Origin of the sequence: Streptomyces albidochromogenes (assembly GCF_005981925.1) — a bacterium.
GTDB lineage: Bacteria > Actinomycetota > Actinomycetes > Streptomycetales > Streptomycetaceae > Streptomyces > Streptomyces albidochromogenes.
This window is the reverse complement of the sequence record NZ_VBVX01000010.1, coordinates 1-49,769: the sequence shown is the minus strand read 5'-3', so window position 1 is coordinate 49,769 and position 49,769 is coordinate 1. Positions and strand designations below refer to the sequence as shown.

The following is a 49,769-nucleotide window of genomic DNA, read 5'->3' as shown; positions in this document are numbered from 1 at the left end:
GCGGCGGCCACCGCGCGCACCAGGTCGTCCTGGCGGCCCGGCAGGCGCAGGTGCGCACGGTCGAAGCCCTCCGACTCGACCCGCTCGGTCGTGGCGACCACGACGACCGCCGCGTCGGCGCCGCGCGGAAGTCGAACCGCGACCCCGCCACCGCGCGCCGCTCGCCGGTGGGTATCCCGTCGCCGCCCACCGCCGTCACCGCCCCGGCCGCGAGGCGCAGCTCGTACGGGCCGCCGCTCCCGAGGCTCCAGTACGTGTGATTCGTCAGGTTCACCACCGTCGGCGCGTCCGTCACCGCCCGGTAGGCGATCCGCAGCGCCCCGCCCTCCTGAAGCGTGTACGCCGCCGAGACCTCGACGCGCCCGGGGAATCCCTCCTCGCCGTCGGGACTGACCCGCGAGAGCCGCACCCCGTGCGACACCGGCCGCGCGTCCCACACGCGCTTGTCGAAGCCCCGCTCGCCGCCGTGCAGGCTGTGCGGCCCCGCGTTGCGCGTCGGCGCGTACGTCCGGCCGTCCAGGCTGAAGGTCCCGCCCGCGATCCGGTTCGCGTACCGCCCGACGAGCGCCCCCAGGTACGGCCCCGGGCACTCCAGGTACCCCGCGAGGCGGCCGAAGCCGACCGCCACGCCGGCCGTACGCCCGGCGCGGTCCGGCGTCTCCACCGACTGGACGATCCCGCCGTACGTCAGCACGCGCACCACCACGCCGTCCCGCTCCAGCACCCAGCGGTGGACGGGCGTGCCGTCGGGGAGCGTCCCGAAGGGCTCCGGGCGCGCCGGGGAAGGAGGGGGAGGTTCCGCGTTCATGCTCGGGGCGCCTGTGCGAGAGGCCGTGCCGCCGTGATGTTGCGGTACGCGATCTCGGCCAGCCGCTGCTGCCCGTTCCTGCTCGGGTGGAACCAGTCCCACTCGCTCAACTGCTTCCCGGTGAACCGGAAGTCGAAGACCGCCCCTCCGTCGTACCGGCAGCGCGCGTCCTTCGCGCACACGTCCCTCAGCACCGCGTTGTACGCGACGACCCGCTCCCGCACCGCCTCCCGCCGCGCCACCGCCGCCGCGTCCATCGCGTCCGGGAAGCCCAGCATGGACGGGCAGATCCCCAGCTTCCAGATCTGCTTGCCCAGCGGGTTGCCGCGTCCTTCGGACCACAGCCGCTTCAGGTCCGGCACACTGGACACGTACAGCTGCGACGTGGGCAGTTCGGTGCGCAGCTTCTTCACCGACGTCTCGAAGTACGTCCGGAAGTCAGCCACCGATGTCATGTGCGACACGTCGTCACGACAGGCGTCGTTCGCCCCCACCATGACCGTCACCAGCTCCGGCTTGTCCTTGACCGCCCGCGTCATCTGCTCCGGCAGCTCCGCCATCCGCGCCCCCGACCTGGCGTGGTTCCAGGTGCGTCCGGCCGCCCCCGCCCCGCCGAGCAGCCGCCACGCCACGCTGCGCACCGTGGGGTCCGTGCCCGTCGCCCAGGACACCTCGGGGCAGTCCGCGAGGACGGTGCACGCGTCGAAACCGCGCGTGATGGAGTCCCCGACCGCCGCGACGGAATCCGGGCTGCGGTCCCAGACCGGAGTCGGCCTCGGGGCCGGCAGCCGCGCTGACGGAGAACCGCCCGGGGCCGCGCCGTTCTCCGTGTCGCACCCCGCGAGCGCGCCCAGCAGCACGAGCAGGCCCGCCGTCGCGGTGGCGACGACGGCGCGCGGCCGGCGCTCCCGGCCGCGTCCCCGGCGGCGTACCCCCATGCCCTGATCCCCTCCGTGGCGTCGTAACCGGCGTCCTGGCGAGTGAAAGCTTCGTGTCCTCGTCCCCCCGGACCGACAGTACGTCACCCGCCACAGGCCGCCGCACGGTAGTTTTTCCCCGTCGAACCAGCAGCCCTTCGCCCATCCGGGGCTCCGGTAAATTACATCACGTCACATACTGTCCCTTTTCAGGAGATTAACTCCCGATGCTGTTTACTGTTGACAACCTCGGGAGCCGACCGGGAAGAGGCGGTACGGGCGCGAGGCCGCTGGGGAAGGCGAACCTCGTCCCACACTGGAGGTCCCGGTGACGACACGTGGAGTTCTGTACGTTCACTCCGCACCGCGCGCGCTGTGCCCGCACGTCGAATGGGCAGTAGCGGGCGTACTCGGCGTGCGGGTCAATCTCGACTGGATCAGACAGCCGGCCTCGCCCGGCACCTGGAGAGCCGAGTTCTCCTGGCAGGCCCAGCCGGGCACCGCCTCCAAGCTGGCCTCCGCCCTGCGCGGCTGGCACCTGCTGCGTTTCGAAGTGACCGCCGAACCGTGCCCCATGGCCGAGGGCGAGCGCTACAGCTCCACCCCCGGCCTCGGCATCTTTCACGCCGTCACCGGGATGCACGGCGACATCCTCATCCCCGAGGACCGGCTGCGCGCCGCTCTCGCCCGCTCGGTGGGCGGCGAGACCGACCTGGAGGCCGAGGTCGCCAAGCTCCTCGGCAAGCCCTGGGACGACGAACTCGAACCCTTCAGATACGCCGGCGAGGGCGCCCCCGTGCGCTGGCTGCACCAGGTGGTCTGACCCCCTCCACCCACCGCGCGGGGGGCCCGATACATTCCGCCCCACAGTGCACACGCAGTGCACCGCCTGTGTGGGGGTTGGTTGTGCGTATACGACCGGCGGTCGAAGTGACCGCCGTCCTGTTGTCGTCGCTCGTGGTCTGCTGGGCCGTGGTCTTCCACGTCCTGGGCTGGACCGCCCTGTACCGGGAGAGCGGCGGGGCGTGCGGCGGCTCCGACTGCCCGCAGGGCCTGCCCACCGTGCTGCTCCTGGCCTTCGCGTTCTCCTTCGCCGGCACGCTCGCCCTGAGCAAGGCGCTGGCCGTCGCGGAGCTGCGCCGGGGGATCGCCGTCGCCGTCGTCGTCGGCGGGGTGCTGGCCGGCCTGCTGCCCGGCCTGTACGGCTACCAGTGGATCCGCGGCGAGCAGGTGCGGATCGCCTCACCCCTCAAGGGCCCGGAGCGGTTGGGGATCGCCTGGCGGGCGCAGCCGGACCGCCCGGCCACCGTCAAGGGACTGCGCGGCTGGTCCGCGGGCGACACCGTCGTCAGGGTCCGCACCGACGGCCTGACCGCCTACGCCGTGAAGGACGGCGCCGAGCGGTGGACCGTCACGGCGCCGGTCCGCGCGTCCGTCTGCGCCCAGAGCCCCCGGCCCGCCGAGGGTGTGGGGCTGGTCGCCTACGGGCGCCACAACAAGCCCTGCACCACCCTCGCCGCCGTCCGGCTCGACGACGGCGCCACGCTGTGGAAGCGGACGCTCAAGGGCGAAGGCATCGGCAAGGGCGTCGCGCTGGGCGGCGGCACCGCCGTGTCCGCGGAGGACGGAGCGGTACGCGGGCGCTCGGCCGCCACCGGAGCGGAGCGGTGGAAGCGGCCGGTGCCGGAGCGCTGCCGCATTCTGTCGGTCGGCGCGAACCCCGCCCGTACCCTGGCCGTCGAGGAGTGCGCGCCGGCGAAGACCGACGGCCTCGTCACCGCCCGGCTCCTGGCCCTCGACACCCGCACCGGCGAGGAGCAGTGGGCGACGAAGCTGCCGGTGGAGAGCGCCGGCACCGCCCATGTGTACTCCGTCGCGCCGGCCGTGATCGGTTATCAGGAGACCGACGAGCGGGGCGTGCGGGCCGTGCTCGCCTTCGACGAGCGGGGCCAGTCGCGCGCCGCCGTGCCGCTGTCGGGCCGCTCGGGCGATCTCGACATCCGGCTGTCCCCGGAGGACCTGAAGGCCGAGGGGCCGTTCGTGTCGGGCGACACGCTGGTCGCCGCCGTGCAGAAACCGGGTGACATCGTGCCGCAGTACGTCGCCGGGTTCTCGGTCCGGGACGGCCGGGAGCTGTGGCGTACCGGGAAGCTCGGACACATCGGCGCGCTCGCCCTGCGGGGCGACGGCCGGGTGGCCGCGGTGACCGTCGGATGGCCCCGCTCGGACGTCCACGTGGTCGACCCCGGGGCGAAGGGCGCCGTGAGCAGGACGACGCTGGGGAAGGAGGCGCCGGTGTCGATCGACGCCGAGATGCTGGCGGTGCGCGACGGGTACGTCGTCGTCAACCGCTACACCGACGGAGAACCCCCGGCGTTCGCCCTGCGCTGAGCTCGCGCCGGGACCGTACGGCGAAGGCCCTGCCGGGAGCGCGGAGCTCCAGGCAGGGCCTTCTCGTCGTGGTGCGGTCGCGGATCAGACCGTACGGAACGCCAGGACCACGTTGTGGCCGCCGAAACCGAACGAGTTGTTGATCGCGGCGATCGTGCCCTCGGGCAGCGCCCGCGGCGTGTCGCGCACGATGTCCGCGTCGACGTCGGCGTCGAGGTCGTCGACGTTGATGGTCGGCGGGGCCGTCCGGTGGTGCAGCGCCAGGACCGTCGCGACGGTCTCGATGCCGCCCGCGCCGCCGAGCAGGTGACCGGTCATCGACTTCGTGGCGGAGACCGCCACATGGTCGAGGTCGTCGCCGAGGACCTTGCGCAGCGCCTTGATCTCGGCGATGTCGCCCTGCGGGGTCGAGGTGGCGTGCGCGTTGAGGTGCACGACCTCGGCCGGCTTGAGGCCGGTGTCGTCGAGCAGGTTCTGCATGGCGACGGCGATGCCCCGGCCGGACGGCTCGGGCTGCGCGATGTGGTGGGCGTCGGCGGACAGGCCCTGGCCGACGGCCTCGCAGTACACCCGGGCGCCGCGCGCGGCGGCGTGCTCGGCCGACTCCAGGACCACGACGCCCGCGCCCTCACCGAGGACGAAGCCGTCCCGGCCCGTGTCGTACGGGCGCGACGCCTTCTCGGGCTCTTCGTTGCTCTTCGACATCGCCATCATGTTGGCGAAGGCCGCGATCGGCAGCGGGTGGATCGCCGCCTCGGTGCCGCCCGCGACGACCACGTCGGCGCGGCCGGTGCGGATCATCTCGACGGCGTAACCGATGGCTTCGGCGCCCGACGCGCACGCGGAGACCGGAGTGTGCACGCCCGCCTGGGCGTTGACCTCCAGGCCGACGTTGGCGGAGGGGCCGTTCGGCATGAGCATGGGGACGGTGTGCGGGGAGACGCGGCGTACGCCCTTCTCCTTCAGCACGTCGTACTGGTCGAGCAGCGTCGTGACGCCACCGATGCCGGAGGCGATGACCGCGCCGAGGCGGTTCGGCTGGATCTTCTCGTCCTCGCCGGCCTTGGCGGTGTAACCCGCGTCGGCCCACGCCTCACGGGCCGCGATCAGCGCGAACTGCGCCGAGCGGTCCAGCTTGCGGGCCAGCGGGCGGGGCAGTACGTCGCCCGGGTCGACGGCCGCGACGGCCGCGATACGGACGGGAAGTTCGGCGAAGCGCTCGCCCTCCAGGGGCTTGACGCCGGAACGTCCGGCCAGCAGACCTTCCCAGGTCGATGCGGCGTCGCCACCCAGCGGTGTTGTTGCGCCGATACCGGTGACGACCACGGTGCGATTGGTCGGGCTCACAGGAATTCTTTCTCCACGTGTAGAGGGTGCTGAATTTTCACGGCGCCACCGCCGGGCGGCGACACAGGACCGGCCGGATCAGGCCTGGTGCTTGAGGATGTAGTCCGCGGCGTCGCCGACCGTCTTGAGGTTCTTGACGTCCTCGTCGGGGATCTTGACGTCGAAGCGCTCTTCGGCGGCGACGACGACCTCGACCATGGACAGCGAGTCGACGTCCAGGTCGTCGGTGAAGGACTTGTCCAGCTGGACGTCCTCGGTGGGGATGCCGGCGATCTCGTTGACGATCTCGGCGAGACCGGTGACGATCTCTTCCTGAGTGGCGGCCATTGTGGCGCTCCTTCGGTGTTGAGCAGAGGGAATTGGGTAAAGCGGCAGGCCCGGAACGATCCGGACGTGCCTAGGGGAGGGTAACGACCGTCGCGGCGTAGACGAGACCCGCCCCGAAGCCGATGACCAGCGCGGTGTCGCCGCTCTTCGCCTGCCCGGTCGCCAGGAGCCGCTCCATCGCGAGCGGAATCGAGGCGGCCGAGGTGTTACCGGTGGTTTCGACGTCACGGGCGACCGTGACGTGCTCCGGCAGCTTGAGAGTCTTCACCATCGAGTCGATGATCCGCATGTTCGCCTGGTGCGGAATGAAGACGTCCAGGTCGCCCGCGGTGATCCCGGCCGCGTCGAGCGCCTGCTGGGCGACCTTCGCCATCTCGAAGACGGCCCAGCGGAACACCGCCTGGCCCTCCTGCGTGATGGCCGGGAACTTGGCGACCTCACCGGCGTTGCGGTAGTCGGACCACGGGACGGTCTGCTTGATGGTCTCCGACTTGTCGCCCTCGGAGCCCCACACGGTCGGGCCGATGGCCGGTTCCTGCGCGGGGCCGACGACGACCGCGCCCGCACCGTCGCCGAACAGGAAGGCCGTCGCGCGGTCCTCCAGGTCGGTCAGGTCCGAGAGCCGCTCGACGCCGATGACCAGGACGTACTTCGCGCTGCCTTCGACGACCATGCCCTTGGCGAGGGTCAGGCCGTAGCCGAACCCGGCGCAGCCGGCCGAGATGTCGAAGGCGGCGGGCCGGCCGGCGCCGATCTTGTCCGCGATCTCGGTCGCGACCGCCGGGGTCTGCTTGAAGTGCGACACGGTGGAGACGATGACGCCGTCCACCTGCTCGGCGGTGATCCCGGCGTCGGCCAGCGCCTTGCCCGCGGCCTCGACCGACATGGCGGCGACGGTCTCCTCCTCGGAGGCCCAGTGCCGGGTCACGATGCCGGAGCGGGAGCGGATCCACTCGTCGGACGAGTCGATCGTCTCGAGGATCACCTCGTTCGGCACGACACGGGTCGGACGGTAACCGCCGACACCCATGATGCGCGCGTACGGGGCGCCCTGACTGGGCTTGATCTTCGACATGCTCTCTCGGGCTCCTATCGCGCCGCGTGCTCAGCGATGAGCGCGCGGGCCGCGTCGAGGTCGTCGGGGGTCTTGAGCGCGAGGGTCTTCACACCGGGCATGGCGCGCTTGGCGAGGCCGGTCAGGGTGCCGCCGGGGCAGACCTCGATGAGCGCGGTGGTGCCCAGCTCCGCGAGGGTCTCCATGCACAGGTCCCAGCGGACCGGGCTGGAGACCTGGCTGACCAGGCGGGCGACGACGTCGGGGCCGGTGGAGACGGTGCGTCCGTCGGCGTTCGACACGTACGTGACGGCCGGGTCGGAGACGACCAGGTCCTGCGCGGCCTTGCCGAGCTCGGTGACCGCCGGGGCCATGTGGTGGGTGTGGAACGCGCCGGCGACCTTGAGCTCCACGACCCGGCGGACGCCCTCGGGCTTGTCCTGGGCGAGCGCGGCGAGCTGCTCCATGGTCCCCGCGGCCACGATCTGGCCCGCGCCGTTCACGTTCGCCGGGGTCAGGCCCAGCTTCTCCAGGTGCGGCACGACGACCTCGGCGTCGCCGCCGAGCAGCGCCGACATGCCGGTCTCGGTGACGGCGGCGGCCTCGGCCATGCCCAGTCCACGGGTCCGTACGAAACCGAGCGCGGCCTCTTCGGTGAGCACACCGGCGTACGCGGCGGCGGTGATCTCACCGACGCTGTGACCGGCGACCGCGGAGACCTCCGCGCGGGCGTCCAGCGCGGCGGCGGACAGCAGACCGGCCGCCACCAGCAGCGGCTGGGCCACGGCCGTGTCGCGGATCGCGTCGGCGTCGGCCTGCGTGCCGTAGTGGACGAGGTCGAGCCCGATGGCGTCGGACCAGGCGGCGAGCCGGTCGGCGGCGCCGGGGAGGTCGAGCCAGGGAGTCAGGAAGCCGGGCGTCTGGGCGCCTTGGCCGGGAGCGACGAGTACGAGCACCCTCACACTCTCTCTTGTGGACGGACCTGCGGGCCCGTGGGGACAGGGACCAAGAACCGTCGGGGGATTTGTTGGTGTTCGACAAAAGTCTAGGGCTGGGGGTCTCCGTCGGCCAGACGCCCCAGGATGAGAGCGATGCGCAGAGTGAAGGCGGATCGAACATCGGAGGGTGACCATCCGGTGACGTCCGTCACACGTCGGAGGCGGTATCGCACGGTGTTGGGGTGCACGAAGAGCATCCGCGCCGCGCCTTCGAGACTGCTCGCCTGCTCCAGATACACACTCAGTGTCTCCAGCAGGGCCGAGCCCGCCTCCTCCAGCGGTCTGTAGATCTCCTCCACCAACTGCTCCCGCGCTGCGGGATCCGACGCGATCGCCCGCTCCGGCAGGAGATCGTCCGCCAGAACCGGGCGCGGGGCGTCCTGCCAGGCCTGGCACGCCTTGAGCCCGGCGGCGGCGGCCTGCGCGGACCGCGTGGCGGCGAGCAGGTCCGGGACGATGGGCCCGGCCACCACGGGCCCGGCGGCGTACGGGCCGATCAGCGCCTTCGCGACCTGGAGCGGATTGTCGCTGCCGCCCGCGATGACGACCAGGCGGCTGCCGAGCACACCGGTCAGCACCTGGAGCTTGGCGTGCCGTGCGGCGCGGCGGATCGCCTCGACCGTCAGCTCGGAGTCGCCGTCGGGCGCCGTGCCGAGGACGACGCAGACGTGTTCGGGGGAGTTCCAGCCGAGCGCGGCGGCGCGCGACACGGCTCCCTCGTCCGCCTCGCCCGAGAGCACCGCGTTGACGACGAGCGATTCGAGACGGGCGTCCCAGGCGCCGCGGGCCTCGGCGGCCTGCGCGTACACCTGCGCGGTCGCGAAGGCGATCTCCCGGGCGTAGACGAGCAGGGCCTCGCGCAGGATCGACTCGTCGCCGGGCGCCGCGACCTCCTCGATCGCGGTCTCCATGACCTCGATCGTCGTACGGACCATCTCGACGGTCTGGCGCAGGGTGATCGCCCGGGTCAGCTCGCGGGGCGCGGTGCCGAAGACGTCGGTGGAGATGGCCTGCGGGGTCTCGGGATGCCGGAACCACTCGGTGAAGGCGGCGATGCCGGCCTGGGCGACCAGGCCGATCCACGACCGGTTCTCCGGTGGCATGGCCCGGTACCACGGCAGCGTCTCGTCCATGCGGGCGATCGCGTTCGCGGCGAGACGGCCGGAGGACTTCTCCAGCCGGCGCAGGGTCGCGGAGTGCGGGTGGGCGGCTTGCGCGGCGGGCTGCTCAGGATCGGGTTGGGGCACGGGACAAGACTGCCTTATCGGAACCCCGGGCTGTCCGGCCGGGGCTACGGTGGGCTGCGTGATTTCTGTTCGGCGTGCCGCGGACCGCTTCCGCGGCGGTGACGCCTCCGCCGGTGTCGAGTCCCTGCACGCCTTCTCCTTCGGGCACTTCTACGACCCGGACCTGCTGCGCTTCGGCGCGGTGCTGGCCTGCAACGAGGAGCGCCTGGCACCCGGCGCCGGCTTCGACGAGCACCCGCACAGCCACACCGAGATCGTCACCTGGGTCGTCGAGGGCGAACTCACCCACCGCGACTCGGCGGGGCACGCCACCGTCGTGCGCCCCGGCGACGTGCAGCGGCTCAGCGCGGGAGCCGGGGTGCGGCACGTGGAGCGCAACGACGGCGAGCGGCCGCTGGTCTTCGTGCAGATGTGGCTGGCGCCGCGCGACCCTGGCGGCGAGCCGTCGTACGAGGTGGTGCGCGGCATCGCGGACGCCACGCCGTACGCCCTCCCCGAGGCCGGCGCGCTGCTGCACGTGCGGCGGCCCGGCGCGGGGGAGCGCACGGCGGTCCCGGACGCTCCCCTGGTGTACGCCCACGTCGTGCGCGGCCGCTTCGGTCTCGGGGAGTACGGTCTGGGCCCCGGCGACGCCGCCCTGATCACCGGGGCGGACGGCCTGGAGCTGGTGGCGGCCGCCGACCCCGCCGAGGTGCTGCTGTGGGAGATGGGCGACTGATACGCCCTGTCAGCCCTTCAGCGCGCTCTTGGCCTGCCACCGCTCCCAGGACACGTTCCACGCGCCGTAGCCGTTGCCCTCGGCCACCGTGCCCTTCGTGTCCTCGCCCTTGATCTCGAACGGGTCGCCCACCCGCACCTGGCCGTAGAAGTACGCCGCGTCCGCGTCGCTCATCCCGATGCAGCCCGAACTCATGTTGGCCCGGCCGAAGTAGCGGGCGTTCCAGGGGGCGGCGTGCGCGTACATGCCCGACCAGGTGAGCCGCATCGAGTAGTCGACCATCTTGTCGTAGGCGTCCGCCAGGCCCACGGTCTCCGAGTTCATGTTGATGGTGCCCTCCTTCGACATGAGTACGGCCGTGCCCCGCCAGGACCGCTTGACACCGCCGGGGGTGCCGCCGGAGACGGGGATCTCCCGCACCTTCTTCCCGTCCCGCTCCAGAGTGAGGCGCTTGCGGTCGAGGTCGACGCGTACGACCTGACGGGAGCCGACGGTGAAGCCGGTCCGGTAGTCGCGGACGAACCAGCCGCCGCCCGGGCCCGAGTCGGTGCCGTTGAGCTCGGCGTCGAGCGTGACCTTCGTACCGGCCTTCCAGTACTCCTTCGGGCGCCAGTCGGCGCGGTCCTTGCCGGAGTGGTCCCGGACCCAGCCCCAGGAGCCCTCGGTGCCGTTCGACGTGGTGACCTTGAGCTGCCTCTCCACGTCTGCCTTGTGCGCGACCGGGCCGTCGAAGACGACCGACAGCGGCTGGCCGACGCCGACGGTGGTGTTCTTGCCGGGCGCCAGCGACAGCTTGTTGACCCGGCCGGCCGCCGCCGTGCTGAACGAGGTCCGGCTGGTGGCCTCACGGCCGCCCTCGGTACGGGTCTTCGCCCGCACCTCGTACGTCGTGCCGGGCACCGCCTTGCGGTCCGACGTCCAGGACGCCTTACCGGGCGCCGGGCGGCCGGCGAGCCGGTTGCCGTCGGCGTCGACGACGGTGACCGAGGACAGCGTGCCGCCCTTCGCCGTGACCACGACCGGCTTCCCGGCTGCCGCGCCCTTGCCGGCCGGGGTCACCCTGACGGTCACCGGACGGTCGGGACCGTCGGCCCGCTTGCCGTCGGCGGGCGGCGCGACGCTCGCGCCGCCGGACGAACAGGCGCAGAGCACGGCGCTCAGTACGCCGGCCACGGCAGCGGAACGCGACGCACGTATCTGACTCACTCAAGCCTCCAGGAAGGGGTGGGATGACCGGACTGTAGGCCGCGCGAAGCACCGGGAACCCGGCTCGGCGGCCATGTGACAGCGGCTGCAGACAAACCGTCGCCGTCCGGTCACATTCGTCGCGCGACGCGGTCATGGGCGGCTGTGAATCTCCTTGCCGCCCCACCGACGAGGGGGCGGAAAACGGAGGCTCACGCTGTGTCAGCTCTGCTCGTTACGGCGGCCGCCCGCAGCCGGGAGACGTGGCTCGGGCCCGTCACCACCGAGACGTACCGCGCGTTCCTGGCGTCCCGGGCGGTCGGGCCGTCGGGTCCCAGCTTTCTCCAGTGCCCCTCCTGGGCCGCTGTGAAGGAGGGGTGGCAGTCCCGGCTGATCGGCTGGGGACCCGTGCCGGAGGGCTCGGGCCCGCCCGGCGCGCACGGGCTGACCGGGGTGGCCCTGGTGCTGCTGCGCCAGTTCCCCGGCACCCGGAAGTACTTCGCGTACCTGCCCGAGGGGCCGTACGCCGACTGGGCCGATCCCGACATCGACGGCTGGCTGACCCCTCTGCTCAAGCATCTGCGGGAGGCCGGTGTCTTCGCCGTACGCATCGGGCCCGCGCCCGCCTACCGCCGCTGGAACGCCCCCCGGCTCAAGCGGCTCACCGGCCGCGACCGGCGGGTCGACGACGTCCTCGCCTGCGAGGTCGACCCGCTGGGCGCCGCCGTGTCCGACCGGCTGCGCTCACGCGGCTGGCGGCGCTGCGGCGGCGACGGCCCGGCCGGCGACGGCGACGCGCAGCCCCGCCTCGTCTTCCAGGTCCCGCTCGCCGGACGCACCGCCGACGACCTGTGGAACGGGCTCAACCAGGAGTGGCGCCGCAATGTGCGCCGGGCCGAGAAGTCCGGCGTCGAGGTGTCGGTCGGTGGCGCGGCCGACCTCCCCGAGTTCTACCGGCTGCTGCGGATCACCGAGCAGCGCGACGGATTCAGGCTCGGCCGCTCCCTGGCGTACTACGAGCGGCAGTACGAGGTCCTCAACGCCGAGGAACCGGGCCGGATGAAGCTCTACCTCGCCCGCCACGACGGCGAGACGCTCGCCGCCCACACCATGATCACGGTGGGCCGCCGGGTCTGGTACCAGACCGGCGCCTCCGCCGACCACCGGCGCGAGGTCCGCCCCTCCAACGCCCTGCAGTGGCGCATGCTGCGGGACGCCCACGCGGGGGGCTCCGACGTCTACGACATGCGCGGGGTACCCTCCACCCTCGATCCCGACGACCGCGGACACGGTCTGCTGCGCTGGAAACTGGGCACGGGCGGACAGGTCGTCGAAACACTGGGGGAGTGGGAGACGCCGATGGCGGGCACGACCAACCACACGCTGTACCGCGCGTTCCAGGCGTATCTGGCCCGCCGATGAGCACCACGACGCTCGCCGCGCCGAAACCGCCGTCCGTGCTGCGCAGCGGCGCGCTCATGGCGGCCGGGTCCGTCGTCTCGCGCGCCACCGGTTTCGTACGGTCCGCCGTCGTCGCGGCCGCGCTCGGCGTCGGCGTGACCGCCGACGGCTACGCGGTCGGCAACACCGTGCCGACCATCGTCTACATGCTGCTGCTCGGCGGCGCCCTCAACGCCGTCTTCGTGCCCGAGCTGGTCAAGGCCGCCAAGGAGCACGAGGACGGCGGAGCCGCGTACACCGACCGGCTGCTCACCGTCTGCGTCGTGGCGCTGCTGGCGATCACCGCGGGCGCGGTCCTAGCCGCGCCCGCCCTCGTCGACGCGTACACCTCCTACACCGGTCCGCGGGCCGACATGACGGTCGCCTTCGCCCGCTACTGCCTGCCGCAGATCCTCTTCCTCGGCCTGTTCACCCTGCTCGGCCAAGTCCTCAACGCACGCGGCCGGTTCGGCGCGATGATGTGGACACCGGTCCTCAACAACGTCGTGGTCATCGCCGTGTTCGGGCTCTTCCTCGGGCTCGCCGTCCACGGCGACGGCACGCTGACGCCGGGACAGACGGCCCTGCTCGGCTGGGGCACGACCGCCGGCATCGCCGTCCAGGCGCTCGCCCTCCTGCCCGCCCTGCGCGCGGCCCGGTTCCGCTGGCGGCCCCGGTTCGACTGGCGGGGCAGCGGGCTGACCCGGCCGCTGCGGGCGGCCGGCTGGCTGGTGCTGCTGGTCCTCACCAACCAGGCCGCGTACTGGGTGGTGACCCGGCTGGCCACGTCGGCCGGGGAGCGGGCGCTGGCCCAGGGCATCGACGGCGGCGCCGGCTTCAGCGCGTACAACAACGCCTACCTCCTGTGGGCCGTGCCGCACGGCATCGTGACCGTCTCCCTGGTCACCGCTCTGCTGCCCCGGATGAGCGGGGCGGCGGCCGAAGGGGACGGGCCGGCCGTACGCCGCGACGTCTCGTACGCGCTGCGCACCAGCGCCGCCGCCGTCGTCCCGGCGGCGTGCGCGCTGCTCGCCCTGGCCCAGCCGCTGATGGCGCTCGTCTTCCAGTACGGCAGGACCGGCGCGGACGACATCGCGGCGATGTCCGGCATCCTCATGGCGTTCGCGCCGGGCCTGATCGCCTTCTCGGGCCAGTACGTCCTCTCCCGCGCCTTCTACGCGCTGCGCGACACCCGCACCCCCTTCCTCCTCAACCTGGCGATCGCCGGACTCAACGCGGGCCTGTCCACGGCCGCGTACCTCCTGCTGCCGGCGCGCTGGGCGGTGACGGGCATGGCCGGCGCGTACTCGCTCGCCCTGTGCGCGGGCTGGGCGCTCACGGCGTACACCCTGCACCGGCGCCTGCCCCCGGACCGGACGGCGGGACGCTCCCCCTCCCTGGCCGCCCACGCCCGGCTGCTGGCCGCCGCCGTGCCCGCCGCCGCCCTCGGCCACCTCGCCGCCGGGTGGGCGGCCGGGGCCGGCGCCCCGGCGGCGACGGCGGCGGGAGCGGCCGCGATCCTGGCGGTGTTCGCCGTCCTCGCCAAGCCGCTGGGCCTGACCGAGGTCGACACCCTGCTGACGGGAGCGGTACGGAGGCTGCGGCGATGAGGACGGCGGCCACGAGGACAGCGACGAACACCCGGCTCTCACCCCTTGGGATACTCCACAGATGCCACGCGTGCTCCTGATCGAAGACGACCCCTCCGTACGCGAAGGGGTCGAGCTGGGGCTGCGCCGCCGCGGCCACGACGTGCGGACCGCCGCCACCGGGGAGGCCGGGCTCGCCGCCCTCGCCGAGTTCCGCCCCGACCTGCTGCTCCTGGACCTGATGCTGCCGGGCATGAACGGCGTCCAGGTCTGCCGGCGGGTGCGCGAGAGCAGCCAGCTGCCGATCATCATGCTGACCGCCCGCGGCGACGACTTCGACGTCGTCATCGGCCTGGAGGCGGGCGCCGACGACTACATCGTCAAACCGGCCCGCACGGAGGTCATCGAAGCCCGCATCCGGGCCGTGCTGCGCCGCATCGAGGAGCCCGGCGGCGGGCGGCCCGCCGTCGAGTTCCACGGCGAACTCGCCGTCGACCGGGCCGGGCTCACCGTCGCCAAGTACGGCGAGCGCGTCTCCCTCGCCCCCTCGGAGCTGAAGCTGCTGCTGCATCTGTGCGCCGCCCCGGAACAGGTCTTCAGCCGGCAGCAGTTGCTGGAGCACGTCTGGGAGCACAGCTACCACGGCGACGCCCGGCTCGTCGACGCCTGCGTCCGGCGGCTGCGCAACAAGATCGAGGACGTTCCGGGCAGCCCCCGCTACATCCAGACCCTGCGCGGCTTCGGCTACCGCTTCGGGCCCCTGTGATGATCTCCGGGCTGCGCACCCGGCTCGTCCTCGCCTTCCTGCTCGTCGCGGCGGTGGGCTGCGGCACCACCGCCGCCCTCACCTACCGCGAGGCGCGCAACGCCATCCTGGAACAGGCGCAGGACACGGCCGTCTCGTCCTTCCGCGACCAGATCCAGGAACTCCACCTCAACCTGCCGCCCAACACCGAGCAGATGCAGGGAATGGTCCGCGGGCTCGCCCGGCAGGGGAAGCCCCGCGACTGGTGGGTGTACGTCGAGTACGGGTCGGTCCGGCTCTCGTCCGGCACCAACCCCACCTCCACGGTCATCACGCCCGAGCTGCGCCGCCAGGCCCGGGGCACTCCGCACGGCAGCTTCCAGCGGGTCGTCAGGAACGGCGAGCCCTACCTGACCATGGTCATGCCGGTCGTCTTCAAGACCGCGCAGACGGGCACCGGAGGACAGACGCAGCGGCCCACCGGTCTCACCTTCTACGCCGTCATGCGGCTGACCGACGAACAGGCCAACGTCGACGCCATGGTCGTCGCCGCACGGGACGGCGCGCTGCCGGCGCTCGCGATCGCCCTGGTGCCCGCTCTCCTCGCCGCCCGCAGCGTGCTGCGCCCGGTCCGCGACCTGCGGCAGGCGGCCCGCAGTCTCGGGCGGGGCCGCCTGGACACCCGTATCCCGGTCAAGGGCGGCGGGGAACTGTCCGAACTCGCCCGCACGTTCAACGAGTCCACCGCGGCGCTCGAACGCTCCGTGGACGAACTCCAGCGCGCCGAGGCCCGCGCCCGGCGCTTCGCCTCCGACGTCTCGCACGAACTGCGTACCCCGCTCGCCGGGATGCTCGCCGTCACCGAACTGCTCGACGAGGACGCGGCCGGCCTGGACCCGGACACGGCCGCGGCCGTGCGGCTGATCAGCAGCGAGACGGACAAACTCGCCGTACTGGTCGAGGACCTGATGGAGATCTCCCGCTTCGACGCCCGCGCGGCCGAGCTGAACACCGACGAGATCGACGCTGCCGAGACCATCCGCAGGACCCTCCAGAGCCGGCACTGGACCGACCCCGCGCGGATCGTCCTCGATCTGCCCGACGGCATCCGCGCCCGGCTCGACCCCCGGCGCTTCGACGTCGTGATCGCCAACCTCGTCGGCAACGCCCTGCGGCACGGCCGGCCGCCCGTCACGGTCGCGCTGCGCACCGAGACCCGCCCGCCGGCCCCGCGGACCGCCGAGGGGGCGGCGGACGGCACGCCGGACGCACCGGGCGGCGGGAGCACGCGCTGGCTCGTCACCGAGGTGGCCGACCGGGGCCCCGGCATCCCGGCGGACGTGCTGCCGCACGTCTTCGACCGCTTCTACAAGGCGGACCAGGCCCGTACCCGCTCGGAGGGCAGCGGCCTGGGACTCGCCATCACCCTGGAGAACGTACGGCTGCACGGCGGTACGGTCCGGGCCGCGAACGGCCCGGGCGGCGGTGCCGTCTTCGTCGTCGAGATACCCCTCACCACGAGCGAGGTGACCGCGTGAGGCGGATACGCGCCGCCGCCGCGGCAGGGGTGTCGCTGCTGCTCGCCGGGTGCGGGGTCCAGGCCAGCGAAGTGGTCGAGGCGGGCGGCCCGGCCGTCGTCCCCGTCGTCCCCGACCAGCTGGAGAGGACGCTGCTCTTCTTCGTCGGAGCGGACGGCAGGCCGATCCCCGTGGCCAGGCCCCTCGTCCTGACGGAGAAACCCGTGCCGACGGCCGGGACGCTCGCCGCGCTGCTCGGCGGCCCCACCGAGGAGGAACGGGCCGCCGGGATCACCACCCGGCTGCCCGCCACGACCGAGAAGGTCGAGGTGGTGCCGGCGGCCCGGGAGGACTCCGGGCCCGGCCGGGAGGCGGGCCGCCCGGCGGGCGCGCTCCGCGTCACGGCCGGGTTCGCCGTGCGGTCCCTCGACGCGGCCGCCGTCCGGCAGCTGGTCTGCACCGCGGCGCACGCCGAGGACCCCGAGGGCCTGGTGAAGGTGGTCCTCACGGGAAGCGACGGCTCGCTGCCGGCCACCGCCTGCTCCTAGGACCGCCGGCCGTCTCCCGGGACGCCCGGCCTAGCGCCCCGGGACCGGGCGGTCGTAGACGTTGTCCGGCGTGACGATCTCGGTGATCGCCCGGGCGAGGAGCGACGACGGCTCCTGGCCCTCGTGCAGGGCGTCGGTGTTCAACATCAGCACCAGGGTGGCCTTCTGCGACGGGAGGTAGACGGTCACGCTCTCGTAACCCGGCAGGGAGCCGTTGTGCCCGATCCATCCGCCGGTCTTCAGGATGCCGAGGCCGTACGTCGTACCGGGGAAGCCGGTCGGCAGCGTCTTGAGCCGCTCCCGCTGGGTCTGGGGGCTCAGCAGCGTCCCGGTGGCAACGATCCTGGCCCAGCGGCGCAGGTCGTGCAGGTTCGAGATCATCGCCCCGGCGGACCAGGCCCAGCTGGGGTTCCAGTCCGTCGAGTCGACGTACGCGCCGCTCAGCGTCTGGTTGGTGTAGCCGCGCGCGTGCGGGTCGGGGAACTCGGCGCCCTCGGGGAGCAGCGTGTGGTGCAGGCGGGCGGGGCGGAGCACCCGCTGGTCCAGGAAGTCGCCGAACCGCCGGCCGCTGACCTTCTCGATCACCAGCCCGAGCAGGACGAGGTTGCTGTTGGAGTACTGGAACTTCGTGCCCGGCGCGAAGGTGTTCCGGTGCTTGTAGCCGTACGCGAGCAGCTCCCGCGGGTGCCACGAGCGGCTCGGGTCGCCCTCCAGCGCCCGCGTGAACTCCGGGTCGGCGGTGTACGGGAACAGGCCGCTGCGCATCTCCGCGAGGTGACGCAAGGTGATCCGGCGGCCGTTGGGTACGCCGTCGATGTAGCGGGCGATCGGGTCGTCCAGCCGGATGCGGCCGTCGTCGACGAGCTTGAGCAGCGCGGTGACGGTGAACGTCTTCGTCTCGCTGCCGATCCGCGAGTAGACGTCGGTGGTCATCGGCCGGCCGGTGGCGGTGTCGGCGACGCCGGTGGCGCGGACGTAGCTTCCCTTGCCCGGCATCCACAGTCCGACGACGACGCCGGGAATGCGGGCCTGCCGGCGGACGTGCTCGATGGTCTGGTCCAGCCGGGCGTTCAGCTCGGGGCCGAGACCGCCCGGCGGATACGCGTCCTCGTCGTGCCGGCCGACGCCGGCGGTGTGGACGGCCGTGGCGGGCGTCGCCGCCAGGGGCGCCAGCACGGACGCCACGAGCAGCCCTGCGGCGAACAGACGGCGGTGGGGGGTACGTCGCATGAAGGGCGCCTCTTCCAGGTCAGCGGCTCGGACGGCAAACATCACCACCCGGGCCCCCGGCGGAACTCCTCGTCGGGCACGCGGTCCGGCGAGTCCACTCGTTCGGAGCCACCCCGCGACGCCCTCCATGAGCTCGCGGCCCGCTCGAACGCGGCCGCGCGGGGCGGCGGAACCTAGCGGGCGGCGAACGTGGCCAGTACCGCGTCCGTGAACGGCGGCCACACCTCGACGGCCCACGGGCCGAACGCCCGGTCCGTCAGCGCGACGCAGGCGAGGCCCGCGTCCGGGTCGGCCCACAGGAACGTACCGGACTGGCCGAAGTGCCCGAACGTGCGCGGCGACGACGAACCACCCGTCCAGTGCGGGGACTTGGAGTCGCGGATCTCGAAGCCCAGGCCCCAGTCGTTGGGGTTCTGATGGCCGTAGCCGGGCAGGACGCCCTTCAGCCCGGGATGGACCACGGCCGTCGCCTCGGCCACCGTGCGCGGGTCCAGCAGGCGCGGGGCCTGCAGCTCGGCGGCGAAACGCACCAGGTCGTCGACGGTCGAGACGCCGTCCTTGGCGGGCGAGCCGTCCAGCGAGGTGGCCGCCATGCCCAGCGGCTCCAGCACCGCCTGGCGCAGGTAGTCGGCGAAGGGGATGTCCGTCGCCTTCGCGATGTGGTCACCGAGCACCTCGAAGCCCGCGTTCGAGTAGAGCCTGCGTTCACCGGGCGGCGCCATCACACGGTGCTCGTCGAAGGCCAGGCCGCTGGTGTGGGCGAGGAGGTGGCGGACCGTGGACCCCTCGGGGCCGGCCGGCTCGTCGAGCTCGACGGCCCCCTCCTCGTACGCGACGAGCGCGGCGTACGCGGTGAGCGGCTTGGTGACCGACGCCAGCGGGAAGCGGTGGCCGGTCGGGCCGTACGACCCGAGGACGGCGCCGTCCGCCCGCACGACGGCGGCCGCCGCGGTGGGTACCGGCCAGTTCTCGATCAGCGACGCCAGGCTCTGCATGCGTACGAGCGTAAGGGCTTCACAGGGTGAGCCGCATGGAGGGGTCGGGCTTGCGCACGAAGCCCAGCGAGGCGTAGAGCGGCTCCGCCTCGGCCGACGCGTTGAGGTCGACGCTGCCCGCGCCGCGCTCGCGCAGCCAGTCGAGCAGCGCCTGGACGCACGCGCGGGCGTGGCCCCGGCGGCGCTGGCCGGGGTCGGTGGCGACGCTGAAGAGCTGTCCGACCGAGCCGTGGGGATTGCCGGAGCGCCCGATGCGGTACTCGACCGTTCCGGCCGCGAGAGCGGCCAGCGCACCGGGCCGGCCGGGGTGGTCGACGACGAAGGCGGCGAAGTTCCCGTCCGGCTCGGCGAGCTTCTTCCGTACGGTCGGAAGGGACTCGGCGTGCCAGTCGGTGGACGGGTCGCCGGCGTGGACGGAGTCGATCATGACTTGGCGCAGACGGAGCACTTCGGCGGCGTCCGCGGCGGTGGCGCGGCGTGCGGGACTCATGCTCCCGCAGGCTAGCCAGGGCGTCCGCGGATTTCTTCCGGTTTACGGTTGCTTGGAGCGCACTCCAAGGTCCTAGCGTGGAGGTCATGACCGTGACGGAAACCGTCCCCGCACGCACCGACACCTGCGCCACCGCGCCCCGGGCGCACCCCCGCCCCGAGGGCCGGGACCACTACACGATCAGCGAGGTCGCCGCGCACACCGGCCTCACCGCCTACACCCTGCGCTGGTACGAGCGGATCGGGCTGATGCCGCACGTCGACCGCTCGCACACCGGCCAGCGGCGCTTCAGCAACCGGGACCTGGACTGGCTGGCCTTCGTCGGCAAGCTGCGGCTGACCGGCATGCCGGTGGCGGACATGGTCAGGTACGCCGAACTGCTGCGGGAGGGCGAGCACACCTTCGAGGAGCGGCAGGAGCTGCTGGAGTCCACGCGCCGGGACGTACGGGCGCGCATCGACGAACTGCGGGACACACTCGCCGTACTGGACTACAAGATCGACTTTTACGCGGACGCCCGGAGGGCGTCGGAGAGGGCCTGAAACCCATATGAGCGACGACAACAAGATCGACAAGGTTCGGCTGGGAACCGGTGGGCCGGAAGTCGGCGTACAGGGCCTCGGCTGCATGGGCATGAGCTTCGCGTACGGGCCCACGGACGCCGACGAGGCCCGGGCCACGCTGGAACGGGCGCTCGAACTGGGCATCACCCTCTACGACACGGCGGACGCGTACGCGGCCGGTGAGAACGAGAGGTTCCTCGCGCCGTTCTTCCGGGCCCACCGCGACGAGGTCGTCATCGCGACGAAGTTCGCGCTGTCCGTCGACCCCCGCGACCCGTCGAAGCGGACCATCAACAACGACCCCGCCTACATCCGCCAGTGCGTCGAGGGCAGCCTCCAGCGCCTCGGCGTCGACGAGATCGACCTCTACTACATGCACCGGCGCGACGTGAACGTCCCCGTCGAGGAGTCGGTCGGCGCGATGGCCGAGCTGGTGCGCGAGGGCAAGGTCAAGCACCTCGGGCTGAGCGAGGTGACCGGCGGCGAGCTGCGGGCCGCGCAGGCCGTGCACCCGATCGCGGCCGTGCAGTCGGAATGGTCGCTGTTCAGCCGCGACATCGAGGAGGGCGTGGTGCCGGCGGCCCGTGAACTCGGCGTCGCCCTGGTGCCGTACTCACCGCTCGGCCGCGGCTTCCTCACCGGTTCCTTCACCAGCGCCGAGAAGGACCTGACCGAGGACGACTTCCGCCGGAGCCAGCCCCGCTACAACGGCGACAACGCGGCGGCGAACGCCGTGCTGCTCGAACCGGTGCGCAAGCTCGCCGAGGGCCGCACCGCCACGCTCGGCCAGGTCGCCCTCGCGTGGGTGCAGCAGCAGGCACGGGTGCACGGCCTCGCCGTCGTGCCGATCCCGGGAACCCGCAAGCGCACCCGCGTCGAGGAGAACGCGGCGGCGACGCGGCTCCTGCTCACCGAGAGCGAGATGGAACTGCTGGAACCGATCGCCGGCCGGGTCGCGGGCGGCCGCTACGCGGACATGACGTTCACGTCGGCGGGGCGCGAGTAGGACCACCCGGGGCCCGGGGCGCCGCCCCGGGCCCCGCTCCGCGAACCGGCCGGTCCGGCGTTCGGCGTGGCGTTCGGCGTTCGGGCGTCCGAGGCCGTGCCCGGACCGCCGTCGCGCCCCCCGGCTCACGCCAGCCCCAGCGCGAACACCGCGAACCCCGCCGCCAGTACCCCCGCCACCGCGCGCCGGAGCGCCGTCACCTTTCCCCACGGCGCCTCGAACGCCCGCGTGTACCGCCCGATCAGGATCAGAAGCCCCGCGAACACCGGCAGCCACGCGAGCCTCGCCAGAATCCAGCCGAGCGAGTCCGGCGCCCCGGTCAGGCCCGCGACCGTACCGAGGAACGAGGCGGGGACGGCCGCGGCGAGCATCGCCGTCTGGTGCCAGCACAGGATCGTCATCGCCGACAGGTTGACCACGACGACCGGCGCCCACAGCGCCGGCCTGCGCAGCAGCCGCCCGATCCGGTCGCGCAGCAGGATCGCCGCACCGCTCTGCGCCGCCGCGAGTGCCAGCACCAGCAGGGACGGCGGGTGGGAGTTGGTGCGGGCCTCTCCCGGTACGCCGACCATCGACGCCGGGTAGTGGAACACCAGCAGCAGCACGGCGAACAGCACCGTCCCACCGGCGAGCAGCACCGCCCCGCCGCGCCGGCCGATGCGCTTCTCGCCCCAGCAGACGCCGAGTTGGTACGCGAAGAGCCAGCCCGGCAGCAGGTTCAGCAGGCTCACCCACGACGGCACGGCCTCGGCGTACGGCCCGTACCGCAGGAAGTCGACGACCGCGACGCAGGCGATGAGCGGTGCGGCGGCCCAGGCGCCCGTCCTCCGCGAGGCGCGGACGCAGTACGGCGTCAGGGCGGTCACCGCGACGTACACCCCCACGAACCACAGGGGCTGGATCACCAGCGTCGACCCGGTCCGCAGCGTCGTGCCCGGCACCCCCACCGCGTACAGCACCGGCAGCAGCAGCGCCCACACGGCGGTCACGCCGAGCACCGGCCGGCCAAGACGCGCGATCCGGCCACGCAGCCACGTACCGGTCGCGCCCCGGTGGCGGCGGTACGACAGCACGGACGCGTAGCCGCCGACCAGGAAGAAGATGCCCAGCATCTGCAGCACCCAGCTCACGGGCGCGAAGAAGCCGAAGGAGGCCAGCGGGCTGGCGTTGTGCAGCGCGCCGCCGTCGTCCCGGGTGAAGCCGCCGAGCATCCAGTGGCCGGTGGGCACCGCGAGCAGGGCCAGGGCGCGCAGACCGTCGACGGCCCGGTCGCGGTGGGCGGGGGTCCGCGCCTCGATCCTCGCCGCCAGAGCCCTCATCGGGACGCCTCCGCGGTGATCGACGCGAAGGCGCGCAGGGACTGTGTGCCGGGGGCGAAGTAGCCGGTGTGCCCGTCGGCGTCACCGGCCGGTACGCGGCGGGCGCCGAAGGCCGGGTCGGTGGGGTCGGCGCCGTGGCCGAGCCCGGCGAACTCGACGTTCGGGACCCTTCCGATCCAGTCGGACGGGGCTTTGGCTGCCCACACGCGGGCCCGTGTGCCCAGGTCGTCGACGGTGTCCGCGCGCATCCCGGGCGAGCCCAGCACCACGATGTCGGCGGCGTCGAGGCGGGCGGCGGCCAGGCCGCAGACCACCGAGCCGTAGCTGTGGCAGAAGAGGGCCGGGTCGGGGGCGCCGGTGGCGTCGAGCCCGTCCGTCAGCCGGGCGAGGCGGTCGGCCCCGGCCTCGGCGAGGTCACCCGTGGCGGCGTCCACGCCCACGCCGACGGGGGTGGTGTAACCGGCCCAGGCGATCACGGCGGTGCGGTGGCCCTTCGTCGCGTCGCGCAGGGACTTCGCCATGCCGGCGGGGGTGCCGTAGGGGTCGTTCGTACGGTCGAAGGTGGCGGCGTCGATGTCCGAACCGGGGACCACGACGGCGACGTGCCGCGCCGTCGCCAGATCCCCGTACACCTCGGCCACCTGGCCCCGGCCGCGCGGGTCGAGGGCGAGGATGCGGCGGCCGGGACCGGCCAGGCGGCCCAGGCCGGCGGCCTTCGCGGTACGGGCGTTGGCGGCGTAGCGGAGCTCGACGGGAACGCCGTCCAGGTTGCCCACGACGGCCGGGTGGCGGCGGACCAGATCCTGCCGCCGGCCGGGGCCGAGCGCCGCGAAGAAGCGGGCGATCTCGGCCGGAGTGGCCGTGGCCGGGTCGGGCAGGCCCTCGCTCCGCCAGGCGTCGGTGCCGGGGGGCGGGCCGGTGACGGGCTCCTGCGCGGTGCCGGAGGCCCAGCCCGCCGTGCCCGATACGACGGTTGCCGCGAGCGCTAGTGCGACCAGGGTCCTCTTGAGACGGCGCATGGTTCCCTCTTCCTCTTCCGGTGGCCGGTTGCCGGCGGAGAGGAAGGTAGGAGGACGACGCCGAGCGGGGCGTCACACCAGGGGGTCAAGTCGTGTGTACTACTGGGGTATTGGGGGTGCCGGGTCCACGTCGCTGGTTCACGCGCCGGATTCTCGTGCCGGGTTCGCCTGCGAGGTCCCGGCGTGCGCCGCGTCGCGTCCGGCACCGCGCCCGCCCGCCCGCGGGCCGTCCGTCAGGCCCCCGGCGAGACCAGACCCGACTCGTACGCGAAGATCACCGCCTGCGCGCGGTCGCGCAGGTCCAGTTTGGCCAGGACACGGCCGATGTGCGTCTTGACGGTCTGCTCCGCCAGCACGAGTCGCGCCGCGATCTCCTGGTTCGAAAGGCCCCGGGCGATCAGTTCGAGGACCTCCGTCTCGCGGGGTGTGAGCCCGTTCAGGCGCAGCGAAGGGTCCTTGCGCGGCGCGGGCCGCTGCCGTGCGAAGTCCGCGATCAGACGCCGTGTCACCGACGGCGCCAGCAGCGCCTCTCCGGCCGCCACCACCCGCACCGCCGAGATCAGGTCGGCGGGCGGCGCGTCCTTGAGGAGGAACCCGGACGCGCCGGCGCGCAGCGCCTCGTACACGTAGTCGTCCACGTCGAACGTGGTGAGCATGAGGACCTTCGGCCGGTGGACGACGCCCGGCGGCGGGTCCAGCAGCTCGCGCGCCGCCGCCAGCCCGTCCATCTCCGGCATGCGCACGTCCATCAGGACCACGTCGGGGCGGGTGGCCCGGCCGACCTCGATGCCCTGCCGCCCGTCCGGCGCCTCGCCGACCACGTCGATGTCGCTCTGCGCCGACAACAGCGCGGCGAACCCCGCCCGCACCATGGCCTGGTCGTCGACGATGATCACGCGGATGGTCATGGGGAGGCGGGGTCCTTCGTGCCGAGGGGAAGCCGGGCGGCGACCCGGAACCCGCCGTCGGGCAGCGGGCCGGTGTCGAGCGTGCCGCCCGTCAACCGTACGCGCTCCCGCATTCCGACGAGGCCGTGGCCGCCCGCCCCGCTCGCCTCGACGGGCGAAGTGGGGCCCGACGGCGGGCCGTTGACGACGAGGACGGTCAGGTCCGCGCCGTCGTGGGAGACGGAGACCCGGGTCGTGGCGCCGGGCGCGTGCCGTACGACGTTCGCCAGGGCCTCCTGGACGATGCGGTACGCGGAGAGGTCGACGGTCTGCGGCAGCCGGCCGGGTTCCGCGAGGTCCGCGGCCAGGGACAACTCGGCCGGCACCCCCGCCCGTACCGTCGCCTCGACGAGCTGCTGGAGCCGGGCGAGGCCGGGCTGCGGGGCGCGCTCGCCCTTCGCGTCCTCGCTGCGCAGGACCGAGAGCAGCCGCCGCATCTCGGTCAGCGACTCCCGCGCGCTCGCGGCGATCGAGGCGAACTCCTCCCGTGCCTGCGGCGAAAGGCCCCCGACGCGGTACGGCGCGGAGTCGGCCTGCACGGTGATCACCGACATGTGGTGGGCGACGACGTCGTGCAGTTCGCGGGCGATACGAGTGCGTTCCTCCAGCAGCGTGCGCCGGGACCGCTCCTCCTCGCTGATGGTCTCCTGCTCGACGAGCCGCCGCTGCGCCTCGCCGCGTTCGCGCAGCGCGCCGCCTATGACGAGGACGACGGCGCTGAGCACGACGAGAAGGACGTGCGTACCGCCGCTCTCCTCGGAGAAGAACCGGCCGAGGACGAGGCCGGCGGCGCCGGTGACGAGCCAGACGCCGATGAGCGTCCGGCGCGTCTCGCGCAGCGCCAGCGCGAACAGCAGGAACAGGTACGCCACCATCACGGGCGGGGTCCACGGCCAGGGGGCCTGCGCCCCCTGCCCGTTGACGGCGAACAGCCCGCCGACGATGTCGGCGGGCAGGATGATCCACCACGCCTGGAGCGGCCGGTGGGCGATCATCAGCAGCGGCACGGTCTGCGCGACGGCGATCGCCCCGGCGAGCCCGCCGGACACGTCGTAGTCGTTCATGAGGACGGCGTGCGTGACCGGCAGGAAGACCGCGACGAGGCCCACCACGACGGCGTACGGCAGCAGCCGCTGCCAGCGCTTCGGGGCGTCGGCGAACAATGGCGTCGGCGCGTGCGAGGGGTGGCTGACCGCGTGCGCGAGGATCCGGGCGTTGCGGCGTCCGGCGGCGAGGAGGCCGTCGACGGGGGGCGGGGGAGCGGCGGGTTCGGTCATGGCCCGGCCAGCGTAGGCGCGGGGCCGCCGGCGGGCGTCGTACCGCGGTGCCAGACCGGGCCTCATACCCAGGTACGACACCCCGCGCGGCCGGGGCCGGAACGTGCGCCGCCGAACCCCCCCCGCGACCGCACCGCCGGTCCTACAGCTCCGCGAGCAACTCCGCCTTCTTCGCGGTGAACTCCTCGTCCGTGACCAGGCCCGCCTCGCGCAGGTCGCCGAGGTGGCGGATCCGCTCGGCGATGTCCGCGGGATCGCGCCGCGCGGCACCCGGCGCCGGTTCGGCCGGAGCTGCCTCCAGCGGCGGCGGCGCGCTTCCCGTGCGCACCGCCCCGAGGACCGCGGCGGCGAACGGCAGCGACTCGTGCACCGGGCCGTACCCGAGGCCGAAGACGACCGCGGCGGGGTCCTGGTCCGCCTGGGCGGGCTGCGCCGGGAGCGTCGTCAGGCCGCTGTCGCGCCGCAGCAGCCGCAGATACCCGTCGAACACGTCGGGGGAGCGCCACTCCACGCCGTTCAGCTCCTGGACGTGGAAGCTCTGGTCGCCCGCCTTCCACTTCGCCGAGGACGCACCCGTCCAGAACCAGCGGAAGGACACCCGCGTCCCGTCGAAGGACGCCTTGCCGTCGTACGCCTTGAAGTGCCGCGGCGCCTGCGGGGCGGCCACCAGGAACTTCTCGGCGGGCAGCTTCGCCTCGGGGGTGAGCACGGCGCGCAGTTCGTCGCCGTAGTACTCCGCGAGGGTCTCGCGCTCGGCGGGCAGCACCAGCCGGTACGGGTCGGAGCCGTCCCGCAACTGCCCGGCCGCGGCCTCCATCAGCGGGTCGGCGCCCGGTCTCGGGGTCGCGTGCAGAACGACTGTGCCGCGCTTCCCCGGCGTCAGGGTCACCGACGCCAGCGCCTCGTGGGGGACGCGCCGTTCACCGAGCGCCTGGAACAGCTTCGGCGTGCGGATCCCCCGTTCGAAGCGGATGAGCACGGAGTCGCTCTCGAACTCCCAGGTGGCTTGAATTCCGGCCAGCACATCACCCATGCGGCTCATCGTATGCGGCATGCGCCCGCGCGTCGCCCCTCGGTGCCGGCCACAATGTTCCGGCTCCGCTCGGGTCGCCACGAGGTTCTACGCGCGTCAGTTCGCTTCCGCACCGGAAATTCCGCTCCTGCACTCCCCGCCGTCGCCGGCGCAGCGCACCGTGGAGTACGAGCCGACGCCTATCCCGGCGAAGTTGGCGAGACTTGTCGTCCCCGGCTCGAAATAACCGGTGTGCCCGACCGCGCCGGATGCCGACACCACCCGTGCCCCGAACTCCGGCGTCATCGGGTCCGCGCCGTGGCCGAGCCCGCCGACCGCCAGGTACGGCACGTCCTGGATCCAGTCGTCGTGGTCCCGGGCGGCCCACACCCGCGCCCCGGTACGCAGTTCCCTCGCGCTCTCGACCCGCATGCCGGGGCTGCCGGCGACCGCGATGTCGGTGACCCGCGGCGGCAGCGAGGGCGCCGCGATGCCGCACACCACCGAGCCGTAACTGTGGCAGAAGAGCGACACCTTCGAGTCGCCGGGCAGGGCCCGCACGAGGAAGTCGAGCCGCTTGGAGCCCTCCCTGGCGAGCCGGCCGATGGCCGCGTCCATGCCGACGCCGACGGGCGAGGTGTAGTCGGCCCAGGCGATGACGGCGGTACGGGTCCCCGGCGACGCGGCGCGTTCGGCGGCGTACAGCGACTTCGCCATGCCCACCGGGGCGGTGTACCTGCGGCGCGTCCGCTCGAAGTTCACCACGTTGGTGTCGACGCCGGGGACGACGACCGACACCCGCTCGGCGCGCCCGAGGTCGCCGAAGACCTCGGCGACCCGCCCGGAGCCCACGGGGTCGAACGCGAGGATTTGCCGCCCCTCGGCCATGAGCGACGCGAAGCGCTGCTCCCTGCGCTGCGCCGTCTGGCGGCCGGTGGACGTGAGCCGCTCGTCGCGCATCCGCGCCCGCTCGACCTTCCGCGCCTGGGCGAGGGCCAGACGGTTGGCCCGGTAGCGCAGGGTGAGCGGGACGCCGTTCAGACTGCCGACGACCAGCGGGTAGCGGTCGACGATCCGGGCGCGCTGGGCGGCGGTGAGACCGGCGAAGAAACGGGCGAGGCGGTCGGGCGGCGACCCGGCCTCCGGCAGTGCGCGGCCGTCGATGCCGCCGGACGCCCACGCGGCCAACGACGCCGCACGGAGGTCGGTATCACCCTTGTGGTGGCGTATCGCGGTCCAGCCCGTGGTCGCCAGCAGGACGAACACCACGGCGAGAGCGAGCAGCGCGCGCCATGCGCTGAGGGTGGGGGAGGAGTCGAAGGAAGTCACTGCTGGCCACCCTAGGAGAAGGCGGGGGCCCGCCGCGAAATCCGTGACGCACATCACGTTTCAACCGTACGGAGGTTGAGGCTCCGTCACACTCCGTGTGCGCCTGGCGCGCCCGGCGTACGCTCTGGGGCGCGCCAGTCCGCCGCGAGCGCCGGTTCGAGGTGGTCCAGATAGAGCTCGGTCAGCGCCCTGATCGACTCCATGCTGGTGTCCTCGCCCTGCCCCCACAGCCGCCCCGTGACCCGCATGACGCCGGTGAACGCCGCCACGGCGATGCGCGGCCGCGGGTCGGCGTCGAGATCGAGCCCCTCGCGGTCGGCGATGATCCGGGCGGTGCGCTCCTCCAGCTCGGTGGAACGGCGCAGATGGGCGGCGAGCAGCGCGGGCGTCGACTCGATCATCAGGTAGGTGCGCATGTGCAGTTCGACCGGTACGACGGCCTCGATCGCCTCGCCGATGCTGCTCCACGAGCACAGGACCGCGTTGCGCATGGCGGTGAACGGCCGCTCCCGCGCGGGGCGCGTCAGCAGCTCCGCGACGAAGCGCGACTCCACCATCTCCTGGACGGCGAAGGCGACTTCCTCCTTGCTGGCGAAGTAGCGGAAGAAGGTGCGCTGGGAGACCTCGACGGCGTCGGCGATCTCGTCGACGGTCGTGTGCTCGTACCCCCGGGTGGTGAACAGCTCCAGCGCGACCCGCAGCAGGGCGTCGCGGGTGCGCTGCTTCTTGCGCTCGCGCAGCCCTGTCGTCGGCTCCTCGGCCGCCTGCCGCTCGGTCATCCCTGGGTACGCCTCTTCCGCCTTTGTCCAGCTCAGGATACCTGTGAGCTACGTGACAGTTACCGTCTTGTGAATTCGTTTGTCAACTGTCAGTCGCTGACATTAGCGTGGTCGGTATGACTAGTCAGACCACCATCGACAAGGCGCCGCCGCCGCAGGGTCCCGCGCCCGCGCCGGCCAAGGGGCTCCGTGGCCACCCCTGGCTGACGCTCTTCTCCGTGGCGATCGGCGTGATGATGGTCGCGCTCGACGGCACGATCGTCGCGATCGCCAACCCCGCCATCCAGAAGGACCTCGGCGCCTCGCTCGCCGACGTCCAGTGGATCACCAACGGTTACCTGCTCGCCCTCGCCGTCGCGCTGATCACCGCCGGCAAGCTCGGCGACCGCTTCGGCCACCGCCAGACCTTCCTGATCGGCATAGCCGGCTTCGCCGTCGCCTCCGGGGCCATCGGCCTCTCCAGCGAGATCTCCCTGGTCATCGCCTTCCGCGTACTCCAGGGACTGTTCGGCGCGCTCCTCATGCCGGCCGCGCTCGGCCTGCTCCGCGCCACCTTCCCGGCCGAGAAGCTGAACATGGCCATCGGCATCTGGGGCATGGTCATCGGCGCGTCCACCGCGGGCGGCCCGATCGTCGGCGGTCTGCTCGTCGAGCACGTCAGCTGGCAGTCCGTCTTCTTCATCAACGTGCCCGTCGGCATCGTCGCGCTGGCCTTCGGCCTGGTCATCCTGAAGGACCACCGCGCGCAGAACGCGCCGCGTTCCTTCGACATCCCCGGCATCGTGCTGCTCTCCGGCGCGATGTTCGCCATGGTCTGGGGCATCATCAAGGCCGGCGAGTGGGGCTGGGACAGCCCCAGCACCTGGGCCTGGCTGGGCGCTTCCGTCGTCCTCTTCGCGGTCTTCGCCGTCTGGGAGACGAAGGTGAAGGAACCGCTCATCCCCCTCGCGATGTTCCGGTCCGTCCCGCTCTCCGCGGGCGTCGTCCTCATGGTCCTCATGGCCATCGCCTTCATGGGCGGCCTGTTCTTCGTGACGTTCTTCCTCCAGGGCGTGCACGGCATGAGCCCGGTCGACAGCGGTCTGCACCTGCTGCCGCTGACCGGCATGATGATCGTCTCCTCGCCGCTGGCGGGCGTGCTCATCACCAAGTTCGGCCCCCGGGTCCCGCTGGTCGGCGGCATGGTCGCCACGGCCGCCGCCATGTTCGGCATGACCACGCTCACGGCCGGCACCAGCACCCTGATGATGTCGCTGTGGTTCGGCCTCCTCGGGCTCGGCCTCGCGCCGGTCATGGTCGGCGCCACCGAAGTCATCGTCGGCAACGCCCCGATGGAGCTCTCCGGTGTCGCGGGCGGACTCCAGCAGGCCGCAATGCAGGTCGGCGGCGCGCTCGGCACCGCGGTCCTCGGCGCGATCATGTCCTCGAAGGTCAGCGCCGACTTCGCGGGCAACTGGAAGGAAGCGGGCATCCCGATCCCGGCCGACCCCAAGCTGGAGGAGGCCGCCGAGTTCGCCTCCGTGCCGGCGAAGGAGCTCGCCAAGGCGGGCCTGGAGCCCCCGGTGATCGAGAAGATCGGCGCCGTCATCCATGACACGTTCGTGTCGGGCATGCACCTCGCCTTCACCGTCGCCGGCGTCGTCGCGGTCGTCGCGGCGCTCGTCGCCACCCTGACCAAGCGCGGGGAGAACGCGGACGCGGCCGCGGGCGGCGCGCACATCTGACGTCAACCCGACGCGTACGACAGCCCCGCCGGACGGTTCCGGCGGGGCTGTCGCCTATCCGGGTGGATCGGCCCGGGGCGTCTTCCGCCACGGCGTTCGCGCGGCTCAGTGTGGGGCCAACTGATCCGCACCACACGGGGGTTGATTCCGATGCGCACGACCAATGCCATGCTGCGTACGACCGTCCTCGCGGCCGGGGCCCTGGCCGTCACCGCACTGCTGCCGCAGCCCGCCCAGGCCGGGCCGCCGCGCCTCGGGGCCTGCTCGGCCGGCGAGCTCTGCCTCTGGGCGAAACCGGACTTCAAGGGCGCGCGGCAGACCCACGAACTGTCCGGCACGGACATCGAGAGCTGCGTCCCGCTGCCGCCCGGCACCGACGCCCAGGCCGTCGCCAACCGCACGGGCCGGCCGGTCACGACGTACCAGTCGGCCGAGTGCGCCGAAACTGGTGAATTCGAGACATACCCGGGCGGTGGGACATGGGTGCCTCAATCGCCCTATCGCGTACGGGCCTTCAAAGTGTGGGAGAACTGAGGGGGATGCGCGCCGGAAACCGGGGCAACCGGTGGTCAAGCCCGGATCACACGAATTCCAGGGCACGACCTAGGGAGTGACCATGGCGAGCAACAGCCGCGCACACAGCCCGTCCAACACCAGCGCCCTCAGCTGGATCTCGCTCATCTGCGGCATCGTCGGCTTCTTCACCTTCGGCATCGTCCTCGGTCCGGTCGCGCTGATCACCGGCTGGATCGCGATGGGCAAGCACTTCAACAGCGGCAACGTGCCCGCCATGATCGGCTTCATCCTCGGCCTGATCATCACCGTCCTCGCGATCATCGCGCTGATAGGCGGCGCCGCGGTCTACGGCATGTCGATCTGACGTACCTGCTCCGCACGTCTCGGCGAGGGGGCCGCCCCAGTGGGCGGCCCCTCACCCGTGCCGGGCGCCGGGACCGCCGCCCCCGCCGCCCCCGACGTCAGCTCCGAGACCTGCGCCCGCAGGGCCCGCACCTCCGCCGTGAGCAGCTCGATCGCCGCCGTCTGGCGGCGCTCCTCGACGTCGTCCCGGTCGAAGCGGGAGATGAACCAGGCCGCGATGTTCGCCGTCACCACACCGAGCAGCGCGATCCCCGACAGCATCAAACCCACCGCCAGCACCCGGCCGAGACCGGTCGTGGGGGAGTGGTCGCCGTACCCGACGGTCGTCATCGTCGTGAACGACCACCACACGGCGTCACCCAGCGTCTTGATGTTCCCGTCGGGGGAGTCCCGCTCGACCTCCAGCACGGCCAGCGATCCGAACATCAGCAGACCCACCACCGCGCCGCCGACATACGTCGTGAGCTGTATCTGCGGCGCCATCCTGGCCCGCCGGCCGACCAGCAGCAGCGTGGAGACGAGCCGCAGCAGCTGGAGCGGCCGCAGCAGCGGCAGCAGCACGGCGAGCAGGTCCAGTGGGTGACTGCGGACGAACAGCCACTTGCCGGGGGACAGGGCCAGCCGTACGACGTAGTCCAGGGCGAAGGCCCCCCACACCACCCACTCGGTCACCAGGCACACCTGGCGCACCAGAGAGTTGGCGTCGGGCGCCACGATCGGGACCGCGTACGCGAGAGCGAAGGCCCCGGCCAGCCCCAGCAGGAGCCCGTGTGTGCGCTGTTCCCACTGGATCTGCGCCGTCTGCACCTTCATGCCCGCATCGTAGGGAACGCCGAAGGGCGGCGGGACCGGAGGGTCCCGCCGCCCCTGGCGCTCGCGCGGTGCTACGCGTCGCCCCCGGCCGCGCCGGGGTCCGCCGCCGTCACGTCCAGCAGCTGGTAGCGGTCGACCGCCTGCTTCAGCGCCGAGCGGTCGATCCTGCCGTCCTTGGCGAGCTCGGTGAGCACCGCCAGGACGATCGACTGCGCGTCGATGTGGAAGTACCGGCGGGCCGCCCCACGCGTGTCGGCGAAGCCGAAGCCGTCCGCGCCGAGCGAGGTGTACGCACCCGGCACCCAGCGGGAGATCTGGTCCGGAACCGAACGCATCCAGTCCGAGACCGCCACGAACGGACCCTGAGCCCCGGAGAGCTTCTGCGTCACGTACGGGACGCGCATCTCCTCCTCCGGGTGCAGCAGGTTGTACTCGTCCACCGCGACCGCGTCGCGGCGCAGCTCGTTCCACGAGGTGGCGGACCAGACGTCGGCCTTGACGTTCCACTCGTCCGCGAGGATCCGCTGCGCCTCGACCGCCCAGGGGACGGCCACACCGGAGGCCATGATCTGGGCCGCGATCTCGCCCTTCTCGCCCTCCTTGAAGCGGTAGATGCCCTTGAGGATGCCCTCGGCGTCCACGTTCTCGGGCTCGGCCGGGTGCTGGATCGGCTCGTTGTAGACGGTCAGGTAGTAGAAGACGTCCTCGGCGTTGTCGCCGTACATCCGCTTCAGACCGTCCTGCACGATGTGCGCGATCTCGTACCCGAACGCCGGGTCGTACGACACACAGCCCGGGTTCGTCGACGCGAGCAGCTGTGAGTGGCCGTCCGCGTGCTGCAGACCCTCACCGGTCAGCGTCGTACGGCCGGCGGTCGCGCCCAGCACGAAGCCGCGCGACAGCTGGTCGGCCATCTGCCAGAACTGGTCGCCGGTCCGCTGGAAGCCGAACATCGAGTAGAAGACGTAGACCGGGATCAGCGGCTCGCCGTGCGTCGCGTACGCGGAACCCGCGGCGATCAGCGAGGCCGTGCAGCCCGCCTCGGAGATGCCGTCGTGCAGCATCTGGCCGGTCGGCGACTCCTTGTACGCGAGCAGCAGGTCGCGGTCGACCGCCTCGTACTGCTGGCCGAGCGGGTTGTAGATCTTCGCGCTCGGGAAGAAAGCGTCCATGCCGAAGGTGCGGTACTCGTCGGGCGCGATCAGCACGAAGCGCTTGCCGATCTCCTTGTCCCGCATGAGGTCCTTCAGCACGCGCACAAACGCCATGGTGGTGGCGATCGACTGCTGGCCGGACCCCTTCTTCGCGGCCGCGTACGTCTTCTCGGCCGGCAGCGGCAGCGGCTTCGCCCGGACGACACGGGTCGGTACGTACCCGCCCAGCGCGTTGCGCCGGTCGTGCATGTACTGGATCTCCTCGGACTGGCGGCCCGGGTGGTAGTACGGCGGGTAGCCCTCGTCCAGCTGCTTGTCCGTGATCGGGATGTGCAGCCGGTCGCGGAAGCGCTTCAGGTCCTCGACCGTCAGCTTCTTCATCTGGTGGGTCGCGTTGCGGCCCTCGAAGTTCGGACCCAGCGTCCAGCCCTTGACGGTCTGGGCCAGGATCACGGTCGGCTGGCCCTTGTGCGCCTTGGCCGCCGCGTACGCCGCGTACACCTTCTTGTGGTCGTGACCGCCGCGTCCCAGGTGCAGGATCTGGTCGTCGGTCATGTTCTCGACCATGGCCCGCAGGCGGTGGTCGTCACCGAAGAAGTGGTTGCGGATGTACGCGCCCGTCTCCGTCGCGTACGTCTGGAACTGGCCGTCCGGGGTCGTGTTGAGCTTGTTGACCAGCACGCCGTCGCGGTCCTGCGCGAGCAGCGGGTCCCAGCTCCGGTCCCAGACCAGCTTGATGACGTTCCAGCCGGCGCCCCGGAACTGCGACTCCAGCTCCTGGATGACCTTGCCGTTGCCGCGCACCGGGCCGTCGAGGCGCTGGAGGTTGCAGTTGACGACGAAGGTCAGGTTGTCCAGGCCCTCACGGGCGGCGATGGACAGCTGGCCGAGCGACTCGGGCTCGTCCATCTCGCCGTCGCCGAGGTACGCCCAGACATGCGACTTGGAGGTGTCGGCGATGCCGCGCGCCTCCATGTAGCGGTTCATCCGCGCCTGGTAGATCGCGCCGAGGGGGCCGAGGCCCATCGAGACGGTCGGGAACTCCCAGAAGTCCGGCATCAGCCGGGGGTGCGGGTACGACGACAGGCCGTTCGGGAACTTCGACTTCTCCTGGCGGAAGGCGTCGAGCTGCGCTTCGGACAGCCGGTCCAGCAGGTACGCGCGGGCGTAGATACCGGGGGACGCGTGCCCCTGGAAGAAGATCTGGTCGCCGCCGTCGCCCTCGTCCTTGCCCCGGAAGAAGTGGTTGAAGCCGACGTCGTACAGCGACGCGGAGGAGGCGAAGGTGGCGATGTGACCGCCCACGCCGATCCCCGGGCGCTGCGCCCGCGACACCATCACGGCCGCGTTCCAGCGGGTCGCGTTCAGGACCTTGCGCTCGATCTCCTCGTTTCCGGGGAAGAACGGCTCGTCCTTGGTGGCGATGGTGTTGACGTAGTCCGTGCTGCGCATCTCCGGCACGGCCACGCGCTTCTCGCGGGCCCGCTCGATGAGGCGGAGCATCAGGTAGCGGGCGCGCTCGCGGCCCCGCTCGTCGACGGCGGCGTCGAGGGAGTCGAGCCATTCCTGGGTCTCTTCGGGATCGAAGTCCGGGACCTGGCTCGGAAGGCCGCCAATGATGATCGGATTACGATCGGATCCGGAAGCCACGCTGTTCCTTCGCTGGTTGGGTCGTGAGGGGTGTCGCGCCGCCTCCATCGTGTACCCCTGAATCGCAAACGTCACCTCTACTGAGGGGTAACCCCCTCGTGGTGAGAGGCTCGGCGTCCGCCCGGGGATGGGTCCGGCCAAATCGCAACCTTACGCCCAACCCGTCCGTGCGTTCGGTGCGGCCGCTCGGGTCCGAATGGCCCACCGAAGCCGCGTAGGCTTACAAACGTGTCGCAATGGTGTGGGATGGATCACCGGGACCGCTTCCGGCGGGGTCTGGAGTTGCGGTGAACCGGCCCCATCCGTCACCGTTTCGGCTGTCTCCACCGCCGGGTACTTGCGCGATCGGTCCCGCACGTGTGGACTACGGCCAACGCCCACGCACGCGCGTGGACTGAAGGTATTCCCCAAAACATGATCAGGAGGCAATCCGTGAGCGCGACCGCGGACCACGCGGAGGAGCGGACCAACCCGGCAGTACGCCTGGGGTTCGTGCCCGGACAGGTGGTCCAGGAGATCGGCTACGACGACGACGTCGAGCAGGAACTCCGTGAGGGCATTGAGGCGATCACCGGCCAGGACATCGTCGACGAGGACTACGACGACGTCGCCGACGTCGTCGTGCTGTGGTTCCGTGACGAGGACGGCGACCTTACGGACGCGCTGGTGGACGCCATCGGTCTGCTCGAGGACGGCGGCACGGTGCTGCTGCTGACCCCGAAGACCGGCCGCGACGGCTACGTCGAGCCGAGCGACATCAGCGAGGCCGCCCAGACGGCGGGTCTGTCCCAGACCAAGACCGTCAGCGCGGGCAAGGACTGGAGCGCCGGCCGGCTGGTGACCCCCAAGGGCAAGCGCTGAGCCACCGCCGCGTCCGAGCAGACTCCTCATGAGCAGGCTGCGCCCAAGGTGAAACAGGGCCTCCGCCGACATCCGTCGGCGGAGGCCCTGTGCGTAGGCTGGCGGGACACAGACGGCCCAACGAGGGGATGGCGCATCCAATGGCGATCGAGGCCGGTACGCCGGCACCGGACTTCGTGCTGAAGGACAACCACGGCCGCACGGTGCGGCTGTCCGACTTCCGCGGCCCCGGGAGCGACGCCAGGAACGTGGTGCTGCTCTTCTACCCGTTCGCCTTCACCGGGGTCTGCACCGGCGAGCTGCGGGCCCTCGCCGACGAGCTGCCGAGCTTCGTCAACGACGACGTGCAGCTGCTCGCCGTCTCCACGGACTCCATCCACACGCTGCGCGTCTACGCCGAGCAGGAGGGCTTCGAGTACCCCCTGCTCTCGGATTTCTGGCCGCACGGCGAGGCCTCGCGCGCGTACGGCGTCTTCGACGAGGACAAGGGCTGCGCCGTGCGCGGCACCTTCGTCGTCGACAAGGCGGGCATCGTGCGCTGGAGCGTCGTCAACGGCCTGCCCGACGCCCGCGACCCCGCCGACTACCTCAAGGTGCTCGGCACGCTCTGAGCGCCCGAAAAATCGGGACACCGGGCCTGCTGCGCACGGGAACCGGTCACTAGGATCGACTCGTTGATCCGATGCCAGCGCATTACCGGGGGTCCTCGGCCCCCCGACACACATGGGAGGACTCGTGGGCGTCAGCCTCAGTAAGGGCGGCAACGTCTCGCTGACCAAGGCAGCCCCCAACCTGACCGCGGTCATCGTCGGTCTCGGCTGGGACGCTCGTACCACCACCGGGGGTGACTTCGACCTCGACGCCAGCGCCCTGCTGACCAACGCTGAGGGCAAGGTCACCAACGACTCGAACTTCGTCTTCTTCAACAACCTCAAAAGCCCCGACGGCTCGGTCGAGCACACCGGTGACAACACCACCGGCGAGGGCGAGGGCGACGACGAGGTCATCAAGGTGAACCTGGCCGGGGTGCCGGCCGACGTCGCCAAGATCGTTTTCCCGGTCTCGATCTACGAGGCCGAGGCCCGGCAGCAGAGCTTCGGCCAGGTGCGCAACGCGTACATCCGCGTCGTGAACCAGGCCGACAACACGGAGCTGGCGCGCTACGACCTGAGCGAGGACGCCTCGACCGAAACCGCGATGGTCTTCGGCGAGCTGTACCGCAACCAGGCGGAATGGAAGTTCCGGGCGATCGGTCAGGGATACGCCTCGGGGCTGCGCGGCATCGCGCAGGACTTCGGCGTCAACGTCTGAGCGAGCCCCCGTCCCGTCCGGCGCCCCGCCACACGGGGCACCGGACGCGCCCGAGAGCCTGGGTCCGGTCCGGACCCGGGCTCTCACCACTCATTCCGTACCGCGGGGAGGAAGCAAGATCATGGGTGTCACGCTCGCCAAGGGAGGCAACGTCTCCCTCTCCAAGGCCGCACCGAATCTCACCCAGGTGCTGGTAGGACTCGGCTGGGACGCGCGCTCCACCACCGGAGCCCCCTTCGACCTGGACGCCAGCGCGCTGCTGTGCCAGAGCGGCCGCGTGCTCGGGGACGAGTACTTCGTCTTCTACAACAACCTCAAGAGCCCCGAGGGCTCGGTCGAGCACACCGGTGACAACCTCACCGGTGAGGGCGACGGCGACGACGAGTCGATGATCATCGACCTCACCCTGGTGCCGGCGAGCTGCGACAAGATCGTCTTCCCGGTGTCGATTCATGACGCGGACAACCGCGGGCAGACGTTCGGCCAGGTCAGCAATGCCTTCATTCGCGTGGTGAATCAGGCGGACGGTCAGGAACTGGCCCGCTACGACCTCTCCGAGGACGCGTCGAGCGAGACGGCGATGATCTTCGGTGAGGTGTACCGGTACGGCGGAGAATGGAAGTTCCGAGCCGTAGGACAGGGGTATGCGTCGGGACTGCGGGGCATCGCCCTAGACTTCGGGGTCAACGTTTCGTAAAGCCGCGCACGGCGCGGGGGAGACCCGTACTTACACGATGGGGTAGCCAGTGGTTCTGAAAACCTTCGGCTGGTCGTTTGCCGTCACGGCACTCGGACTGGCTTTCGCCGCCTGGCAGTGGGGGTGGGAGGCGTTCGGGGTCGTACTGATCCTGTCGATCCTCGAAATCTCGCTGTCCTTCGACAACGCGGTCGTCAACGCCGGAATCCTGAAGAAGATGAATGCCTTCTGGCAGAAGATCTTCCTCACGATCGGCATCCTGATCGCCGTCTTCGGTATGCGGCTGGTCTTCCCTGTCGCCATCGTTGCGATCAGCGCCAAGGTCGGTCCCATCGAGGCGATCCAGCTCGCGATGGACAAGCCCGAGCAGTACGAAGCCCTGGTCACGGACGCCCACCCGGCGATCGCGGCCTTCGGCGGCATGTTCCTGCTCATGATCTTCCTGGACTTCATCTTCGAGGACCGGGACATCAAGTGGCTCGGCTGGCTCGAGCGTCCGCTGGCCAAGCTCGGCAAGGTCGACATGCTGTCGGTCTGCATCGCGCTGATCGTTCTGCTGGTCACGGCCATGACCTTCGCGACGCACGCGCACACCAGCTCGGGATATCAGGACAAGTCGGCCACGGTGCTGCTCTCCGGCGTCGCCGGTCTGATCACGTACCTCGTCGTCGGCGGTCTCTCCAGCCACTTCGAGAACAAGATCGAGGAAGAAGAGGAACGCGAGCACGAGGAGGAGGAGAAGGCCAAGGCCCAGGGCAAGGACCCGTCGGTCGTCGGCCTCGCCGGCAAGGCCGCGTTCTTCCTCTTCCTCTACCTGGAAGTCCTCGACGCCTCGTTCTCGTTCGACGGTGTCATCGGCGCCTTCGCCATCACGAACCACATCTTCTGGATGGCGCTCGGCCTCGGCATCGGCGCGATGTACGTACGGTCGCTGACGGTCTACCTGGTCCGCCAGGGCACCCTCGACGACTACGTCTACCTGGAGCACGGCGCGCACTACGCGATCGGCGCGCTCGCGGTCATCCTGCTGATCACGATCGAGCACGAGATCAGCGAGATCATCACCGGCCTGGTCGGTGTCCTCCTGATCGCCGCCTCGTTCCTGTCCTCGATCCGCCGCAACAAGCGGCTCGCGGCGGCCGAGGGCGGCGACGGGCCGTCCTCGGGCGACAAGACTGAGGTCCGGTCCGGGGTGTGACCCCGTAGGGATTGAGGAACGCTCTGAGCGGGGCGGTCACGAGGCGTCGGCCTCGGGGCCGCCCCGCCGCCTGTGCGGCGGGTTCGGCGGGGACGGGTACGAAGACACCCTGGGGGTGGGGGCCGAATGACCATCTGGGACAGCCTGCGGCGGGACAGGGCGGCCGATCAGTTCGCGTCCGGCAACGCCGCGAGCAACGCGATCGAGCTGACCAAGCGCAATCCGTCCGTATCGCTCACCAAGCAGGGGGCCACCACCGGCAACCTGCGTGTCAATCTGTCGTGGCGGATGCGCACGTCGGACATCGGGGGCAAACGGCGGCGCGGCGACAGCCTGCTGCGCAACCCCTTCAAGTTCTTCCAGCCGGAGCTGGTGCAGGCGCACACCCAGGGCGTGGTCAACGTGGACCTCGACCTGGGGTGCCTGTACGAGCTGGCGGACGGCACGAAGGGCGTCGTACAGCCACTGGGCGGCTTCTTCGGGAGCCTGAACGCGCCGCCGTACGTCAAGCTCAGCGGCGACGACCGGTTCGGCGCCCCGTCGGGCGAGACGATCTACGTGAACCTCGACCACCGCGACGAGATCAAGCGCCTGCTGGTCTTCGTCTACATCTACGACCAGACACCGGCGTTCGACCGTACGCACGCCGTGGTGACGCTCTTCCCGGGCAACGGCCCGCGGATCGAGATCGAGCTGGACGAGCGGGCCCCGCAGGCGCGCTCGTGCGCCGTGTTCACCCTGGAGAACGTCAAGGGCGACCTGATCGTGCGCCGCGAGGTGAAGTTCGTCTACGGCTTCCAGGCGGAACTCGACCGCCTGTACGGCTGGGGCCTGCAGTGGGGGCGCGGCTACAAGACCAGGACCTGACCCGGGCCGGGGCCCCGGACGTGCCCGGCCGACTCGCCGGGCACCGTCCTACTGGGCGCGTACGAACTGCGGCCCCTGCGGAGGCAGCCGGAAGTTCGGGTCCGGGGCGAAGGCGGCGGCCGCCGCCGGCTGCGGGTAGCCGTAGGCCGGCTGGGTCGACGCGGACTGGGGGAACCCGTACGCGGGCGCGGGCGCCCCCTGCGCCGGGGCGTCGGAGCCCTGCTGCGGGTACCCGTACCCGGGCTGCATGGGCTGTGTGGCGTCCGCCGGAGCCACCGCCGGGGGAGCGGGGGAGGCGGCGGCCTCGCCGACGCCGTCGGCCCCTTCGGCGTCGTCCGTCTCGTCGACGGAGATCCCGTGGTCCGTCGCCAGCCCGATCAGCCCGTTGGAGTAGCCCTCGCCCAGCGCCCGGAACTTCCAGCCCTCGCCCCGCCGGTACAGCTCGCCGCAGATCAGCGCGGTCTCCGCCCCCGTCTCGGGCCTGACCTCGAAGAGGGCGAGCGGCTCGGCGCCCCCGGCGGCGGCCGCGTCGTACACCTCGATGCGGAGATCGCGGACGCGCTCGAACGGCACGTCGTCGGTGGAGGCGACGATCAGGACCCGGTCCACGGCCGGTTCCAGCGCCGCGAGGTCCGTCTGCACCGAGTCGGTGACCCCGTCGGCCAGCCGCTTCTTGCCCAGACTGCGCACCAGGCCCGAGGGGTGGCGGGGCTGGTTGTAGAAGACGAAGTCCTCGTCGGAGCGTACGCGCCGGTCGACACCGAGCAGCAGCGCCGAGGCATCCACTTCGGGCACGTCGGAGCCGGGGGTCCAGCGCAGCACAGCCCTCACGGCCGCGGCTTCGAGCGGGACGTTCGAGCCCTTCAGCATGGCGTGCGTCATGCCGGTCATCCTGCCTCCCCGGGGCTCACCCCTACAACGCGGGGGTGCTCACCCGCATGAATGGATTCACCTGGGTAACCTGAAATTCACGGATGCAGGGAACTCTTGACACCGTCCCTACGTACTATTACCGGCCATACAACGATGGGCCGACACGGCAGCACGGGGGGATTTTCATGCGTCATTTCGGGCATATCCCGCCCACTGTCCGGGAGAACCTGTTCCACAAGGAGCCGGTCGTGTTCGACGCCGGGTCCCCGGCCCGTACGCTCTCCGCCGCCCTCGGCGCCACGCTCTACAGCCCGGCCACCCGGCCGCGGCTCGCCGACGACGTGGCCAAGCAGGCGGGGCGCGGGGTCGTCTCCATGGTGCTCTGCCTGGAGGATTCCATCGACGACGGGGAAGTCCCCGGCGCCGAGGAGAATCTCGTCCGGCAGTTCGCGGAGCTCGACGTACGCGGCGGGGAGCAGCCGCTGCTGTTCGTCCGGGTCCGCGAGCCCGCACAGATTTCCGACCTGGTGCACCGGCTCGGCGCCTCGGCGCGGCAGCTGTCCGGATTCGTACTGCCGAAGTTCACCGAGGAGCGCGGCGTCGCCTTCCTCGAAGCGCTCACCGCCGCCGAGGCGGCGAGCGGCCACCGCCTCTTCGCGATGCCCGTGCTGGAGTCGCCGCAACTGCTCCACCTGGAGACCCGCGCCGAGACCCTCCGGGGCATCGCCCGCACCGTCGACAAGTACCGCGACCGGGTCCTCGCTCTGCGCCTGGGCGTCACGGACTTCTGCTCGGCGTACGGGCTGCGCAGGGCGCCCGACATGACGGCGTACGACGTGCAGATCGTCGCCGGGGTCATCGCCGACGTGGTCAACGTGCTGGGGCGCTCGGACGGCACGGGCTTCACCATCACCGGCCCGGTGTGGGAGTACTTCCGCGTCCAGGAGCGGATGTTCAAGCCGCAACTGCGCCGCAGCCCCTTCGTGGGGCAGGCGGAGGCACTGCGCGCGTCGCTCATCGAGCACGACATGGACGGTCTGCTGCGCGAGATCGCGCTCGACCGCGCGAACGGCCTGCTCGGCAAGACCTGCATCCACCCCTCCCACGTGCTGCCCGTCCACGCGCTGTCGGTGGTCAGCCACGAGGAGTTCAGCGACGCGCAGGACATCCTGCGGCCGGAGCACGACGGCGGCGGAGTGATGCGCTCCGCTTATACGAACAAGATGAACGAAGTGAAGCCGCACCGCGCCTGGGCCGAGCGCACCATGCTGCGCGCCGAGGTGTTCGGCGTGGCGCGTGAGGACGTGGGCTTCGTGGAGCTGCTGACAGCGGGGATAGCGGACTGAGATGGGGACCGAAGACGTGGTGTGGTCGGGATCGTGGGTCGCGGAGCGGCTCGGCGTCGAACTCGTCGGTGACGGCGGGGACCAGGGGCCGGGCGGGCTGCGGGATCTGCTGGGACTGGCCCTGCGCCGCAACCCCAAGCGGGCCCATCTGCTGGTGTCGAACGTGCTGGGCAAGCATGTGCCGCAGCTGCCGTCGCGGGTGTACGGGGCGGGGTTCGCGCTCGGCCGGCGCGTGCGCGAGCTGCTGGGAGACGAGGCCGCCGCGCGCGCGGTCGTCCTCGGGTACGCCGAGACGGCGACCGGCCTCGGCCACGCGGTGGCCGACGGCGTCGGCTACGCGCCGTACCTGCACTCGACGCGCCGCCCGGTCGAGGGCGTGGCGACGGCCGGCGGCTTCGAGGAGTCCCACTCGCACGCCACCTCCCACCTGCTGCTGCCCGAGGACCCCGCGCTGCTGGCCGGCGAAGGGCCGCTGGTCCTGGTCGACGACGAGTTCTCCACCGGGAACACGGTGCTCAACACCGTCCGCGACCTGCACGCCCGCTACCCGCGCGAGCGGTACGTGATCGTGGCCCTGGTCGACATGCGCTCCGCGCGCGACCGGGAGCGGCTGGAGGAGTTCGCGCGCGAGATCGGCGCCCGGGTGGACCTGATCGCCATGGCCTCGGGCACGGTCCGCCTGCCCGAGGACGTCCTGGCGAAGGGCCAGGCCCTGGTGAGCCGCTACGACACGACCCCCGACCGCACCGGCGGCGCCCCCGCCGACGCCGTGACGGGGGCCGTCCGCGCGGAGCTGGGCTGGCCCGAAGGGGTCCCCGACGGAGGGCGCCACGGCTTCACGCCCGCGCACCGGGACGCGCTGGAGGCCGCGCTGCCCGGCATGGCGGACCGCCTCGCCGAGGCGCTGCCGCCGGGCGCCCGCCGCGTACTCGTCCTCGGCTTCGAGGAGCTGATGTACGCGCCGCTGCGACTGGCCACCGCGCTGGAGGAGCGCCTCGACGCCGAGGTGCGGTACTCGACCACCACCCGCTCGCCCGTGCTCGCCGTGGACGACCCCGGATACGCGATACGCACGCGCCTCGTCTTCCCCGCGCACGACGACCCCGCCGACGGCCCCGGCACGCGCTACGCCTACAACGTGGCGGGCGCCGGGTTCGACGCCGTCGTCGCCGTGGTCGACTCCGCGGCCGACACCCCCGCGCTGCACGCCCCCGACGGACTGCTCGCGGTGCTCGCCGCCCACACCGGGCGCGTCGTGCTCGCGGTCGTCCCCTCGCACATACCCGGTGCGCCCGGCACGTCCGGTCACATGTCCGGCGTGCCCGGCGCGTCCGACGCCGTACCCGAGCAAGCCCCTCTACGGCAGGAGCCGCCCATGCCCGAGCCCCTCCGCGGCCCCGCCTTCTCCTCGTACGCGCCCGAGGACGTCGGCTGGCTCCTCCAGGACCTCTCGGATATCGAGCTGGAGGCTCCGACGGAGGAGCGCGAGGAGGCGATCCAGAGCGGCGGCGCGCACTACGCCGAGTCGCTGCCCGTCGAGTACCAGCCGAGCGCCCAGTACCAGCAGCTCTTCAAGGCGGCCCTGGAGACCTCGGCCGCCCGGATCGCCCAGGCCGTCGCCACCGTCACCGACACGGTCCTCGCCGAACGCTCGCCGCGCCCCGTCCTGGTCTCCCTCGCCCGCGCCGGCACCCCCGTCGGCGTCCTGATGCGGCGTTACGCCCAGCACCGGCACGGGCTCGACCTTCCGCACTACGCCGTCTCCATCGTCCGGGGCCGCGGCATCGACGAGACGGCGCTGCGCTGGCTCGCCGCGCACCACGACCCGGCCGACGTCGTGTTCGTCGACGGCTGGACGGGCAAGGGCGCGATCACCCGCGAACTCGCCCAGGCGCTCGACGACTTCGCCGCCAGGACCGGAGTCCGCGGCTTCGACCCGGAGATCGCCGTCCTCGCCGACCCCGGCGGCTGTGTGAAGACGTACGGCACCCGCGAGGACTTCCTCATCCCCTCCGCGTGCCTCAACTCCACCGTCTCGGGCCTGATCTCCCGCACGGTCCTGCGCGCCGACCTGGTCGGACCCGACGACTTCCACGGGGCGAAGTTCTACCGCGAACTCGCCGGTGACGACGTGTCCGGCCTCTTCCTCGACCGTGTCGCCGCCCGCTTCGACGAGGTCGCGGCCGCCGCGGACGCCGAGGTCAAGGAACTGCTGTCGGCCGACCGCGCTCCCACCTGGGAGGGCTGGGCGGCCGTCGAGCGGATCAGCGAGGAGTACGGCATCCACGACGTGAACCTGGTCAAGCCCGGTGTCGGCGAGACCACCCGCGTCCTGCTGCGCCGCGTGCCCTGGAAGATCCTCGCCAAGCGCGACGCGGGCGCCGACCTCGACCACGTACGGCTCCTGGCGGAGCAGCGCGGCGTCCCGGTCGAGGAGGTCGACGGGCTCCCGTACACCTGCGTCGGCCTGATCCACCCCCAGTACACCCGCGGCGCCACCGGCGCGGACGGCAAGGCGGTAGCGGCGAAGTGACCACCTCAGCGCCCGTACCCGCGCCCGTCCTGGTCGCCAGCGACCTCGACCGCACCCTGATCTACTCCACCGCGGCGCTCGGCCTGCGCATGCCCGACGCCCAGGCGCCGCGCCTGCTGTGCGTCGAGGTGTACGAGAGCAAGCCGCTGTCGTACGTCACCGAGACCGCCGCCGGGCTGATGGGGCAGCTCGCCGCCGAGACCTGCTTCGTACCCACGACCACGCGCACCCGCGAGCAGTACCACCGCATCCGCCTTCCCATCCCCACCCCCCGCTACGCGATCTGCGCGAACGGCGGTCACCTGCTGGTCGACGGGGTGTCCGACCCGGACTGGCAGGCGCGGGTGGCGGACAGGCTCGCGGACGAGTGCGCCACCCTGGCCGAGGTCCGCGCGCACCTGGTCGCCGCCGCCGACCCCGCCTGGCTGCTCAAGGAGCGGGTCGCCGAGGACCTCTTCGCCTACCTGGTCGTCGAACGCGCGCTGCTGCCCGACGAATGGGTCAAGGAACTCGCGGAGTGGGCGCAGGAGCGCGGCTGGACCGTCTCCCTCCAGGGCCGCAAGCTCTACGCCGTACCGAAACCGCTCACCAAGAGCGCGGCCGTGCGCGAGGTGGCCCGCCGCACCGGCGCCGAGCTCACCCTCGCCGCGGGCGACTCCCTCCTCGACGCGGACCTGCTGCTGGCGGCGGACCAGGGCTGGCGACCGGGACACGGGGAGCTGGCCGACACGGGGTGGACGGCCCCGACGGTCACCGTGCTGCCGGAGGCCGGGGTCGCGGCGGGCGAGGAGATCCTGCGGTCCTTCCTCCGCGCCGCCGGCCCGCGCCCGGCCTGAGCGGCCGGCGGCCCGGGCTTCAGCCGCGCCGCCGGCCCGCCCCGGGCTTCAGCAGCCGGCGGCCCACGAAGAGGAGCACCGCCAGCCCGGCCCCCACGAGCACCACCTTCGAGTACGCCGACACGTAGCCCGTCACGTCCTGCCAGTTCTCGCCCAGCAGGTAGCCGGCGAGCACGAAGACGGTGTTCCAGATCGCGCTGCCGAGCGTCGTGAGCCCGAGGAACACCGGCAGCGGCATGCGCTCGACGCCCGCCGGGACCGATATCAGGCTCCGGAAGACCGGGATCATGCGCCCGAAGAACACCGCCTTGGTGCCGTGCCGAGCGAACCACCGCTCGGTCCGCTCGATGTCGGCGACCTTCACCAGCGGCAGCCTGGACGCGATCGCCACCGTCCGCTCGCGCCCCAGGAGCGCCCCCACCCCGTACAGCGCGAGCGCGCCGACGACCGAGCCCGCCGTGGTCCACAGCAGGGCGGCGACCAGGCTCATCCGCCCGGTACTGGCGGCGAACCCGGCCAGCGGCAGGATCACCTCACTGGGCAGCGGCGGGAACAGGTTCTCCAGGGCGATGGCGAGGCCAGCGCCCGGTGCCCCGAGGGTGTCCATGAGGGAGTTGATCCACTGTGGTGCGCCGCTTCCGATCATGCGCGACACCCTAGAATTCCCAGCCTGAAGCCACGCTGAAGAAGGCCGCCGGCCGACAACCGTGAGGGAACGCGATGAGCAAGGGAAACGGCACTCCACTCACCGACGAGCTGTACGCGTACATGCTGGCGCACACCCCGCCGCTCGACGCCGTGCAACGGGACCTCGTCGACACCACCTACCGGCAGCTGCCCGGGAACGCGAGCATGCAGTCCGCCGAGGAGCAGGGCCCGCTCCTCGCCTTCCTGGTCCGGCTGATCCGGGCCCGGCACATCGTCGAGGTCGGCACGTTCACCGGGTTCTCCGCACTGGCGATGGCGCAGGCCCTGCCCGCCGACGGCCGGCTGATCACGTGCGACGTCTCGGAGGAGTGGACGGCGTACGCGCGCCGGGCCTGGGCGGAGGCGGGGGTCGCCGACCGCGTCGAGCTGCGCATCGGCCCCGCCCTGGACACCCTGCGCGCGATGCCCGCCGAGCCGCACATCGACTTCGCCTACCTCGACGCGGACAAGGTCAACTACGTGCCGTACTGGGAGGAACTGGTGCCCAGGATGCGGCAGGGCGGGGTGATCGCCACGGACAACGTCTTCTACGGCGGAGGCGTCACGGACCAGGACGCGACGGGCGCGGCGGCGGCGATCAAGGAGTTCAACGACCGGGTGCGGGGCGACGAGCGCATGGAGAGCGTCATGCTCCCCGTGGCGGACGGGGTGACGCTCTCCAGGAAGCGCTGACCGTCAGCCGCAGCCCCCGCCGCCGCAGCATCCGCCGCCGCCCCCCGCGGACGGGGCGGGGGAGGCGGCCCTCGCCGTGCCGCCCACGGCGACGGCGGACAGCAGCTTGACGGTGTCGTCGTGCCCGTCCGGGCAGGTGGCGGGGGCGGAGGACTCGGCCATCGGCCGGTTCAGCTCGAAGCTGGTGCCGCAGGAGCGGCAGCGGTACTCGTAACGGGGCATGCGCACAGGTTACTGAGTCCCCGCCCGGGAGTCGCCCCTGCGGGGCGCGCTGCTGGGGCGGTGCGGGGCGGCGGTGCGGGGCGGCGGTGCGGCTTCCCCGGGCGTCGCCGAGCCGTGCGCTGCGCCCCGCCACGCTCAGGAGCCCGCGCCGCGCTCCTCGCGGATGTCCGAGACGACGCGGGCCACGGTGCGCCGTACCGCTTCCGTCTCGGTCAGGAAGTGCCAGTAGTCGGGATGGCGGCCTTCCAGGCCGGCGACGGCCCGCTCCAGCCGGGCCACCGAGTCGTCCAGCGGGCGGGCATGGCGCGGATCGGGGGTGTTGCGCCCGGCCATGGCCAGCCGCTGCGCGTCCCTGATCGCGAACCGCGTCCGCTCGATCTCGTGCTGCGGGTCCTTCGACACGGCGTTGAGGCGCTGGAGGCGGTCACCGGCGGCCGAGACCGCCTCGTCAGTGGAGTTCAGCAGCGCCCGGACGGTGCTGAGCAGCGCGACGGCGTCCGGCCACCGCTGCTCCTCGCGGGCCTTCGCCGCTTCCTTGATCTTCTCCTCGGCCCGCCGGACCGTGTCCGCCGTCTGCGCGGGCACGCCTTGCAGGTCCTGCCAGCAGGCGGCCGTGAAGCGGCGGCGCAGCTCGCTCAGGACCGGCTCGACCTTGCCGGCCCGGGTCGTCAGCGCCTGCGCCCGCGTGCGCAGCGACACCAGCCGCCGGTCGATCTCCGCCGCCCGCTCCGGCAGCCGCTCGGCCTCGCTCCGGACGGCCTCGGCGTCCCGCAGCACCTGGTCCGCGCGCCGCAGCGTCTCCGGTACGCCGTGCCGCCCGGCTCCCTGGTTCAGCTTGGTCAGCTCCGGCGCGAGGGCCGCGAGCCGCGCCGCGAGATCGTCGGCCCGGAGCCCGGAGGCCCGTACCGCGTCCAGCGCGTTGCTCGCCGCGAGCAGGGCCTGACGGGCCCGCTCCACCGCGGGGGCGAGCCGGGCGAGCTGCGACTCCGCCGTGTCGAGCAGCGGGCCGAGTGCTTGCGCGTACCGGTCCAGCTCGCCCTTGACCCGTACCAGCTCGTCCTTCGCGCGGGTCAGGTCCGTGCGGGCCGTGGCGGCGGTGGCGGCCTCCAGGTCGTCGCGGTCGAGGTCGTGCGCGTCGACGGCGGTGATGTAGGCCTGGCTGACCTCGTCGATACGACGCCCGAGCGCGGCGAAGTCGTCCACGGCCTTGCGGCCCGCGGGCGAACTGTCCACCGCCGTGATCGTCTCGATCGAGATCCGCAGGTCGCGCTGGGCGGTGTCCAGCTCGTAGAAGGCCGCCGCCGCGGCGTCCTTGGCGGCCTGGGCGTCGGCCCGCACATTCTCACCGCGGCCGCCGAACCACCGCCTCGTACCTCCGCCGGCGAAGGCGAAGGGGAGGGCGACGAGCAGCGGCACCGGCAGCAGCGCGAGCGTGACGGCGTCCTTGACGGCGTCCGCTGTCGTACGGCGGCGTACTCGCTGCGTGCACGGCTGCGCGTCTGTCGCCGTCACATCCCTCTCCCGTGCTGTGTCCGCCTGCCCGGTTCATTCTCCCACCAGTAAGGACGAACGCACGGGCGCGTTAGTTCGCGGTTCGCAGGGTGACTTCGCCGTTGTCGCTGCGCGCCCGCACCACGTGGGGGCTCTTCGCGTCGCGCGGCACCCCGACCCTGGTCTCGCCGTTGTCGCTGCTGGCCGTCACGCTGTAGGCGGCCCGCGGCAGGTCGATGCCGATCTCGCCGTTCTCGCTCGTCGTCTCCACCAGGTCGGGGACGGAGGTGAAGGCCATCCGTACGCTTCCGTTGTCGGACTCGGCGGTCACCCGCTTGGACGAGATGCCCTCCGCGACGATCTCGCCGTTCGAACTGCTCAGCTCCAGGGGGCCGCTGGAGTCCTTGACGATGATCTCACCGTTGTCGGCGTGCAGATTCAGGGGCTTGTCGAAGCCGGTGGCGGTCACGCTCCCGTTGTCGTCCTTCACGGTCACGGCGACCCCGCGCGGCACCTTCACCCGGTGCCACGCCTCGCAGTCGCTGACCATCGCGTCGCAGCGCTGGTCGAGGACCAGCTTCCCGTCCTTCATCTCCCACTTCGGCTCGGGACCCGACCCGAGGAAGACCCACCCGTCGGTCCGCCGGGTGACCTCCACGTCCTGCACGTCGGCCGGCACGAGCTCCAGGAGGGAGTCGTCGGCGTGGATGGTCAGCGTGTCCCCGCTGAAAGGGAACGACCGCTCCTCGGCGGGAGCGTCCTTGGCCTCGACGCCACAACCACTCAGAGCGACCACGCCGACGACGGCGGCGCCTACGGCGAGAAGGGCGCGGGTACGAAGAGCCACGGTGATCGATCCCCCAGGTAGTGCGTCGTGTGAGCCTTCACCGTACGAAGACCCCCCTCCCGAGCACGATGCGGCCCACCACCGAACGGGCCCGGGGGTTATCCCCACCAGCCCGCGACCACCTGTCCGATTGCGATCCGGCGCCCCGGTCCATGTACGCTGTTGCCTCATCCACGGGTGCGTAGCTCAGGGGTAGAGCGCTGCTCTTACAAAGCAGATGTCGGCGGTTCGAAACCGTCCGCGCCCACCCGTACGAAGGCCCCCAACCGGTCACGGTTGGGGGCCTTCGT

Annotated in this window: 48 protein-coding genes, 1 tRNA gene and 1 pseudogene; 24 read left to right on the top strand and 26 right to left on the bottom strand. The window is 72.0% G+C overall.

The features are described from left to right. The 3 genes and pseudogenes from E2E34_RS02900 to E2E34_RS02890 form a co-directional block, all read right to left on the bottom strand. On the bottom strand, nucleotides 1-101 hold a 101-nt coding region (locus tag E2E34_RS02900; RefSeq protein WP_244315475.1), incomplete at its 3' end, for a glycoside hydrolase family 3 C-terminal domain-containing protein. Nucleotides 102-118: 17 nt separating this feature from the next. Continuing rightward, nucleotides 119-808 (bottom strand): annotated as a pseudogene (locus E2E34_RS02895) (aldose epimerase family protein); the annotation flags it as partial. Further along, nucleotides 805-1,746 (bottom strand): SGNH/GDSL hydrolase family protein, encoded by a 942-nt coding sequence (locus E2E34_RS02890; protein WP_138900303.1) that lies wholly within the window; start codon nucleotides 1,744-1,746, stop codon nucleotides 805-807. The gene E2E34_RS02890 and the pseudogene E2E34_RS02895, both read right to left, overlap by 4 nt. Before the next feature lie 307 nt (nucleotides 1,747-2,053). Between E2E34_RS02890 and E2E34_RS02885 the strand changes: the two genes are divergently transcribed. Both E2E34_RS02885 and E2E34_RS02880 read left to right on the top strand, forming a co-directional pair. Continuing rightward, complete coding sequence (locus E2E34_RS02885; protein WP_138900302.1) at nucleotides 2,054-2,548, top strand: DUF3145 domain-containing protein; 495 nt, start codon at nucleotides 2,054-2,056, stop codon at nucleotides 2,546-2,548. A gap of 83 nt (nucleotides 2,549-2,631) precedes the next feature. Continuing rightward, on the top strand, nucleotides 2,632-4,116 hold the full coding sequence (locus E2E34_RS02880) for an outer membrane protein assembly factor BamB family protein (RefSeq protein WP_167518194.1): 1,485 nt from the start codon (nucleotides 2,632-2,634) through the stop codon (nucleotides 4,114-4,116). Between the two features lie 84 nt (nucleotides 4,117-4,200). Here E2E34_RS02880 and fabF read toward each other — a convergent pair whose 3' ends face one another. The 5 genes from fabF to E2E34_RS02855 form a co-directional block, all read right to left on the bottom strand. Beyond that, nucleotides 4,201-5,463: a beta-ketoacyl-ACP synthase II gene (gene fabF, locus E2E34_RS02875; RefSeq protein WP_138900300.1), complete on the bottom strand. Its 1,263-nt coding sequence runs from the start codon at nucleotides 5,461-5,463 to the stop codon at nucleotides 4,201-4,203. A 78-nt stretch (nucleotides 5,464-5,541) separates the two neighbouring features. Beyond that, the gene (locus E2E34_RS02870; protein WP_028811172.1) at nucleotides 5,542-5,790 is read right to left on the bottom strand and encodes an acyl carrier protein; all 249 of its coding nucleotides are present in this window, start codon (nucleotides 5,788-5,790) and stop codon (nucleotides 5,542-5,544) included. Between the two features lie 70 nt (nucleotides 5,791-5,860). Then, a complete protein-coding gene (locus E2E34_RS02865) occupies nucleotides 5,861-6,865 on the bottom strand; it encodes a ketoacyl-ACP synthase III (protein ID WP_138900299.1) in 1,005 nt (334 codons plus the stop codon). A 14-nt stretch (nucleotides 6,866-6,879) separates the two neighbouring features. Then, nucleotides 6,880-7,800 carry an ACP S-malonyltransferase gene (locus tag E2E34_RS02860; RefSeq protein ID WP_138900298.1) on the bottom strand — a complete coding sequence of 307 codons (921 nt, stop codon included), beginning with the start codon at nucleotides 7,798-7,800 and terminating at the stop codon, nucleotides 6,880-6,882. An 89-nt stretch (nucleotides 7,801-7,889) separates the two neighbouring features. Then, complete coding sequence (locus tag E2E34_RS02855) at nucleotides 7,890-9,089, bottom strand: PucR family transcriptional regulator (protein ID WP_138894780.1); 1,200 nt, start codon at nucleotides 9,087-9,089, stop codon at nucleotides 7,890-7,892. Between the two features lie 58 nt (nucleotides 9,090-9,147). Here E2E34_RS02855 and E2E34_RS02850 point away from each other — a divergent pair, with 58 nt between their 5' ends. Then, nucleotides 9,148-9,807, top strand: coding sequence for a pirin family protein (locus tag E2E34_RS02850; protein ID WP_138900297.1), 660 nt, complete (start codon nucleotides 9,148-9,150; stop codon nucleotides 9,805-9,807). A 9-nt stretch (nucleotides 9,808-9,816) separates the two neighbouring features. On the opposite strand, the gene E2E34_RS02845 is transcribed toward E2E34_RS02850, so the two are convergent. Next, nucleotides 9,817-11,013, bottom strand: a complete 1,197-nt coding sequence (locus E2E34_RS02845) for a L,D-transpeptidase (protein ID WP_138900296.1) — start codon at nucleotides 11,011-11,013, stop codon at nucleotides 9,817-9,819. A gap of 198 nt (nucleotides 11,014-11,211) precedes the next feature. Between E2E34_RS02845 and E2E34_RS02840 the strand changes: the two genes are divergently transcribed. From E2E34_RS02840 to E2E34_RS02820, 5 genes are all read left to right on the top strand, one after another. Next, nucleotides 11,212-12,414: a lipid II:glycine glycyltransferase FemX gene (locus tag E2E34_RS02840; RefSeq protein ID WP_138900295.1), complete on the top strand. Its 1,203-nt coding sequence runs from the start codon at nucleotides 11,212-11,214 to the stop codon at nucleotides 12,412-12,414. Further along, complete coding sequence (murJ, locus tag E2E34_RS02835) at nucleotides 12,411-14,042, top strand: murein biosynthesis integral membrane protein MurJ (RefSeq protein WP_138900294.1); 1,632 nt, start codon at nucleotides 12,411-12,413, stop codon at nucleotides 14,040-14,042. Before E2E34_RS02840 ends, murJ begins: the two co-directional genes overlap by 4 nt. Nucleotides 14,043-14,103: 61 nt before the next feature. Next, nucleotides 14,104-14,787 (top strand): response regulator, encoded by a 684-nt coding sequence (locus E2E34_RS02830; RefSeq protein WP_138900293.1) that lies wholly within the window; start codon nucleotides 14,104-14,106, stop codon nucleotides 14,785-14,787. Continuing rightward, nucleotides 14,787-16,304: an ATP-binding protein gene (locus E2E34_RS02825; RefSeq protein WP_138900292.1), complete on the top strand. Its 1,518-nt coding sequence runs from the start codon at nucleotides 14,787-14,789 to the stop codon at nucleotides 16,302-16,304. The genes E2E34_RS02830 and E2E34_RS02825 overlap by 1 nt, the downstream gene beginning before the upstream one ends. After that, entirely contained in the window at nucleotides 16,301-16,831 is a 531-nt protein-coding gene (locus E2E34_RS02820; protein WP_138900291.1) for a hypothetical protein, read from the top strand. Before E2E34_RS02825 ends, E2E34_RS02820 begins: the two co-directional genes overlap by 4 nt. Nucleotides 16,832-16,861: 30 nt before the next feature. Here E2E34_RS02820 and E2E34_RS02815 read toward each other — a convergent pair whose 3' ends face one another. The 3 genes from E2E34_RS02815 to E2E34_RS02805 all read right to left on the bottom strand — a co-directional run bounded on the left by E2E34_RS02815 (nucleotide 16,862) and on the right by E2E34_RS02805 (nucleotide 19,546). After that, nucleotides 16,862-18,061 (bottom strand): serine hydrolase domain-containing protein, encoded by a 1,200-nt coding sequence (locus tag E2E34_RS02815; RefSeq protein WP_138900290.1) that lies wholly within the window; start codon nucleotides 18,059-18,061, stop codon nucleotides 16,862-16,864. 173 nt (nucleotides 18,062-18,234) lie between these two features. Continuing rightward, nucleotides 18,235-19,056 (bottom strand): serine hydrolase domain-containing protein, encoded by an 822-nt coding sequence (locus E2E34_RS02810; protein WP_138900289.1) that lies wholly within the window; start codon nucleotides 19,054-19,056, stop codon nucleotides 18,235-18,237. A 19-nt stretch (nucleotides 19,057-19,075) separates the two neighbouring features. After that, on the bottom strand, nucleotides 19,076-19,546 hold the full coding sequence (locus E2E34_RS02805) for a GNAT family N-acetyltransferase (protein ID WP_138900288.1): 471 nt from the start codon (nucleotides 19,544-19,546) through the stop codon (nucleotides 19,076-19,078). 86 nt (nucleotides 19,547-19,632) lie between these two features. Between E2E34_RS02805 and E2E34_RS02800 the strand changes: the two genes are divergently transcribed. Together E2E34_RS02800 and E2E34_RS02795 are read left to right on the top strand one after the other, a co-directional pair. Continuing rightward, a complete protein-coding gene (locus E2E34_RS02800) occupies nucleotides 19,633-20,088 on the top strand; it encodes a MerR family transcriptional regulator (RefSeq protein ID WP_138900287.1) in 456 nt (151 codons plus the stop codon). Between the two features lie 7 nt (nucleotides 20,089-20,095). Continuing rightward, nucleotides 20,096-21,115 carry an aldo/keto reductase gene (locus tag E2E34_RS02795; RefSeq protein WP_138900286.1) on the top strand — a complete coding sequence of 340 codons (1,020 nt, stop codon included), beginning with the start codon at nucleotides 20,096-20,098 and terminating at the stop codon, nucleotides 21,113-21,115. Nucleotides 21,116-21,240: 125 nt separating this feature from the next. Here E2E34_RS02795 and E2E34_RS02790 read toward each other — a convergent pair whose 3' ends face one another. The 7 genes from E2E34_RS02790 to E2E34_RS02760 all read right to left on the bottom strand — a co-directional run bounded on the left by E2E34_RS02790 (nucleotide 21,241) and on the right by E2E34_RS02760 (nucleotide 28,797). Continuing rightward, complete coding sequence (locus tag E2E34_RS02790) at nucleotides 21,241-22,434, bottom strand: acyltransferase family protein (RefSeq protein WP_138900285.1); 1,194 nt, start codon at nucleotides 22,432-22,434, stop codon at nucleotides 21,241-21,243. Beyond that, the gene (locus E2E34_RS02785) at nucleotides 22,431-23,453 is read right to left on the bottom strand and encodes an alpha/beta hydrolase (RefSeq protein ID WP_138900284.1); all 1,023 of its coding nucleotides are present in this window, start codon (nucleotides 23,451-23,453) and stop codon (nucleotides 22,431-22,433) included. Before E2E34_RS02785 ends, E2E34_RS02790 begins: the two co-directional genes overlap by 4 nt. 233 nt (nucleotides 23,454-23,686) lie before the next feature. Then, nucleotides 23,687-24,361 (bottom strand): response regulator, encoded by a 675-nt coding sequence (locus tag E2E34_RS02780; protein WP_138900283.1) that lies wholly within the window; start codon nucleotides 24,359-24,361, stop codon nucleotides 23,687-23,689. Further along, nucleotides 24,358-25,677, bottom strand: a complete 1,320-nt coding sequence (locus E2E34_RS02775; protein WP_138900282.1) for a sensor histidine kinase — start codon at nucleotides 25,675-25,677, stop codon at nucleotides 24,358-24,360. The genes E2E34_RS02780 and E2E34_RS02775 overlap by 4 nt, the downstream gene beginning before the upstream one ends. Nucleotides 25,678-25,819: 142 nt before the next feature. Further along, entirely contained in the window at nucleotides 25,820-26,710 is an 891-nt protein-coding gene (locus tag E2E34_RS02770) for a DUF4429 domain-containing protein (RefSeq protein ID WP_208765125.1), read from the bottom strand. A gap of 96 nt (nucleotides 26,711-26,806) precedes the next feature. Further along, a complete protein-coding gene (locus E2E34_RS02765; protein ID WP_138900280.1) occupies nucleotides 26,807-28,018 on the bottom strand; it encodes an alpha/beta hydrolase in 1,212 nt (403 codons plus the stop codon). 86 nt (nucleotides 28,019-28,104) lie between these two features. After that, nucleotides 28,105-28,797, bottom strand: a complete 693-nt coding sequence (locus E2E34_RS02760) for a TetR/AcrR family transcriptional regulator (protein WP_138900279.1) — start codon at nucleotides 28,795-28,797, stop codon at nucleotides 28,105-28,107. Between the two features lie 116 nt (nucleotides 28,798-28,913). On the opposite strand from E2E34_RS02760, the gene E2E34_RS02755 reads away from it, so the two are divergent. From E2E34_RS02755 to E2E34_RS02745, 3 genes are all read left to right on the top strand, one after another. Then, a complete protein-coding gene (locus E2E34_RS02755; RefSeq protein ID WP_138900278.1) occupies nucleotides 28,914-30,521 on the top strand; it encodes an MFS transporter in 1,608 nt (535 codons plus the stop codon). 150 nt (nucleotides 30,522-30,671) lie between these two features. Next, nucleotides 30,672-31,055: a peptidase inhibitor family I36 protein gene (locus E2E34_RS02750; RefSeq protein ID WP_167518193.1), complete on the top strand. Its 384-nt coding sequence runs from the start codon at nucleotides 30,672-30,674 to the stop codon at nucleotides 31,053-31,055. An 82-nt stretch (nucleotides 31,056-31,137) separates the two neighbouring features. Beyond that, a complete protein-coding gene (locus E2E34_RS02745; RefSeq protein WP_138900277.1) occupies nucleotides 31,138-31,401 on the top strand; it encodes a small hydrophobic protein in 264 nt (87 codons plus the stop codon). Here E2E34_RS02745 and E2E34_RS02740 read toward each other — a convergent pair. Then, nucleotides 31,383-32,213 carry a potassium channel family protein gene (locus E2E34_RS02740; RefSeq protein ID WP_138900276.1) on the bottom strand — a complete coding sequence of 277 codons (831 nt, stop codon included), beginning with the start codon at nucleotides 32,211-32,213 and terminating at the stop codon, nucleotides 31,383-31,385. The two genes, E2E34_RS02745 and E2E34_RS02740, sit on opposite strands and share 19 nt — an antisense overlap. A gap of 71 nt (nucleotides 32,214-32,284) precedes the next feature. After that, nucleotides 32,285-35,017 (bottom strand): pyruvate dehydrogenase (acetyl-transferring), homodimeric type, encoded by a 2,733-nt coding sequence (aceE, locus tag E2E34_RS02735; protein ID WP_138900275.1) that lies wholly within the window; start codon nucleotides 35,015-35,017, stop codon nucleotides 32,285-32,287. Between the two features lie 432 nt (nucleotides 35,018-35,449). Between aceE and E2E34_RS02730 the strand changes: the two genes are divergently transcribed. The 6 genes from E2E34_RS02730 (at nucleotide 35,450) to E2E34_RS02705 (ending at nucleotide 39,951) form a co-directional block, all read left to right on the top strand. After that, the gene (locus E2E34_RS02730) at nucleotides 35,450-35,878 is read left to right on the top strand and encodes a DUF3052 domain-containing protein (protein WP_138894401.1); all 429 of its coding nucleotides are present in this window, start codon (nucleotides 35,450-35,452) and stop codon (nucleotides 35,876-35,878) included. Between the two features lie 140 nt (nucleotides 35,879-36,018). After that, nucleotides 36,019-36,489, top strand: a complete 471-nt coding sequence (locus tag E2E34_RS02725) for a peroxiredoxin (protein ID WP_138900274.1) — start codon at nucleotides 36,019-36,021, stop codon at nucleotides 36,487-36,489. A gap of 124 nt (nucleotides 36,490-36,613) precedes the next feature. Continuing rightward, a complete protein-coding gene (locus tag E2E34_RS02720) occupies nucleotides 36,614-37,189 on the top strand; it encodes a TerD family protein (RefSeq protein ID WP_138894399.1) in 576 nt (191 codons plus the stop codon). A 121-nt stretch (nucleotides 37,190-37,310) separates the two neighbouring features. Further along, on the top strand, nucleotides 37,311-37,886 hold the full coding sequence (locus tag E2E34_RS02715; RefSeq protein WP_138900273.1) for a TerD family protein: 576 nt from the start codon (nucleotides 37,311-37,313) through the stop codon (nucleotides 37,884-37,886). A gap of 49 nt (nucleotides 37,887-37,935) precedes the next feature. Continuing rightward, nucleotides 37,936-39,084 (top strand): DUF475 domain-containing protein, encoded by a 1,149-nt coding sequence (locus E2E34_RS02710; protein ID WP_138900272.1) that lies wholly within the window; start codon nucleotides 37,936-37,938, stop codon nucleotides 39,082-39,084. A gap of 126 nt (nucleotides 39,085-39,210) precedes the next feature. After that, nucleotides 39,211-39,951: a TerD family protein gene (locus E2E34_RS02705; RefSeq protein WP_138900271.1), complete on the top strand. Its 741-nt coding sequence runs from the start codon at nucleotides 39,211-39,213 to the stop codon at nucleotides 39,949-39,951. 48 nt (nucleotides 39,952-39,999) lie between these two features. On the opposite strand, the gene E2E34_RS02700 is transcribed toward E2E34_RS02705, so the two are convergent. Next, nucleotides 40,000-40,833: a TerD family protein gene (locus E2E34_RS02700; protein ID WP_138900304.1), complete on the bottom strand. Its 834-nt coding sequence runs from the start codon at nucleotides 40,831-40,833 to the stop codon at nucleotides 40,000-40,002. Between the two features lie 176 nt (nucleotides 40,834-41,009). Here E2E34_RS02700 and E2E34_RS02695 point away from each other — a divergent pair, with 176 nt between their 5' ends. The 3 genes from E2E34_RS02695 to E2E34_RS02685 are packed head-to-tail and all read left to right on the top strand — an operon-like array spanning nucleotide 41,010 to nucleotide 45,539. Beyond that, nucleotides 41,010-42,170 carry an HpcH/HpaI aldolase/citrate lyase family protein gene (locus E2E34_RS02695; protein WP_138900270.1) on the top strand — a complete coding sequence of 387 codons (1,161 nt, stop codon included), beginning with the start codon at nucleotides 41,010-41,012 and terminating at the stop codon, nucleotides 42,168-42,170. Nucleotide 42,171: 1 nt separating this feature from the next. After that, complete coding sequence (locus tag E2E34_RS02690) at nucleotides 42,172-44,703, top strand: phosphoribosyltransferase (RefSeq protein ID WP_138900269.1); 2,532 nt, start codon at nucleotides 42,172-42,174, stop codon at nucleotides 44,701-44,703. Next, nucleotides 44,700-45,539, top strand: coding sequence for an HAD family hydrolase (locus E2E34_RS02685; RefSeq protein ID WP_138900268.1), 840 nt, complete (start codon nucleotides 44,700-44,702; stop codon nucleotides 45,537-45,539). The genes E2E34_RS02690 and E2E34_RS02685 overlap by 4 nt, the downstream gene beginning before the upstream one ends. Before the next feature lie 19 nt (nucleotides 45,540-45,558). Here E2E34_RS02685 and E2E34_RS02680 read toward each other — a convergent pair whose 3' ends face one another. After that, entirely contained in the window at nucleotides 45,559-46,185 is a 627-nt protein-coding gene (locus E2E34_RS02680) for a DedA family protein (RefSeq protein ID WP_138900267.1), read from the bottom strand. A gap of 74 nt (nucleotides 46,186-46,259) precedes the next feature. On the opposite strand from E2E34_RS02680, the gene E2E34_RS02675 reads away from it, so the two are divergent. Further along, on the top strand, nucleotides 46,260-46,919 hold the full coding sequence (locus E2E34_RS02675; RefSeq protein WP_138900266.1) for an O-methyltransferase: 660 nt from the start codon (nucleotides 46,260-46,262) through the stop codon (nucleotides 46,917-46,919). 3 nt (nucleotides 46,920-46,922) lie between these two features. Here E2E34_RS02675 and E2E34_RS02670 read toward each other — a convergent pair whose 3' ends face one another. From E2E34_RS02670 to E2E34_RS02660, 3 genes are all read right to left on the bottom strand, one after another. Beyond that, the gene (locus tag E2E34_RS02670) at nucleotides 46,923-47,141 is read right to left on the bottom strand and encodes an FmdB family zinc ribbon protein (RefSeq protein WP_138900265.1); all 219 of its coding nucleotides are present in this window, start codon (nucleotides 47,139-47,141) and stop codon (nucleotides 46,923-46,925) included. 135 nt (nucleotides 47,142-47,276) lie between these two features. Further along, nucleotides 47,277-48,653, bottom strand: a complete 1,377-nt coding sequence (locus E2E34_RS02665) for a hypothetical protein (RefSeq protein ID WP_138900264.1) — start codon at nucleotides 48,651-48,653, stop codon at nucleotides 47,277-47,279. Between the two features lie 70 nt (nucleotides 48,654-48,723). Continuing rightward, entirely contained in the window at nucleotides 48,724-49,479 is a 756-nt protein-coding gene (locus tag E2E34_RS02660; RefSeq protein ID WP_244315473.1) for a DUF4097 family beta strand repeat-containing protein, read from the bottom strand. A gap of 175 nt (nucleotides 49,480-49,654) precedes the next feature. Here E2E34_RS02660 and E2E34_RS02655 point away from each other — a divergent pair. After that, nucleotides 49,655-49,726, top strand: a tRNA-Val gene (locus E2E34_RS02655). The last annotated feature ends 43 nt before the right edge of the window (nucleotides 49,727-49,769 follow it).

Excerpts from the sequence above, each read along its gene's own strand:
- E2E34_RS02815 (WP_138900290.1), bottom strand. The coding sequence starts at position 18,061 with ATGCGACGTACCCCCCACCGCCGTCTGTTCGCCGCAGGGCTGCTCGTG.
- E2E34_RS02680 (WP_138900267.1), bottom strand. The coding sequence starts at position 46,185 with ATGATCGGAAGCGGCGCACCACAGTGGATCAACTCCCTCATGGACACC.
- E2E34_RS02675 (WP_138900266.1), top strand. The coding sequence starts at position 46,260 with ATGAGCAAGGGAAACGGCACTCCACTCACCGACGAGCTGTACGCGTAC.
- E2E34_RS02725 (WP_138900274.1), top strand. The coding sequence starts at position 36,019 with ATGGCGATCGAGGCCGGTACGCCGGCACCGGACTTCGTGCTGAAGGAC.
- E2E34_RS02805 (WP_138900288.1), bottom strand. The coding sequence starts at position 19,546 with ATGAGTCCCGCACGCCGCGCCACCGCCGCGGACGCCGCCGAAGTGCTC.
- E2E34_RS02690 (WP_138900269.1), top strand. The coding sequence starts at position 42,172 with ATGGGGACCGAAGACGTGGTGTGGTCGGGATCGTGGGTCGCGGAGCGG.
- E2E34_RS02755 (WP_138900278.1), top strand. The coding sequence starts at position 28,914 with ATGACTAGTCAGACCACCATCGACAAGGCGCCGCCGCCGCAGGGTCCC.
- E2E34_RS02745 (WP_138900277.1), top strand. The coding sequence starts at position 31,138 with ATGGCGAGCAACAGCCGCGCACACAGCCCGTCCAACACCAGCGCCCTC.
- E2E34_RS02695 (WP_138900270.1), top strand. The coding sequence starts at position 41,010 with ATGCGTCATTTCGGGCATATCCCGCCCACTGTCCGGGAGAACCTGTTC.
- E2E34_RS02810 (WP_138900289.1), bottom strand. The coding sequence starts at position 19,056 with ATGCAGAGCCTGGCGTCGCTGATCGAGAACTGGCCGGTACCCACCGCG.
- E2E34_RS02790 (WP_138900285.1), bottom strand. The coding sequence starts at position 22,434 with ATGAGGGCTCTGGCGGCGAGGATCGAGGCGCGGACCCCCGCCCACCGC.
- E2E34_RS02700 (WP_138900304.1), bottom strand. The coding sequence starts at position 40,833 with ATGACGCACGCCATGCTGAAGGGCTCGAACGTCCCGCTCGAAGCCGCG.
- E2E34_RS02865 (WP_138900299.1), bottom strand. The coding sequence starts at position 6,865 with ATGTCGAAGATCAAGCCCAGTCAGGGCGCCCCGTACGCGCGCATCATG.
- E2E34_RS02670 (WP_138900265.1), bottom strand. The coding sequence starts at position 47,141 with ATGCCCCGTTACGAGTACCGCTGCCGCTCCTGCGGCACCAGCTTCGAG.
- E2E34_RS02770 (WP_208765125.1), bottom strand. The coding sequence starts at position 26,710 with ATGGGTGATGTGCTGGCCGGAATTCAAGCCACCTGGGAGTTCGAGAGC.
- E2E34_RS02750 (WP_167518193.1), top strand. The coding sequence starts at position 30,672 with ATGCGCACGACCAATGCCATGCTGCGTACGACCGTCCTCGCGGCCGGG.
- E2E34_RS02870 (WP_028811172.1), bottom strand. The coding sequence starts at position 5,790 with ATGGCCGCCACTCAGGAAGAGATCGTCACCGGTCTCGCCGAGATCGTC.
- E2E34_RS02780 (WP_138900283.1), bottom strand. The coding sequence starts at position 24,361 with ATGACCATCCGCGTGATCATCGTCGACGACCAGGCCATGGTGCGGGCG.
- E2E34_RS02800 (WP_138900287.1), top strand. The coding sequence starts at position 19,633 with ATGACCGTGACGGAAACCGTCCCCGCACGCACCGACACCTGCGCCACC.
- E2E34_RS02715 (WP_138900273.1), top strand. The coding sequence starts at position 37,311 with ATGGGTGTCACGCTCGCCAAGGGAGGCAACGTCTCCCTCTCCAAGGCC.
- E2E34_RS02705 (WP_138900271.1), top strand. The coding sequence starts at position 39,211 with ATGACCATCTGGGACAGCCTGCGGCGGGACAGGGCGGCCGATCAGTTC.
- E2E34_RS02795 (WP_138900286.1), top strand. The coding sequence starts at position 20,096 with ATGAGCGACGACAACAAGATCGACAAGGTTCGGCTGGGAACCGGTGGG.
- murJ (WP_138900294.1), top strand. The coding sequence starts at position 12,411 with ATGAGCACCACGACGCTCGCCGCGCCGAAACCGCCGTCCGTGCTGCGC.
- E2E34_RS02775 (WP_138900282.1), bottom strand. The coding sequence starts at position 25,677 with ATGACCGAACCCGCCGCTCCCCCGCCCCCCGTCGACGGCCTCCTCGCC.
- E2E34_RS02785 (WP_138900284.1), bottom strand. The coding sequence starts at position 23,453 with ATGCGCCGTCTCAAGAGGACCCTGGTCGCACTAGCGCTCGCGGCAACC.
- E2E34_RS02830 (WP_138900293.1), top strand. The coding sequence starts at position 14,104 with ATGCCACGCGTGCTCCTGATCGAAGACGACCCCTCCGTACGCGAAGGG.
- E2E34_RS02890 (WP_138900303.1), bottom strand. The coding sequence starts at position 1,746 with ATGGGGGTACGCCGCCGGGGACGCGGCCGGGAGCGCCGGCCGCGCGCC.
- E2E34_RS02825 (WP_138900292.1), top strand. The coding sequence starts at position 14,787 with ATGATCTCCGGGCTGCGCACCCGGCTCGTCCTCGCCTTCCTGCTCGTC.
- E2E34_RS02760 (WP_138900279.1), bottom strand. The coding sequence starts at position 28,797 with ATGACCGAGCGGCAGGCGGCCGAGGAGCCGACGACAGGGCTGCGCGAG.
- E2E34_RS02740 (WP_138900276.1), bottom strand. The coding sequence starts at position 32,213 with ATGAAGGTGCAGACGGCGCAGATCCAGTGGGAACAGCGCACACACGGG.